Origin of the sequence: uncultured Shimia sp., from assembly GCF_947498095.1 — a bacterium.
In the GTDB taxonomy this organism is placed as follows: Bacteria; Pseudomonadota; Alphaproteobacteria; order Rhodobacterales; family Rhodobacteraceae; genus Shimia.
Map to the genome: position 1 here is coordinate 1 of NZ_CANMJE010000013.1, position 57,671 is coordinate 57,671.

Annotated in this window: 50 protein-coding genes and 1 tRNA gene (1 of these 51 running past the window's edge); 35 read left to right on the top strand and 16 right to left on the bottom strand. The window is 53.9% G+C overall.

The annotated features are described in order from the left end of the window. The coding region (locus Q0932_RS17265) for a hypothetical protein (RefSeq protein ID WP_299355930.1) at positions 1-226 on the top strand (226 nt) is incomplete at its 5' end. A 279-nt stretch (positions 227-505) separates the two neighbouring features. Here the strand turns inward: Q0932_RS17265 and Q0932_RS17270 are convergent. The 3 genes from Q0932_RS17270 to Q0932_RS17280 all read right to left on the bottom strand — a co-directional run bounded on the left by Q0932_RS17270 (position 506) and on the right by Q0932_RS17280 (position 3,893). Next, positions 506-1,477, bottom strand: coding sequence for an adenylate/guanylate cyclase domain-containing protein (locus tag Q0932_RS17270; RefSeq protein WP_299355932.1), 972 nt, complete (start codon positions 1,475-1,477; stop codon positions 506-508). Between the two features lie 310 nt (positions 1,478-1,787). Beyond that, the gene (locus tag Q0932_RS17275; protein WP_299355934.1) at positions 1,788-2,681 is read right to left on the bottom strand and encodes a homocysteine S-methyltransferase family protein; all 894 of its coding nucleotides are present in this window, start codon (positions 2,679-2,681) and stop codon (positions 1,788-1,790) included. Between the two features lie 822 nt (positions 2,682-3,503). Then, positions 3,504-3,893, bottom strand: a complete 390-nt coding sequence (locus Q0932_RS17280) for a nuclear transport factor 2 family protein (protein WP_299355936.1) — start codon at positions 3,891-3,893, stop codon at positions 3,504-3,506. A gap of 96 nt (positions 3,894-3,989) precedes the next feature. Between Q0932_RS17280 and Q0932_RS17285 the strand changes: the two genes are divergently transcribed. Continuing rightward, positions 3,990-5,219, top strand: coding sequence for an alpha/beta fold hydrolase (locus Q0932_RS17285; protein WP_299355938.1), 1,230 nt, complete (start codon positions 3,990-3,992; stop codon positions 5,217-5,219). A gap of 167 nt (positions 5,220-5,386) precedes the next feature. On the opposite strand, the gene Q0932_RS17290 is transcribed toward Q0932_RS17285, so the two are convergent. Continuing rightward, positions 5,387-6,274 (bottom strand): DMT family transporter, encoded by an 888-nt coding sequence (locus Q0932_RS17290; protein ID WP_299355940.1) that lies wholly within the window; start codon positions 6,272-6,274, stop codon positions 5,387-5,389. Between the two features lie 13 nt (positions 6,275-6,287). Beyond that, the gene (locus tag Q0932_RS17295) at positions 6,288-6,698 is read right to left on the bottom strand and encodes a MarR family winged helix-turn-helix transcriptional regulator (RefSeq protein WP_299356040.1); all 411 of its coding nucleotides are present in this window, start codon (positions 6,696-6,698) and stop codon (positions 6,288-6,290) included. A gap of 298 nt (positions 6,699-6,996) precedes the next feature. Between Q0932_RS17295 and Q0932_RS17300 the strand changes: the two genes are divergently transcribed. The 8 genes from Q0932_RS17300 to Q0932_RS17335 all read left to right on the top strand — a co-directional run bounded on the left by Q0932_RS17300 (position 6,997) and on the right by Q0932_RS17335 (position 13,835). Beyond that, positions 6,997-7,164 (top strand): hypothetical protein, encoded by a 168-nt coding sequence (locus tag Q0932_RS17300; RefSeq protein WP_299355942.1) that lies wholly within the window; start codon positions 6,997-6,999, stop codon positions 7,162-7,164. After that, a complete protein-coding gene (locus Q0932_RS17305; protein ID WP_299355944.1) occupies positions 7,157-7,348 on the top strand; it encodes a hypothetical protein in 192 nt (63 codons plus the stop codon). Before Q0932_RS17300 ends, Q0932_RS17305 begins: the two co-directional genes overlap by 8 nt. A 38-nt stretch (positions 7,349-7,386) precedes the next feature. Continuing rightward, the gene (locus tag Q0932_RS17310; protein WP_299355945.1) at positions 7,387-8,670 is read left to right on the top strand and encodes a DUF6538 domain-containing protein; all 1,284 of its coding nucleotides are present in this window, start codon (positions 7,387-7,389) and stop codon (positions 8,668-8,670) included. After that, a complete protein-coding gene (locus tag Q0932_RS17315; protein ID WP_299355947.1) occupies positions 8,667-8,840 on the top strand; it encodes a hypothetical protein in 174 nt (57 codons plus the stop codon). The genes Q0932_RS17310 and Q0932_RS17315 overlap by 4 nt, the downstream gene beginning before the upstream one ends. A 320-nt stretch (positions 8,841-9,160) precedes the next feature. Next, a complete protein-coding gene (locus Q0932_RS17320) occupies positions 9,161-9,562 on the top strand; it encodes a hypothetical protein (RefSeq protein ID WP_299355949.1) in 402 nt (133 codons plus the stop codon). A 461-nt stretch (positions 9,563-10,023) separates the two neighbouring features. Continuing rightward, positions 10,024-10,326, top strand: a complete 303-nt coding sequence (locus Q0932_RS17325) for an SH3 domain-containing protein (RefSeq protein WP_299355951.1) — start codon at positions 10,024-10,026, stop codon at positions 10,324-10,326. A gap of 158 nt (positions 10,327-10,484) precedes the next feature. Then, entirely contained in the window at positions 10,485-11,297 is an 813-nt protein-coding gene (locus Q0932_RS17330; protein ID WP_299355953.1) for a DsbA family protein, read from the top strand. 1,110 nt (positions 11,298-12,407) lie between these two features. Next, positions 12,408-13,835 (top strand): hypothetical protein, encoded by a 1,428-nt coding sequence (locus Q0932_RS17335; RefSeq protein WP_299355955.1) that lies wholly within the window; start codon positions 12,408-12,410, stop codon positions 13,833-13,835. Positions 13,836-14,009: 174 nt separating this feature from the next. Here Q0932_RS17335 and Q0932_RS17340 read toward each other — a convergent pair whose 3' ends face one another. Beyond that, complete coding sequence (locus Q0932_RS17340; RefSeq protein WP_299355957.1) at positions 14,010-15,899, bottom strand: adenylate/guanylate cyclase domain-containing protein; 1,890 nt, start codon at positions 15,897-15,899, stop codon at positions 14,010-14,012. A 1,270-nt stretch (positions 15,900-17,169) separates the two neighbouring features. Between Q0932_RS17340 and Q0932_RS17345 the strand changes: the two genes are divergently transcribed. The 3 genes from Q0932_RS17345 to Q0932_RS17355 all read left to right on the top strand — a co-directional run bounded on the left by Q0932_RS17345 (position 17,170) and on the right by Q0932_RS17355 (position 20,822). Next, positions 17,170-18,411: a DUF3179 domain-containing (seleno)protein gene (locus Q0932_RS17345; RefSeq protein ID WP_299355959.1), complete on the top strand. Its 1,242-nt coding sequence runs from the start codon at positions 17,170-17,172 to the stop codon at positions 18,409-18,411. Positions 18,412-18,884: 473 nt separating this feature from the next. Then, positions 18,885-19,955 (top strand): autotransporter outer membrane beta-barrel domain-containing protein, encoded by a 1,071-nt coding sequence (locus Q0932_RS17350; protein ID WP_299355961.1) that lies wholly within the window; start codon positions 18,885-18,887, stop codon positions 19,953-19,955. A gap of 342 nt (positions 19,956-20,297) precedes the next feature. After that, complete coding sequence (locus tag Q0932_RS17355; RefSeq protein WP_299355963.1) at positions 20,298-20,822, top strand: GNAT family N-acetyltransferase; 525 nt, start codon at positions 20,298-20,300, stop codon at positions 20,820-20,822. Positions 20,823-21,076: 254 nt separating this feature from the next. Here the strand turns inward: Q0932_RS17355 and Q0932_RS17360 are convergent, their stop codons facing one another. From Q0932_RS17360 to Q0932_RS17380, 5 genes are all read right to left on the bottom strand, one after another. Then, positions 21,077-21,250, bottom strand: a complete 174-nt coding sequence (locus Q0932_RS17360) for a hypothetical protein (RefSeq protein ID WP_299355965.1) — start codon at positions 21,248-21,250, stop codon at positions 21,077-21,079. Continuing rightward, the gene (locus tag Q0932_RS17365; protein ID WP_299355966.1) at positions 21,247-22,530 is read right to left on the bottom strand and encodes a DUF6538 domain-containing protein; all 1,284 of its coding nucleotides are present in this window, start codon (positions 22,528-22,530) and stop codon (positions 21,247-21,249) included. Before Q0932_RS17365 ends, Q0932_RS17360 begins: the two co-directional genes overlap by 4 nt. Before the next feature lie 38 nt (positions 22,531-22,568). Then, on the bottom strand, positions 22,569-22,763 hold the full coding sequence (locus tag Q0932_RS17370) for a hypothetical protein (protein WP_299355968.1): 195 nt from the start codon (positions 22,761-22,763) through the stop codon (positions 22,569-22,571). Further along, positions 22,753-22,920, bottom strand: coding sequence for a hypothetical protein (locus Q0932_RS17375; RefSeq protein WP_299355970.1), 168 nt, complete (start codon positions 22,918-22,920; stop codon positions 22,753-22,755). The genes Q0932_RS17370 and Q0932_RS17375 overlap by 11 nt, the downstream gene beginning before the upstream one ends. Before the next feature lie 362 nt (positions 22,921-23,282). Further along, a complete protein-coding gene (locus tag Q0932_RS17380) occupies positions 23,283-24,332 on the bottom strand; it encodes an AraC family transcriptional regulator (RefSeq protein WP_299355972.1) in 1,050 nt (349 codons plus the stop codon). 185 nt (positions 24,333-24,517) lie between these two features. Between Q0932_RS17380 and Q0932_RS17385 the strand changes: the two genes are divergently transcribed. From Q0932_RS17385 to Q0932_RS17395, 3 genes are all read left to right on the top strand, one after another. Then, on the top strand, positions 24,518-26,047 hold the full coding sequence (locus Q0932_RS17385; protein WP_215969725.1) for a DUF1214 domain-containing protein: 1,530 nt from the start codon (positions 24,518-24,520) through the stop codon (positions 26,045-26,047). 95 nt (positions 26,048-26,142) lie between these two features. Next, a complete protein-coding gene (locus Q0932_RS17390) occupies positions 26,143-26,538 on the top strand; it encodes an OmpA family protein (protein WP_299355976.1) in 396 nt (131 codons plus the stop codon). A gap of 12 nt (positions 26,539-26,550) precedes the next feature. Continuing rightward, a complete protein-coding gene (locus tag Q0932_RS17395) occupies positions 26,551-27,690 on the top strand; it encodes a DUF1214 domain-containing protein (protein WP_299355978.1) in 1,140 nt (379 codons plus the stop codon). A gap of 796 nt (positions 27,691-28,486) precedes the next feature. Here Q0932_RS17395 and Q0932_RS17400 read toward each other — a convergent pair. Further along, positions 28,487-30,040 (bottom strand): hypothetical protein, encoded by a 1,554-nt coding sequence (locus Q0932_RS17400; protein ID WP_299355979.1) that lies wholly within the window; start codon positions 30,038-30,040, stop codon positions 28,487-28,489. Positions 30,041-30,688: 648 nt separating this feature from the next. Then, positions 30,689-30,763: transfer RNA gene (locus Q0932_RS17405), tRNA-Gln, on the bottom strand. A gap of 224 nt (positions 30,764-30,987) precedes the next feature. Here Q0932_RS17405 and Q0932_RS17410 point away from each other — a divergent pair. Further along, positions 30,988-32,217: an acyl-CoA dehydrogenase family protein gene (locus Q0932_RS17410; protein WP_299355981.1), complete on the top strand. Its 1,230-nt coding sequence runs from the start codon at positions 30,988-30,990 to the stop codon at positions 32,215-32,217. Between the two features lie 74 nt (positions 32,218-32,291). Here the strand turns inward: Q0932_RS17410 and Q0932_RS17415 are convergent, their stop codons facing one another. Then, a complete protein-coding gene (locus tag Q0932_RS17415) occupies positions 32,292-33,164 on the bottom strand; it encodes a LysR family transcriptional regulator (RefSeq protein ID WP_299355983.1) in 873 nt (290 codons plus the stop codon). 104 nt (positions 33,165-33,268) lie between these two features. On the opposite strand from Q0932_RS17415, the gene Q0932_RS17420 reads away from it, so the two are divergent. The 12 genes from Q0932_RS17420 to Q0932_RS17475 all read left to right on the top strand — a co-directional run bounded on the left by Q0932_RS17420 (position 33,269) and on the right by Q0932_RS17475 (position 47,097). After that, positions 33,269-34,714 (top strand): aldehyde dehydrogenase family protein, encoded by a 1,446-nt coding sequence (locus Q0932_RS17420; RefSeq protein WP_299355985.1) that lies wholly within the window; start codon positions 33,269-33,271, stop codon positions 34,712-34,714. Then, positions 34,714-35,688 (top strand): membrane dipeptidase, encoded by a 975-nt coding sequence (locus Q0932_RS17425; protein ID WP_299355987.1) that lies wholly within the window; start codon positions 34,714-34,716, stop codon positions 35,686-35,688. The genes Q0932_RS17420 and Q0932_RS17425 overlap by 1 nt, the downstream gene beginning before the upstream one ends. A 5-nt stretch (positions 35,689-35,693) precedes the next feature. Beyond that, the gene (locus Q0932_RS17430) at positions 35,694-37,382 is read left to right on the top strand and encodes a hypothetical protein (protein ID WP_299355989.1); all 1,689 of its coding nucleotides are present in this window, start codon (positions 35,694-35,696) and stop codon (positions 37,380-37,382) included. Then, positions 37,379-37,957 (top strand): DUF3726 domain-containing protein, encoded by a 579-nt coding sequence (locus Q0932_RS17435; RefSeq protein ID WP_299355991.1) that lies wholly within the window; start codon positions 37,379-37,381, stop codon positions 37,955-37,957. The genes Q0932_RS17430 and Q0932_RS17435 overlap by 4 nt, the downstream gene beginning before the upstream one ends. Positions 37,958-38,470: 513 nt before the next feature. Further along, entirely contained in the window at positions 38,471-39,505 is a 1,035-nt protein-coding gene (locus tag Q0932_RS17440) for a LacI family DNA-binding transcriptional regulator (protein ID WP_299355993.1), read from the top strand. Between the two features lie 117 nt (positions 39,506-39,622). Then, a complete protein-coding gene (locus tag Q0932_RS17445) occupies positions 39,623-40,906 on the top strand; it encodes a sugar ABC transporter substrate-binding protein (RefSeq protein WP_299355995.1) in 1,284 nt (427 codons plus the stop codon). 160 nt (positions 40,907-41,066) lie between these two features. After that, complete coding sequence (locus Q0932_RS17450) at positions 41,067-42,005, top strand: sugar ABC transporter permease (protein ID WP_299355997.1); 939 nt, start codon at positions 41,067-41,069, stop codon at positions 42,003-42,005. Positions 42,006-42,017: 12 nt separating this feature from the next. Beyond that, positions 42,018-42,851, top strand: coding sequence for a carbohydrate ABC transporter permease (locus tag Q0932_RS17455; RefSeq protein WP_299355999.1), 834 nt, complete (start codon positions 42,018-42,020; stop codon positions 42,849-42,851). A gap of 10 nt (positions 42,852-42,861) precedes the next feature. Further along, positions 42,862-43,866 carry an ABC transporter ATP-binding protein gene (locus Q0932_RS17460; protein ID WP_299356001.1) on the top strand — a complete coding sequence of 335 codons (1,005 nt, stop codon included), beginning with the start codon at positions 42,862-42,864 and terminating at the stop codon, positions 43,864-43,866. Beyond that, positions 43,863-44,636 carry an L-iditol 2-dehydrogenase gene (locus tag Q0932_RS17465; protein ID WP_299356003.1) on the top strand — a complete coding sequence of 258 codons (774 nt, stop codon included), beginning with the start codon at positions 43,863-43,865 and terminating at the stop codon, positions 44,634-44,636. Before Q0932_RS17460 ends, Q0932_RS17465 begins: the two co-directional genes overlap by 4 nt. Then, positions 44,636-46,102 carry a mannitol dehydrogenase family protein gene (locus Q0932_RS17470; RefSeq protein WP_299356005.1) on the top strand — a complete coding sequence of 489 codons (1,467 nt, stop codon included), beginning with the start codon at positions 44,636-44,638 and terminating at the stop codon, positions 46,100-46,102. The genes Q0932_RS17465 and Q0932_RS17470 overlap by 1 nt, the downstream gene beginning before the upstream one ends. A gap of 68 nt (positions 46,103-46,170) precedes the next feature. Then, positions 46,171-47,097 carry a carbohydrate kinase gene (locus tag Q0932_RS17475; protein WP_299356006.1) on the top strand — a complete coding sequence of 309 codons (927 nt, stop codon included), beginning with the start codon at positions 46,171-46,173 and terminating at the stop codon, positions 47,095-47,097. A gap of 334 nt (positions 47,098-47,431) precedes the next feature. Here Q0932_RS17475 and Q0932_RS17480 read toward each other — a convergent pair whose 3' ends face one another. After that, positions 47,432-48,391 (bottom strand): AraC family transcriptional regulator, encoded by a 960-nt coding sequence (locus Q0932_RS17480; protein ID WP_299356008.1) that lies wholly within the window; start codon positions 48,389-48,391, stop codon positions 47,432-47,434. Positions 48,392-48,540: 149 nt separating this feature from the next. Between Q0932_RS17480 and Q0932_RS17485 the strand changes: the two genes are divergently transcribed. Together Q0932_RS17485 and Q0932_RS17490 are read left to right on the top strand one after the other, a co-directional pair. Next, entirely contained in the window at positions 48,541-50,028 is a 1,488-nt protein-coding gene (locus Q0932_RS17485; RefSeq protein ID WP_299356009.1) for a DUF1214 domain-containing protein, read from the top strand. 20 nt (positions 50,029-50,048) lie between these two features. Further along, complete coding sequence (locus Q0932_RS17490; protein ID WP_299356010.1) at positions 50,049-51,551, top strand: DUF1254 domain-containing protein; 1,503 nt, start codon at positions 50,049-50,051, stop codon at positions 51,549-51,551. A gap of 232 nt (positions 51,552-51,783) precedes the next feature. Here the strand turns inward: Q0932_RS17490 and Q0932_RS17495 are convergent, their stop codons facing one another. Next, positions 51,784-52,032, bottom strand: a complete 249-nt coding sequence (locus Q0932_RS17495) for a hypothetical protein (protein WP_299356012.1) — start codon at positions 52,030-52,032, stop codon at positions 51,784-51,786. A 197-nt stretch (positions 52,033-52,229) separates the two neighbouring features. Here Q0932_RS17495 and Q0932_RS17500 point away from each other — a divergent pair, with 197 nt between their 5' ends. The 4 genes from Q0932_RS17500 to Q0932_RS17515 form a co-directional block, all read left to right on the top strand. Beyond that, positions 52,230-53,360 carry an efflux RND transporter periplasmic adaptor subunit gene (locus Q0932_RS17500; RefSeq protein WP_299356014.1) on the top strand — a complete coding sequence of 377 codons (1,131 nt, stop codon included), beginning with the start codon at positions 52,230-52,232 and terminating at the stop codon, positions 53,358-53,360. Positions 53,361-53,399: 39 nt separating this feature from the next. Further along, on the top strand, positions 53,400-56,528 hold the full coding sequence (locus Q0932_RS17505; RefSeq protein ID WP_299356016.1) for an efflux RND transporter permease subunit: 3,129 nt from the start codon (positions 53,400-53,402) through the stop codon (positions 56,526-56,528). 187 nt (positions 56,529-56,715) lie between these two features. Further along, positions 56,716-56,964: a hypothetical protein gene (locus tag Q0932_RS17510; protein WP_299356018.1), complete on the top strand. Its 249-nt coding sequence runs from the start codon at positions 56,716-56,718 to the stop codon at positions 56,962-56,964. A 216-nt stretch (positions 56,965-57,180) separates the two neighbouring features. Beyond that, on the top strand, positions 57,181-57,671 hold the 5' portion of the coding sequence (locus Q0932_RS17515) for a hypothetical protein (RefSeq protein WP_299356020.1). It continues 136 nt past the right edge of the window; the window shows 491 of its 627 coding nt (coding positions 1-491); the start codon lies at positions 57,181-57,183; the stop codon falls past the right edge of the window.

Genomic DNA, 57,671 nt, shown 5'->3' on the forward strand with positions numbered 1-57,671 from the left:
ACCAAGCAGATCAAGTGATCTTTCCCTCGGCTGGCATTGCGCTGGCCGGGGGAGCCACTTTGCTTTTTTCTTCTGGGCGGAAGAGGAGCAGAACTGCAGAACAAAGCAGACCTTCGTTGGAGTAGCGTCAACTGGTGCTTTCGGCCCAGAGCCGACCTTGGTGCCAGATGCAGCTAACGGCAGTTTTGAGCCCAAGGCAGCCGTGGTTAGAAACAGCGATTTGTGATAGACATGGGGAAATTTTTAATGCTGAGGGCAAAATGGTTTGCAATCCCGTCCCAAAGAAAATCACCCATATTCCGGATTTCCATGCTCTGGCTACCTGTCCATTTTGTCGAGATCAGCAGGTTGTTTCCCACCGAGATTTGGAGAGAAAGGGCAGGCCCATTGATGGAACGGCGGAGTGGGTGTGTGCACTATGCAAGGGCATTCCGAGAAAAGAACAACTTGATGAATAAGCATTCCGGGGACAGAGCGGATATTCGAGGTCACGGCCAGTGAGCAGCTATCGCCTCCACCGCAAAAGGTAGACCGTGTGATCTTCTGACAGTCCTTTGAGGGTCACAGTTTGCGCGTCCGCAAATTCGAACTCGTGATTTCCACCGACGATGGCTCTCGTCACATCCGACACAAGAATTTCACCCGCATTGGCAGAGGACGTTATGCGAGCCGCTTTGTTGACCACGGTTCCGAAAAAGTCACCGCGTGCCAAAACCACGTCGCCAGTATGAACGCCAACCCTCAGACCCAAACGGGGTTCCACGCTATCCAAAGCCACGGCTTCCTGAATTTTGATCGCCGCGAGAAGAGCTTCATTGGCTGATTGGAAACTGGACAATGTTCCATCTCCCAGCGACTTTACGAATTGCCCCCGATGTGCTGTGACAATACCCTCAACAGTCTGAAAGTGTTGATCTATCAACGCGGACCAATCCTGATCGCCCATAGCCTCGGCGAGCATTGTACTGCCTTCGACATCCGTAAACAAAACCGAGGCCAAGCCCTCTGTTTGAAGCCATTCCGGGCCTTCTTCGAGCACGGCATTCACAAGGGTCTGAATGGCCAGTTGTTCGCTGCCTACAAAATCCACATTTGGAAAGGGAAGCGACGCGTGCCGATTAATGATCTTCCAGGATGCACCCTCTAAAACGAAAACAAGCACTGTCCGGACGATGTAATCATCACTAAGACCCGGAAACCCAACTAGGTGGAGAAAGGCAGACCAGCCTGTCTCCCCATTCTCGAAGGCTTCGGCTTCAAGAACTTCCCACACATCCGGTTCGGGCATTTCGCCAATGAATTCGCCGACTCCGTCGCGAACAACCTGGCCTTTCCAAAACTCATTCTCGCCAGTTCCAATGAAGCGTAGGTCTACCGAGTCGGAAAGGTAGTCCTTCAAAACGTGCGTATTGAGGGTCCTGATCGCCTCAAACCAGCGTTCTGTAACAGCAAGTATCTCCGGAGAAGCCTTGACCACAAATGGTACTCCCAACGCAGGCGAAACGAGCGCAAAATGTATACTCTGATTTGGATGTCACCCAACTGAACTCATGTTCGATAATGCTGCCCCTGCGCTCGCATTTAATCAAGGAAGAAAATAGAAGAGGCGCTAGGCTCGCCTTGGATCATGCAAACTGATCCAGAGGTGTTGAAGCTTCGTCCTATTCGCGCCTGGAAGGCATTTCTCCAATGTCCGCTTCGTCCGCATTGCAGACCTTGAAACCAAACGCGGCGAATGGCGGCTATGAGCCCAACCTCTATTATTCTACAGCGCGGCTAATGTCGGCTTACGGTGTGCGGGAAGCAGTCACGATCTGCTTCATGTGGCGCATGTCGGTGCCACAACATCCCCCCAAAACCTGAATATGAGGGAACCTTCGTCTGATATCTGACAACTGCACACCCAACTCGGTTGGATTGCCGTCGTCCAATTCTTCGGCTTCGTCAAGTTCAGCATGGCTACAGCGTGAGGCATTGGCAATGATACCTCTTACGCGCTGCATCCACGGTGCGTCTTCGAGGACTCCGGAGAAATGCTCAGGATGCGCGCAGTTGATCATGAAGTAGGCTGCATAGTTGTCAGTCGCAGCATCGACCTCCGATATTGCTTCCTCTAGTGACTTTCCGGTTGGCAACCGCCCGTCGGTTTCCACTGTGAAAGAGATGACCACCGGAAGCCCAAACCGGCGGACCGCCCTAACCATTCCAATCGCTTCGGATGGATACGCCAAAGTGTATCCGCTGATCACATCCACATCTGTCTCTGCCAATGCAGATATTTGCTCCGAGTGATAGCGTTCTGCCTCATCCGAGTGCATTTGCGCTTCCGGGGCGTAAGCATCTTCGCGCGGTCCAATATTTGCACTGATGACCGTCGGAGCGTGATCGCTTTCCGACCGTACGGCTGCCATCATGGCGATAGCATCTTGATTAAGCTTCCTGAGTTCGCTGGAAGCGTACCCAAGCGCAGCCCCGCGATCTCGGTTTGCAACCCATGTTGGGCTTTCTAGTATGACACCAGCACCCGTTTCTTTGCCTAGAGCGATCAGGTCTTTCAAATATCCTTTGAGGAGCTCTCGACCCTCTGTGGTCTTTAAAAGCGGGTATGAGGCAAAGCCCGGCAGATCTACTCCTTGATTGAATATCAAGTCGGTTTCCATCCCGACATATGCCAAGAACATGTCGGCATTGCTGAGAGGAAAGGAGTCTCGATAAATTGACATCGTCGTGGACCAATCACTTGAATTGCCCTCTGACCATAACAACCGGTGAATAGTGTGTCACTGATGCACTTTGAACGAAGCGGTCATTGGCGCAGCCGCAGCGAAGGTCCGCTTTCCGCCCCTAGTACCTAATGCTGCGGGTAAACTGGACGGTTGCTTTGCACACAACTTTCCTTTCTTGGGTCCTTCTAGTCTGGGAGGACGGGGTGGATTGGCGGCTACTCCTGCTCCTTCATTACTTATCCCTATGCCCAAGATCGGCTTACTATACTCAGACCTAACGCCAACGACCTCTCCCGCTCATCTGGGGGAGGTCAGGTCAGCACCAACAAGTACAGTTCGTATCCAAACCCATGGTCAGAGCCCACGCCAGCAGTGTGTCAGCGACCCCGCCAACACCTAGATCTCGTGAAAACCAACTGGGGCACAAACGGGGGCATTTCCTAGGACTACGGGCGTCCCGGGTGCTTAGTTTACTGAACTAAGGAGAGGTGGCTGGGATGGTAGGAATCCTTGCCGACCCTTAGGTAACATCGACTTACGGCAACCTCTGACCAAACTGGGGCGGTTACTGGGGCATCACAGAGCGCTAGCGGAGTGAGGATGGGAACACGGCTAGCCACTGGGAGCCCCGCTGAAGGCAGGACTGAGACCCGATGGCCGGGGCTGTCGGAGTGTTGGGTGGGAACCAGACATTCGCTGCGGGCCGTGCCAAGGTCTCCTAAGCGGACTTAGCGGACCTTTGCGCCAAACTCAGCAATGTCCGCTTTGCCCTTGCCGCTATCCGTTCCCTGCTTGATGAGCATACGCTTCGGCATCAAACCACCCGCGTGAAGACTGAACCTCCAAGTCGCGATTCAAATCCCATTCTTCCCAACCATGGATTTTGAGGGGGTTACCTGTGGCTGCATCATGCCCGGTGAAGGTCCACGAAAAGAGAGCGTGTTTTCCAGAAACGCGCACGTCATCGCATGTGAGCGTCAAGTCCGGCACATCCGTGAAAAAACCATCGGCCATTTCTTGCACTCGATTTCGACCAGACCACGGCTCTCCACAGTTGATCACGATGTCGCCATCCCGCGCGTAAAATGAGGCAACAGCCTCAGCAGATTTCGAGTTCCACGCATTTGTATAACTTTGCGCTAATTGCGCTATTTTTGTGCTGTCCATCTTTGCAACCTCTATATTCACTGTTGTCTCAGGAATGTTGCAAGCCCAGTAGGTTTTTGCTTGAGGAACACATGAAGAAACTCATAGGATTTTCCTGTGATTGATCCATCGGAAAAAAAAGACAGGGTGCGCATTGCGCGAAAGTACAAGTTTGACGACTATGTCCTTGACCCCGACCAGCATAGCCTGATGCGTTCGGGGACCCTGGTTTCGATTGAGCCAAAGGTGTTCGATCTCTTGCTGATTTTGGTGAAGAACGCAGGCGAGTTGATCAGCCGTGACACATTGATCGACCTCGTTTGGCAAGGGCGCATAGTCTCAGATTCTGCTATCAGCGCCTGCGTTGCAGCGGTCCGACGCGCGGTAGGAGACAACGGTGAGTCTCAATCGATAATCCGAACGGTTGCGCGGCGTGGCTTCTTGTGTTGTGCCGACGTGGAGATTGTTGAAGCCGCAAGTCCCGCGTCACCAAGAGCGCTTTCGCCAAGGCTTCAATTCACAAAAAACCGCGAAGGTAAGTCGCTTGCCTATACCGTGGCGGGCGATGGACCACCGATTATATACACAACATTTGGCGGGACCAGCATTGAGGCTGACTGGAGTTCCCCATTTTTCCGCCCGTTGTTTGACGCAATATGTGCAAAGAACACGCTGGTGCGCTTCGACGAAATTGGCAGTGGTCATTCTGATCTAGATATGAATTCCGCTGGAGTCGAGGCCATCGCACTTGACCTGCTTTGTGTTGCAGATGCCTTGGGGATCGACCAGTTCGGCTTGTTTTGCCAGTCGGGATCAGCGCTATCAGCCGCATATCTGGCCGCACACTATCCAGACCGAGTTGTGTCCATGGTCTTGAATGGTGGCTATGCTGAGGGGCGGAATGTGCGGAAGGATACCACGGGCACCCAAGAAATGTTCGGTATGATTTCCGAAGCTTGGGACAAACCTGAAAGCAGCTTTTTGCTGGCATATTCGTTGCTCTATTTCCCGGAGGGCCCGTTGGATCTGGCCAAGGACATTGTCGAGATAATGCACAAGTCATGCCCGGCGGAAAATATACTCCGTATGCGCGAGTCTCATAACGACGCATCAGTTGTCGAGCTGTTACCAAAGGTACAATGCCCCACGCTGATCGTGCATGCACGTGACGACTCGATCCACCCGCTTTCCCAAGCACGCAAATTGGCGGCGGGCATAGTCGACTCTGAATTGCTTGTTTTGGACTCCGCAAATCACGTTCCTATGCCCAACAGCCTAGATTGGGACGCGTTTTTGGACGCCACGCTCAGTTTTTTGAATGCGAGCACGGATCATTTTGAAAGCTAAATACTGGCTGGGATTCAGGGCCACATCTATCGGTTAGCGCATCGCCACCTCACAAACCCAGGCATTCATCGATACTGCAGCATTAGTAGCTTTGGGCTCGTTGCGGACATTTGCTGCACTCAGCATGAACGACCACTATGCGGGACGAAGCTGCCGTTCGACCTATGTCAACTTTGCGACTTTGGACGTTTGTTGACCAGTATGACACCCACAAAGATAAGTGCCGTAGCGAGGTAATCAAAAGCAACAATAGCCTCACCAAGAAACAGAGCGCCAAGAAAGAGCGCGACGACTGGCGGGACATAGGTCAATGCCGATGCACGCACCGCACCTAGCTGGCCAATTACATAATAGTACAACACATAGGCTAGTCCTGTTCCCAAGAAGCCCAGGCCAATGACCAGAACCGCAAATGAGGTTTGATCATCGTATAGTGTACCAAGCCCGGCTTTGTCCGTGATGACCAACAAGATCAGCGCTGCAAAGCCAAGCTGATAGGTTGTGAGTGCGGCAGGCGGTAGTTCGAGCGGTGTTACAAACTTGCGGGCATAAACAAAGGACACGCCTAGGCTGAACGACCCAAGTATCATCCATGCCACGCCTAACACGTAGCTGTCGCCGAGGCCGCCCGAAAACGGTTTCGCAATCAGAGTCACACCAATCAACCCAACGAGCAAGCCCAAAACTCGATTGGTGGTTAGCTTCTCTTCAGGAAGGAACAGAACAGCCGCAAGAAGTGAGAAGAGTGGAATTGATGCACTGACCGCGCCTGCTAAACCAGATTCCAAAAGAGCAGTCCCTTCAGCGAAGCCGTAGAAATAGAGCGCGGCTGCAAGACAGGCCATCACGACGAAATGGACGCTATGCCTCAAATGCGAAAGCTCTAGCTGTCTCGTGATCAATGCGTATGTCGCAACTGTCAGGAACCCGGCAATAACCCGCACCAGTGCAACCTGCATTGGGGTGACCGTCTCGGTCGACCACTTGATGAACACAAAATTGGTGCCCCAAATCAGCCCAAGCAACAGCCAAGCCAAACCTGCACGATTGATCATGGAAGGTCCCACTTCAGGCTGACATTTTTGCGATTGCATTCAACGCGCGTTGAAAATCGGGAAGTTTGGCTAACGCGACTTCGTTCAGAAGCTGCTCTTGAGCCTTTGCCCAAAACGGCATGACACGCTCAATTGTGCCTAGTCCCTCTGGGGTGAGTCTTGCGACTTTTGATTTCCCCGTCGAGGCGTTTTCCACCTGTACAGCACCGCTTTCAATCAGCGGCTCGATAGTACGGTAGAGCGACGTGCGTTCCATCGCGAGGTCATCGGCCAGCCGCGACAGAGCTAGTGGACCATGCCGTTCAAGTGCCCGTAGAATAGAGAGTTGCACGATACTGATGCCTGTTTCGGACAGAGCGTCTTGGTAGTGCCGAAACAGGACACGATTTGCCTTTCTCACGGCGGTGAATATGCACTGATCCACGGTCAATCCAGTATGATGTTGCTACATCATGTATCTACATCTTAATTAATGAGCTTTGCAACCATTCTTACTCCTAGCTGAAAAAGGCAGACATTGGGGAATGTGCAGCATCAGTCAATATGGGCTCAATGCTGCCATTCGCTGCTCAGACTATTAATGACCGCTAAGGGCCGTAAGCACCAGTTGGTGCTACTCCAATGAAGGTCTGCTTTGTTCTGCATTTCCGCTCCTCTCACCCCCCCCCAAATCCGAGCCACCCTTCGTATCTATATCGATAGAAATCGAAGGAGCTTACCCCATGAAAACCTTATCAGCCCTCGGCGTTCTCGCCGGGGGTTTTCTTTTGACCCCACCCCCAAGAGCCGTGCTGACGACGATGCTCTGGGTTGTTGGTCGTTCCCACCCCGCCGTCTCAGCGCTGGTTCTGCTGGCCTTGGTCTCCGCTTGGAGGTCCGATGATGATTGAATTGACCCCTGGCGACACGGTCGTCATCCGCGCTGGCGCTGACTGGCCTGAGCATCTGTTCCGGGTCGACTATGTGTTTGATGACTGCCTAGGCGGCTACTCTCTCACAGGACCACTGGCTGGCGAGTACGGCGAGCCCGACTTCGACTTAGTCCTACGGGTCCATTGCAGCGCGGTTGACTGAGCCGCCCTTTCCCAAAACCAATTAGAAGGAGGAGACCTATGTCTGCTCAAATTCGATATGCGTATCGGAAGGGTCACACGTGGCTGTTCCGACGCAACTACCCAAGTGACGTGGCGCTTGTGCTTGGATCTGCTGCTATGAAGCAAAGCCTGAAGACCGGGTCAGCTTCCACCGCCAAACAACGGGCTGCTGAGGTGAACGCCAGATTTGAAGTTCTGGTGGCTCAAGTGCGCGAGGGTGCCGAAGTGGTGCTCTCTGATGTTTCCGCATGGGTCGATACACCGGAGACCGCCCTTGATCACCTGCGGGCCACTCTGGAGCCCTCTGAGGTGGTTCCGTACCAACGCCCCGTGACGCCTAAGAAAACGCTGATTGGAGACCTTGGCCGAGACTACCTATGCCGCAGGGCCCGTGAGCTACGACCCGGTGGGTTCAAATCAGTGCGCTATTCGGTGGGGCTGTTTCTCTCGAAGTACGAGGAACAATCGGCGTGCAGTCTGAGCCGGGTTGAGGGGCGAGAGTTCCTTGGTCTTATAGCCCAGCTTTCTCCGGTTCTTGGGCGGTCCAGAGCCACGCAAGGCTTAACGCTGGAGCAGTCGGTGCGGGTCTCTTCCTACGGGGCACCCCGGATCACGGCGAGGACCCAGAAACGCATCTGGTCTCAGGTCAATCACTTCCTCGATTGGGCGGTCTACGAGGGGCATCTGGAAGCCAATCCCTTCAGGACGGTTCCTTTCGAGCAGAAGGTGCGCCCTAAGCCCTATGCGGTGCCCTCGGATGATGAGGTGGTGCGGATGCTGGCGACTAGAGATGACGTGCTGCGACCCGTGTTGCTGACCTGCCTGTTATCAGGGATGCGAGCTGGAGAGGCCGCAGGACTGCTTCGAGAAGATCTGGTGACCAAGGGCAATCTAGGGACTTTCGTTCATGTGCGCCCCAATGACCTGAGGTTGCTGAAGACTGATGCAGCTGAACGGCTGGTTCCTGTGCACGCTGTGCTAGAGGAGCTGTTCCAAGGTCTGCCTTCTGAGGGGCCACTGTTCCCTGACCTGAGCGTCAACCAGATCACCAAGGGCTTTGCGGCTCTGCGGGCGTCTCTGGGGCTGGAACGTCCCGGTCTGGTGTTCCACTCAACAAGGAAGTGGTTTGTGACCCAGTGCGAGCGAACAGGTGTGCCTGAGCATTGGACGGCGTCTCTGGTGGGTCATAAATCGGCCCGGTCAGAGAATGGGCTGACCTATGGTATCTACTCCGCAGGTATCTCGGACGAGCAGAAGCGCTCAATCGTCGATCAGATCCGCTTGCCGGTGGCCGTGTCATGACCGTGCCTGACATTGACGCGTTCGAAGAGAGGGCCGCTATCGCAGAGTACGATGGCGGTCTTTCTCGTTCAGAGGCCGAGACCCTTGCTGCGAGAGCTCAGGGGTTCAAGAATGCTGATGCCTACTGGCAATGGCTGGCTGACTACGTGACGACCAAGCAGATCAAGTGATCTTTCCCTCGGCTGGCATTGCGCTGGCCGGGGGAGCCACCTTGCTTTTTTCTTCTGGGCGGAAGAGGAGCAGAACTGCAGAACAAAGCAGACCTTGGCGGTTGTTGCGGCGAACGGCAGCAATGAGCCCATTTTAACAAATGCTGCAAGCTGCGCAGACGGCTAAAAGGGCGGAGAGCGGGCTTCAGGGTCTATTCGAGAGGGCCAATCCTGAATGGCTCAACAACTGAGCGAATAGGACTTCAAGTCAATTTCATCGGATTAGTTATTATGGTTACAAGGGTTATGCGATAGACAGTGCGCTGATTGCGGCAGCAAAAGTGAAAAAAGCGGTCATGACTTCCATTCAAAAAACTCTTCTACATCGTTCTGGACGACCAGCTCGCCATAAGATCGCATTAGTTGTAACTACGCTTCTGACGGTTTTCATTACCTATGCAACGCTAACACCAATGGCGACGCCGCAAGGGCTGCCGGGATCGGATAAGACGTACCACGTTTTGGCCTTTGTTGCGCTCACTTTCCCTTGTGCAGTCCTATACCCAAGAACGCTCATACTGGTTTTTCCCGGAGCAATAGCGTTTGGCGGGCTGATTGAGATTATACAGCCGTACTTTGGTCGTGAACGGGAAATGGCAGACCTCTATGCCGATGCGGTTGGGGCAAGCATCGGAGTTGGCGCTGGCCTATGTCTTCGTTCTATTCTGAAAAAGCTGATGTAGGGTGATGGCAACAGAACCCATGGGCTGGCTATGATAGCCCCTCGCCGCCGCAAGCGGAGCATCGGGCAGTTCTTGTGCCGAAACAGCCTGAGCAGCGGTTAAATTGTCGGTTGCCGTGGATGTCGCTACCCTGAGCGATTTGCCCCGCACCACCACAGACTTGGCACGGTGCCCGTCCAGAACCGCGACACCGGGTGCATTGTCGTTTGACATGTTCCATCTGTTTGTTACGAGTTGATGGTCTCTTCATGCGACGTCCCCTAGCTGGTATTGGTTTTGGCAGTGGGCCTTAACGTTCATCTCAACACGGATGGTCAACTCTGTCATTCTACTTTTCTGCTCATAGCAAGTGATCGCGTTCGAACACTGTTCTGTAGTCAGGCAGTATTTTAGTTGTTATCCGTTGCCATCGCCGTGCAAAGTCCGATACGCCTTAATGAGGCAAAAAGCAGGAGAGAACGATGCAAGGACCCATCTTTACTACCTTTGCCGTTGTCGCGCTGGGAGCTGTTGTCGGCGCTCAACCTGCCAACTCCAACCCAGCTGGGTATTATGAGGTCGTCGGAGTTGAAGAAGGTGATATGTTGAAAATGCGCGAAGGCCCCGGAACTGGATACAAGGTCATCGTAGGCCTTCCGAATGGCACTGCCTTGCGAATACACGATTGCGACCAGATTGGTAGCACGGCGTGGTGCAAAGGTTCTTTGAAACGGGCGCGTGGGCTCAAGGGGTATGTTTCTTGGAACTACCTTCAAGAAATCTGAAGTAGCTGTGATCAGCTTCGCTGGTCGACCTATGCTCGATAAGAATCGGTGTGATTAGGTCTTTGCTCACGACCAATGAAATCCCACACAAGTTGGTCTACTTGTCATGTCGACTTAGTATGCAGTGACCCTGCTACTCGTTTTCTAAGGTGGAACAAATGAAAATAGACAGGAGGATGTTGATCGGTGGTGGAGCATTAGCTGTTCTGGGCGCTTTTTCATTTCGCCGGACGTTGAGCGTATTCTCCAACCCTCTAGAATTTGAGGCTCTTGAAGTTCCAGTGGGCTTCCGGCGGATGGCTGGGGGAATGAGTTCATCGGGTTTCGATCCGTTTTTCGGTCTGAACACGATAGCAGAGCCCACGATGGAACGCGCTCTGGCCTATGTAAAAAAGGACCTCAGTAAATCTTTGTTTGGTTCGCGGCTTGCAAGTGACGGCCTAGTTCAGATTGCATCATTTTCAGACTTCTATTGCCCTTATTGCAGAATACTTACGGAGCGGCTCGCGCGTCTTGCCGCCAAATCAAATGGAGCCGTCCAGATTACTTGGCATGAACTCCCAATACTGGGCGAGGCTTCTGTATTGGCAGCAAAGGCAGCAATTGCGGCAGATATGCAGGGGGCATATCTTGAGTTTCACCATCGCCTCATGAAAACACCCTTTCGGATAAACGCCGCGTATCTGGAAGCAGTTTCCGACAGTATTGGTCTGGATCATCAGCAGTTGCTGAGGGATATCAACAGTGTGGAAGTCAGACAACAGCTTGACATCAGCGCGGCATTGGCGCGGCTTTTTTCCTTTGCCGGAACACCTGCAATCGTAGTCGGTCGTACGGTTGTCCAAGGGGAAATTAGTGAAGGATTACTCGATCAGTTGATTGAGCGCGAGCGCGATGACGGGCCAATTGGCTCGCTTCTACAATCGAGGGTTCCTGAAGGAGCAGCGACTCCGGGGGCGATGCCAAGTTAATGGGCATTAACGCACGTTAGGACGCCGTGTCATCGAACTTGGCACGATCTTCTACACAATGGTCGCCTAGGTCGGAATTGAGCCGCAACAGAGGGCAGCAAAGCGACAAACACAACGCGTTCTCTAGGGGCACAAAATATTTGGCGCTTTCTAGCTAACATTTTACCGCGCCGCCACTTCCATCCCTTCCACCACATTCATCATCTGACTTGCGCACCTGAATTCGGACGAAACTCATACGGTCTTGCGACAGGCAAAAAAGACTGCTTCTGCTTCCCCGTCAGTTCCTAAAGCAGCCTTTGGAGCAGCCGTAGCGAAATGGCGCTTTGTCCCGCTCGGCAGACCTTAGCTCATTTCGCAGCGAACGACCGTTCCCCGCCCCTAGTACCGAATGTTGTGGGAAAACTGGACGGCTGCATTGCACACAAGCTTTCTTTTTTTTCTTGGGGCCTTCTAGTCCGGGAGGATGGGGTGGATTGGCGGCTACTCCGCTCCTTCATTACTTATCCCTATGACCAAGCCCTGTTGACTATACTCAGCCCCAACGCTGCTTCCCAAGTACAGTTGGTTCTCCACCCAACACGCCAGCCGCCCCCCGGCCACCAGTAGTCACCAGGTCTCAGACGATCGTCAGAGCGGCTCACTGTGGTGGCGGTCGTCAGAGGGGATCTCAGTGGTCCCGGAGTTGCCCCATGCTCACTCCGCTAGCGCTCCGTTCCAACTCGTCCTTCGTCCTCGTTCCGCCCCAGTAACCGCCCCAGTTTGGTCAGAGACTGCCGTAAGCCGATGTTACCTATGGGTCGGCAAGGATTCCTACCATCCCAGCCACCTCTCCTTAGTTCAGTAAACTAAGCACCCGGGACGCCCGTAGTCCTAGGAAATGCCCCCGTTTATGCCCCAGTAGTTGGTGCACAAGTTGCGGGTGCTGGCAGCTTCGCTTTCCCATAGTCTGAGCAGGCTCGTGTCCTCAACTGTACTTGTTGGTGTGGTCGTCTCTACCGGGGTTCTATGGCTAGCGGGAATAGGTATAAGTAATGAATAGAGGGCGGTGGGAAGAGACCCAGATGTTACCTCCCTTCCTACCCCCCTATCCTAGAAGGAAGGCAAGCTATGGCTGACATCGAGAACCCTTGGCACTCCCGCTCAATAGACGTCCATCGCTGGTCAGATCATCCTGAGGTGGCGGCGCTCTGTGATCGAGTGTGGGATGGGTATCTGTCTGAGTTGACTGGCAGATCAGGGCCTAAGCCCAAGACTGCATTCCGCCACCAACTGCGTGTCCTGATCCTAGATCTCTATGTGGCTTGGTTGGCAGATCCAGAACTAAGTATTGGAGTCTCCATGTCATCGAACTACTGGGACACCTCCTCACGCTATAACGCCATTCATATCTCGAAGAAGATCATCCCGATAATTCGGGTTCTGACCAAGGCTGGGTTGCTTGATATGGCCAAAGGAAGTTTCAGCGGACCTAACTCGCGAGGAAACAGAACCACGAGAATTCGGGCCTCTGAAGAGCTTCAGGGGTGGTTTGCTGAGGCACAATTTCAGCGGGACGACGTTGGGCGAGTCGAAGGGGAGGAGATCATCATTCTTCGCAGTGAAGAAGATGGGCCCTTGGTCGAGTACGAAGAAACGGACGACACCATCAGGATGCGCGCAGAATTGGATCGCTATAACGAAGTCATCGCATCAGCCTTCATTGATATCCCGATACTTGAAGACCCAACCCTTGATGGCATACCGACAGACCATCATCAAAAGCTGACCAGACGTATCTTCAGCCGCGCTGACTGGACCTGCAATGGCCGCTTTCATGGTGGTTGGTGGCAGCGAATAAACAGCGACCGGCGATCCAGGATATTCATCAACGATACGCCAGCAGTGGAGGTGGACTTCCGGAGCCTGCATATCTCGTTACTGAGCCTGCAATCTGGGGTCGAACTCACGGGTGATCCCTATGAGCTCAGGCAAGGGTTGATCGGGGGAGCACCTGAACGGCTTCAGAGGAATCTGGTCAAGCGCCTGTTGCTCACCGCCATCAATGCCAGGAAGAAAGATGCAGCTTTTCGAGCCTTTCGGGACGGTTTTCCAACAGGTCATATGGGCAAGACCCTGACGAACGAACAACTAGAGACTCTGCTTCTCGCTTTTCTGGAGAAGACACCACATATTGAAGGCCTGCTGTTCAACGACCAGGGCATTCGGCTTATGAACCTAGATAGCCAACTCACCGAGAGAGTGCATCGTCACTTCTCTGAACAAGGCATTCCGGTTTTATCTGTGCATGATAGCTACGTTATCGACTACACACGGGTGGCTGAACTCAAGGACATCATGGCAGAGGCGTCAGAAGCTGTGGCTGGGGTTGCTCTACCGACATCAAATCAGTTCTTTGGTTTGGATGAGCAGGATGACCCCTCAGCGGACTACGTTCGGGATTATGTGATCTGGAGGCAAACGGCTCGGTCAGAAGGTTATCTGGCGCGGCTAGCTGAACATGAGCGTCGGACTGGAACTGAGGTGGTTCCGTACTGAGAACTCAATCTCTCTTGGAATCGTAAAAGGCCTGCAGGCTTGCCAACTGAGCTTCATCCATGGCTCCTAGCGGACCTTGGCGATCATTGCGGCGAAGGTCTGATTCCAGATCAAAGAAGCTTTCGAAGCAAACCAGATCCTAGGCTGATATCATGCGATCTGCGGCCTGACCTTTCAGTCGCTTGAACTTGGCATTCCGGCTGCCACGTATGCGTCGAACATGGTTTGGTGAAAAGCGCGCGGTGCCGCACGTTGTTGCTGTAAAGTCCGCCCAGTTACATACTCGACAGTCAAATCCGGTCTTTGGTCCAACATCTGACGAACAACTTTCTGCGCGCTCGACATGTCACCTTTCAAGGCAAATGCTGCGGCAAGTCCCGCTCTGGCTTGATGATGTGCGCGGGCGTCTCGCATATCTCTGCCAAGAACGGATTGCGCCAAAGAGATTGTTTCCTCATATCGGCCATCTTCCAACAATGCCGGGTAGAGTGCGCCGGGTAACCATTCGGGATAGTCGGGCTCGAGTCGCATACCGTTGAGCATGTATTTCATACCGCGTTTGGCCTCGCCACTGTTGTAAAGCGCAAGTCCGCCAAGCGCATTGACGTCTGCACCACCGGGCGACAGGTCAATGGCACGATTGGCAGCGGTAATGGCGTCGCTGTACTTGCCGCTGCTTGAATCCAATATGGCGATCAGGCTGTAGGGGTCGCCCCATTCTTCCATCGCTAGCGCCTGTTTGACCAGTTTGTAGGACGCCGCAAAATCGCTGGCAGGGTCCTTGGAGATGCCTAGAATGACACGTTGCCATGGAATCCAAGCAAGCAGATAAGGCCCCATCGGGCTTTGTGGGTTTTCTTCTTGAAGCTCGGTCCATATCCGTATCGCTTCACGATGGCCTTCAAGATCAAACCGCTGAAAAGCGTCGCGCCCTTGAATCACACGGAGGCTGGTTTGGAAATCACCGGAAAGCGCGGCGATGGTTCGGCTTGCTTCTCCGACCGTAAGGGACACCTGCATTTCTAGGAAAAGTTTCTCGGCAATTTGATCCTGCACGTCAAAGATGTCGTCGATTTCGCTGTCCTCGCGCAGCGACCATAGTTGTTTGCCCTCAACCGCGTCCGACAGTTCCGCTGTAATCCGGGCTTTATCGCCAGACTTCAGAACGCTGCCGCTCAGGACATAGCGAACGCCAAGTTCTTTGGCGACCTCGCTGGGCGCGACTTGCTGCCCTTTGTAGGAAAAGGTTGTCGCGCGCCCCATCACCACCATGTCAGGCGACAGGGAAAGTGTGGAAATGATATTCTCTGTTATCCCATCACTGATCCACTCGGCGGAGGCTTCACCCCCGAGATTGGTGAAGGGCAAGACCGCAATTGAAGGTCGCTCGGGCAATGCAAGGGTCATTTCCGCTGGATCAACGGGGGTAAAGTCAGGGCGCTGGCTCCACCAGAATGCACCGGCGATAAAAGCGACCGCGAGGGTCACTGCAACCAAAGCAGGCGTCCTTGAACGCGCCTTGGAGGTGGGCAGTTTCATTTTGGATTCGCCAGAACGAACGACTTGAAAGGCCCGGACAGGACGCTCGATGTTCTTCACCGGCACATTGCCAAGATCGTGGAGGTCCAAATCTAACCGATCGCGTACTTGGTCACGCGCTGACCGGCTGATCACGATGCCCCCCGCAGGTGCCAGCGCCTCAAGCCGCGCCGCGATATTCACACCGTCCCCTAGCAGATCGTCACCTTCAGCCACGACATCGCCGAGATTGATACCAATACGATAGTGCATCTTGGCGCCCTCGGGAGCGTCCGCGTTCATCGCTTCGATAAGATTCTGGCCTTCTATTGCAAAGCGAAGCGCCTCAACCGTGCTAGGAAATTCGACAAGCCAGCTATCGCCTGCGGTGTTCGCGACTCTGCCATGGTGCTTTTCGAGAAGCGGATTGATTACTTCATTCTGGTGCCGCCGCCTTAGCGCAAGAATACCTTCTTCATCGGAACCAATAAGACTTGAAAAGCCAACGATGTCGGCCGCTAGGATCGTGGTCAACCGACGTTCCATCAAAATCCTTTCGCTCTATGAACGACGTAAGTAGACTGCATATTTATAACAAAGGGAAAGGATAAGTTGTCAAACTACAGATTTGGTCACCGAAGCGGGACCAAAAAATAATTTCCAAAAGGTCTTCAACACCTAAAGTGAAACTGCAACTTCATCCGTAACTGAGACCTTGGCGCAAACCACAGCGAGCGAGCGCATTCCGCCCTTAGTTTGGATACGATCGCGCCGCAGCATAAGTTTCTAGACTTTACTCACAGACGCATAATTCCAGCTCTCATTGTCGCCCGTTATGTCCCAGATCCCTTCACAGAGCGCCGCCACCTCTGGATGGTCTGACCAGCGATGGACGTCGATGGGGCGGGAGTGCCAAGGGTTCTTGATGTCAGCCATAGCTTACCTTCCTGCTGGGATAGGGGATAGGGGGTAGGAAGGGAGGTAACATCTGGGTCTCTTCCCTCCGCCCTCTATTCATTACTTATACCTATTCCCCCTAGCCATAGAACCCCGGTAGAGACGACCACACCAACAAGTACAGTTGAGGACACGAGCCTGCTCAGACTATGGGAAAGCGAAGCTGCCAGCACCCGCAACTTGTGCACCAACTACTGGGGCATAAACGGGGGCATTTCCTAGGACTACGGGCGTCCCGGGTGCTTAGTTTACTGAACTAAGGAGAGGTGGCTGGGATGGTAGGAATCCTTGCCGACCCATAGGTAACATCGACTTACGGCAACCTCTGACCAAACTGGGGCGGTTACTGGGGCATCACAGAGCGCTAGCGGAGTGAGGATGGGACCACGGCTAGCCACTGGGAGCCCCGCTGAAGGCAGGACTGAGACCCGATGGCCGGGGCTGTCGGGGGTGTGGGGTTGGGGAACCAACTGTACTTGGGAGGTTAGCGTTGGGGCTGAGTATAGTAAGCCGATCTTGGGCATAGGGATAAGTAATGAAAGTGCAGGTAGAAGGAGCGGAGTAGCCGCCAATCCACCCTGTCCTCCCAGACTAGAGGGGCCCAAGAAAAAGAAAGGCAGCCGTCCAGTTTACCCGCAGCATTAGGTACTAAGGGCGGATAGCGGTCATTCGCTGCAGTTAGTCCCGAAGTCTGCTATGCGGAACAAACAAAATTTTGGAAGTTGCCGCATCAAATGGAGGGTGTGGAAACCCAATTCCCTTCCTAACCGGTATTGCTCAATAACCAACGTATAGAATATGTGGTTATGCGAGGCACAGAGCGGCCTTCGATACCATCACTGACTAAGGATTGCGCCACATGCTTGCTGAACTGCTTTTTTATTTGGGTACAACCGTTTCGCTTGCAATAGCTCTTTTGTACTTCCGCGATCTTGGCGACATTCCTCAATTGTTCATAACGACCAAGCGAAGAAATGTGGATAGGTTCATTCGCAATGAGTACAGGTTTTTCGCGGTAGGGTGCGGTGCGTGGCTTGTATCCGCTATCGCCTATTTTGGATTAAGTGCTGGGATCGGTTGGGTCTTCTGGATTGCCACATTGATATCGTTCGTACTGATGGCGTTTACTTGGATCTATGTGCATCTGGGCCTGCGCAATCAAAAAGACAAGGCGCAGTATTTCAGTATCAAGGAAGCGAAGGAGTTCGTAAGCCCTACGACACAAGTGATTGTGCTTGAAAATAACGGTCTTGCGCGGGCACATCCCCAGCCTCAAATGATGCGACCGCATCTTGCTGGGTCGAAGGACGGGCTGAACGGTGAAGATGTTGTTATGACGTTTTGCGCGATTGCAAACCTTGGTCTCGGGTACACGCCAGAAATTGAGGGCCAAAAGTTGGAACTTGAAGTGCTTGCTCAGCACGGCAACAACCTTGTCTTGCGTGACAATGAAACCGGCGAACCTTTGCAGCAGATATACGGTTTTCGTGCCAAAGATCAGGACACATCAACTAACGGTCCCGCCTGTCCTTTGCGCCCGACACTTTCAATGCGGCCATGGCCGACGTTTCGCATGACTTTCCGCGGGTTTGAGAAAGCTTTTCCAAACGGTGAAGTCTTTTTAAACAAACCTCCGTCGAACCCTCTCCTCTTTCTGCTCGATTTTGCTATGGAACTCGCATTCACCGCCACGATCCAGAAACACCACACCGAGGCACGCCCCATCATGCAGAACCTTGAGCGCCCCATTGATCCCAGACTGCCAACCAAGTCCTACGTTTGGGGTGTGAGTATAGGCGGCGATGCGACGTGTTGGACAGACGATTTCGTGGTGGCCAACGGCAATATTGTGAACGCGGTTGTCGGAGGCCAAGCGCTGGTTGTTGCATGGGATCCACTTTTCGAAAGCCTTAATGTATGGATCAATGAGACCGGAGAGATAGTGACTGAAGTCGACTTCTTCGGCAACTCCTCAGATGGTCAACTCGCGCGTTCGCCCGATGTTAAACCGGGCTTGTTCTGGCATGTTTGGGCCGAGTTTTTCCCCCATACCGATGTCAACCGGGTGGGCGCGCAGGAAGAAACGCCGAAACTAGCGTGAATGCGGACACAGCAGGCGTTCGCTGCGGCTTGTACGAAGGTAGGCCGTAAGTTGCCATGACATGTATTGGGCAGGGCCCGATTGCTGCACCCCACGCATTTCATCACTATGGGCGGTAACCGGAACTTCGCTGCGAAATTCTCCAAGGTCTGGTTGGTGTGGCAAGCCAGACTTTGTGAACCGCCGCGTCTAGGGTTCTCTTTGACGGATCAAGGTTTCCTCTATTTCTGGATGGGTGCCGTCTTTTTTTCTTTCCTTTTATTAGCATCTTCTCTGGGATGTCCTATGCACTGCAAGATCGCAGCCATTGTTGACGTATGTGGGTGTAATAGATCTCACCTGTCGCAAGTAGTGAGGCAATCAAAACACAAGTACTCACTCTTAGGCTCTAGCCTCTAGCGCAAGACATCCCTCGCGCGCTAGGAATGGCGCCGTGAGAATTTGAGTAAACTAAGAGGCGGGGTCGGAAGGCGTTGACAGGCATTTGGAAGCTCAAGTCAGCAGCCGCAATATTTTTGGTTATTAGCCAATGCAACATGGCTATAGCGGAAGAGCCGCAAGGCAACGATCCTTTTGAGGATGCGACAGACCTACAACCTAGCTCCGCTGATATGTCTGACGGAATTCTTCCTCAATTAGGCATCCTGTTGAAATTTCCTGACAATCTTCAACTGCGAAACCCGAGAAATACACAAACAGCAGCAGAACCAGTCACATATGATCGGAAGCTACCTTTTTTTGGGCAGCAAGCCGTGGATCGCGGTTTTGCTTTGCCACTGCCTTTTGGGATCAGTGTAATCGGAGTTAAAAACTCCCAACTGCAGGAAATTACTGATCCAGCCGTGGCGCTTGGCAAGGGTTTTGCACCGCCACCCGGTACGCCGCTGGTGCCGATCCCGTTTGTAACTCTCGAGAACGTCATTTCCCGAACCAGTAGCATGCAGGTCAAGTTGGATGCTTGGGTACTGCCCAACGTCAATGTGTTCGGCTCGGTTGGAAGAGTGAATGGCACCGCAGATCTGGATGTGGTGGTGGATTTGGATCAGATATTTCCACCGCCAGTCTGTACACCAATAAGCCCGTGCGGAACGGCAACGGGACACTTCGTGGCTGGGATCGACGCGACAACACTAACGATTGGTGCAACCGCTGTGCATGGGTGGGACAATTTCTTTCTGACTGGCACAGGATCATTCACCGATACGATTGGCAAAAAATCGGACACCACAGTGCGTTCAGTGTCGGCAAGTGTACGCTTTGGTCGTCAGTGGATTGTTGGCCAGAAGACAGTTTTTGCGCCCTATATTGGGATCTCTTATCTTGACTACGACGAGGAGATCGAGGGCGTGACGGGCCTGCCCAATGCCTTTCCTGATGGTGACAGCCTTGAGGTTCGGTATCGAGCACAATCCACTAATGTAGATAAGTATTCCGGCGTGATCGGATTGAATGTGGGTTTTCAAAATGGCATGGGAATTCAGGCCGAGTACAATAAGAACCAAAGTGGTGAGCGTTTTGTCCTGTCCAGTGTCATTCGGTTCTGATCCTGTCAGGGCCGAACCGCGCTCTGCCAACAATTTCAGATGGCTTCTGTTCTGCCAATCGGACCTTCGCTGCAAAGAGCGCCAAAGTCGGCTTAGGGCCGTTAGCTGTCGTGATGGGCGACAAGGGCCATCCTATTGCTGCACCATGCATATTCCGACACTAAGGGCGGATACTGGTCCTTCGCTGCGTGATGCGCCAAGGTCTGTTATGCTGAACGAAGTCTACCTTCTAGACCCGCATGTTAATGTCCACTTGCTGCTTCGCATGGCTCCAAGCGCCTTGACCTCACGCAACCAATAGCATTGCATGACGGGGTTAAAGAGGTGAAGGAAGCGTGCCGCATGTCTGAAACAACTATCCGAATGGCCCAAAATGATCGTGATTTTGAAGTTGCGCGTGCATTGTGCCGAGAATGGCTGGAGTGGCATTGGAAGGCATTTCCTGATGACGGTCCAAAGGAAAACAACCCATTGGACCCTGATGTATTCCAAAGCGTCATCGATGATCTTCCTCAAATCCATGCCAGACCTCGTGGGGGCATCCTCTTAGCTGATGTGAACGATCGACCTGCAGGATGTGTGATGTTTCACGAATTGGAGCCTGATGTCGCCGAGATAAAGCGCCTGTTCGTCAACGAAGCAGGTCGAGGTCATGGTCTCGGACGATTACTTCTGGAGAAAATGTTTGAACAGTTGATCGCAGACGGATACCAAACCGTCATGTTTTCTTCCGCAAAGTTCCTGACCCATGCGAGACGCCTTTATGAAAGTGTCGGTTTTCGTGATATCCCACACCCTGAAGGTTTCCCCGAGCACTTGCACAGCTTTGTCTACTTCATGGAACGACCGCTCTTCAAAGAAGTTTAAGAAATCGGCTTGGCCTGCGTCATGTTTTCATTTTCACGTGCAGCGGGCTTTCGCTGCTTAGTAGCCATTTGGTGAGATTGGGCTCGAACCTGCCATTCGCCGCAACCAGAACGAACGGCGGGTTTGGTCCGTAAGCACCAGTTGGCGCTACTCCAATGAAGGGCTGCTTTGTTCTGCATTTCCGCTCCCCTTCCACCCAGAAGAAAAAAGCAAAGTGGCTCCCCCGGCCAGCGCAATGCCAGCCGAGGGAAAGATCACTTGATCTGCTTGGTCACCACGTAGTCAGCCAGCCATTGCCAGTAGGCATCAGCATTCTTGAACCCCTGAGCTCTCGCAGCAAGGGTCTCGGCCTCTGAACGAGAAAGACCGCCATCGTACTCTGCGATAGCGGCCCTCTCTTCGAACGCGTCAATGTCAGGCACGGTCATGACACGGCCACCGGCAAGCGGATCTGATCCATGATCCCGCGCTTCTGCTCGTCATTTATGCCAGCACTGTAGATACCATAGGTCAGCCCATTCTCTGACCGGGCCGACTTATGACCCACCAGAGACGCCGTCCAATGCTCAGGCACACCTGTTCGCTCGCACTGGGTCACAAACCACTTCCTTGTTGAGTGGAACACCAGACCGGGACGTTCCAGCCCCAGAGACGCCCGCAGAGCCGCAAAGCCCTTGGTGATCTGATTGACACTCAGGTCAGGGAACAGTGGCCCCTCAGATGGCAGGCCTTGGAACAGCTCCTCTAGCACAGGGTGCACAGGTACCAACCGTTCAGCCGCATCAGTCTTCAGCAACCTCAGGTCATTGGGGCGCACATGAACGAAAGTCCCTAGATTGCCCTTGGTCACCAGATCTTCCCGAAGCAGCCCTGCGGCCTCTCCAGCTCGCATCCCTGATAACAGGCAGGTCAGCAACACGGGTCGCAGCACGTCATCTCTAGTCGCCAGCATCCGCACCACCTCATCATCCGAGGGCACCGCATAGGGCTTAGGGCGCACCTTCTGCTCGAAAGGAACCGTCCTGAAGGGATTGGCTTCCAGATGCCCCTCGTAGACTAGCCAATCGAGGAAGTGATTGACCTGAGACCAGATGCGTTTCTGGGTCCTCGCCGTGATCCGGGGTGCCCCGTAGGAAGAGACTCGCACCGACTGCTCCAGCGTTAAGCCTTGCGTGGCTCTGGACCGCCCAAGAACCGGAGAAAGCTGGGCTATAAGACCAAGGAACTCTCGCCCCTCAACCCGGCTCAGACTGCACACCGATTGTTCCTCGTACTTCGAGAGAAACAGCCCCACCGAGTAGCGCACTGATTTGAACCCACCGGGTCGTAGCTCACGGGCTCTGCGGCATAGGTAGTCTCGGCCAAGGTCTCCAATCAGCGTTTTCTTAGGCGTCACGGGACGTTGGTACGGAACCACCTCAGAGGGCTCCAGAGTGGCCCGCAGGTGATCAAGGGCGGTCTCCGGTGTATCGACCCATGCGGAGACATCAGAGAGCACCACTTCGGCCCCCTCGCGCACTTGAGCCACCAGAACTTCAAATCTGGCGTTCACCTCAGCAGCCCGTTGTTTTGCGGTGGAAGCTGACCCGGTCTTCAGGCTTTGCTTCATGGCCGCAGATCCAAGCACGAGTGCCACGTCACTTGGGTAGTTGCGTCGGAACAGCCACGTGTGACCCTTCCGATACGCATATCGAATTTGAGCAGACATAGGTCTCCTCCTTCTAATTGGTTTTGGGAAAGGGCGGCTCAGTCAACCGCGCTGCAATGGACCCGTAGGACTAAGTCGAAGTCGGGCTCGCCGTACTCGCCAGCCAGTGGTCCTGTGAGAGAGTAACCGCCTAGGCAGTCATCAAACACATAATCGACCCGGAACAGATGCTCAGGCCAGTCCTCTCCAGCGCGGATGACGACCGTGTCGCCGGGGTTCAATTCAATCATCATCGGACCTCCAAGCGGAGACCAAGGCCGGCAGAACCAGCGCTGAGACGGCGGGGTGGGAACGACCAACAACCCAGAGCATCGTCGTCAGCACGGCTCTTGGTGGTGGGGTCAAAAGAAAACCCCCGGCGAGAACGCCGAGGGCTGATAAGGTTTTCATCGGTAAACTCCTTCGATTTCTATCGATATAGATACGAAGGGTGGCTCGGATTTGGGGGGGCGAGAGGAGCGGAACTGCAGAACAAAGCAGACCTTCATTGGAGTAGCGCCAACTGGTGCTTTCGGCCCAAAGCCGACCTTGATGCCAATTGCAGTAAACGGCAGGTTTGAGCCCAAAGCTGACAAATGCTGCAAACAGCACGAATTGGCGGTAAGGGCGGAAAGCAGCCATTTGTTCCGATAGCGAAGGTCAAATCACAAATGTACAGAGCCGCCAATAGCTGCAACTGCGCCAAGCTTATAGAACCGGAAACTCAAAGTACCGGCAACGCCTGGCTTCGACAAGGATCAATAGGTTATCCGTTACTTGGAAGGCCTATCCAAATTTAAAATACTATGAGGCGAAGCTGCACTGGCGAACTTTGTGGGAGACACTCCAAAATATCGTGCAAATGCTCTGGAGAAATTTCCCGGTTCTTCATACCCCAAAGCCTCGGAAACACTGGCCACAGTGCTCCCTTTCATCCCTAGCAAATCCTGAGCGCGTTTCATGCGGGATTCGTTCAGGATTTGGCGAAATCCTGTGCCGTGCCTGGACAACTGCCTTTGCACACCTCTGGGGCCGATCCCCATTGATAGCGCAAGCCGCTCAAGAGAAACATCTTGCGCGGCCAGGTGCAATTCAACGACTGAACGGGCGGAGTTGGGGAAGTTGGTCGGTGGGGCCGACCGTTCCCTTAGAATGTCATTGCGTGTGGTCTTTTGGATAACATTCGGGTCTGGGTTTGGTGCATGCAGTACGGTCTTGTCGAACAACAGCCTTAATTTCGAGCCACCAAACAAAACCGGGCAGCCAAATGTGTCTTCCGCCGCTGTTTCGCGGTTCCCTGCTGGAAAATCGAATTCGATTTTCAGCGGCGCCCAATCCTTTCCCAAAAAGTGTTTAGGAATGCTCAGCATTGCGGCAACAGCGCTGAAAGCCATATTTGGATATGTTGGATGGGCTTTCAGACCAAATGCATAGGAATAGGACACCAGATTGTTAAAGGTGACAAATTGTACCCGATCCGTGCACGAGTGCAGGCGCATCTCTTGCTGAGCGCGCTTCAGGGCCGTGCCCAAGTCCGGTGCTGACAGCACATAGTCCCCCCATGCACCATAGTCCGCGACCGTCAAAAAGGGCGAAAACAGTAGACCAAGATTATCTTCGCCCAGTTCCCGGCTGACCCCTGCGACGAATTCACATAACGCAAATTCAGGGATGAAACCCTCTCGTTCGCTGACAAACTTTTCGACCAAGCCAGCACCTGACATTATCCGGAGCGTTTTGCGATGACCAAGTTCGCTTAATGCAAACGCGGGCATGGCCCCGAGAGCTTTGGCGGTTATCATCGCTGGTGAAAAAGCTGACATTATGTCTCCGACTAAATACAGGCAGTGTGTCGTGAAATGATATTTCTGACAATGATCTTTGTGCGATAGTCGGGTTCGCCGTTTGGACGACATGTTCGTTCAACAGCGCGTTTAGGCATCAAGCACAGGACCTTAACCGGTTTCTTGAAAGGCCTTCCAGCACCTGATCAAATAAGGAGAACCAAGTGCCTGTTCCACAAACTCTTTTGACAAAATTGGCAACACCCTTCCAAAGCGCCTCTGCTCTGGCGCTTGTCGCGGCCGTCGCGCTTGGCGTTCCCGCTACTATGGCCCAGACCTTTAACGACACAGGCGATATTCTTGCCCGGTCTGCCGAAATCGAAGACGTCGAATATAAAATAATGGTGCAACGGGCAACGCAAACGGCGATCTGGGGAATGCCTGCTGTTGGTATGGTCGACTTCATCAAAGCGACAAAGCGCGATTTGGGCGGCGACATCAACGATGTTGTTTACTTGAAGCAACCCTTTGATTCCAAGCACGGGTTCCTGACACCAAACGATGTTACAGCCTATGCATGGGGGTCGATGACGTCTGAGCCGGGTCCGCTGATTGTCGAAGTCCCGGCAGCCACCGATAATGTCAGTTACTTTGGCACTATCGTGAACGCCTGGGATGTCCCGATCGAGGACGTCGGGCCGGCGGGGGCCGATAAGGGCGAAGGTGGAAAGTATCTGTTGTTGCCGCCGGGCTATGATGGGGACAAATCCAAGGCCGATCTCGAGGCAGAGGGATATCTTGTGTATGAAACGGACACGTATCAGTACGGGTTCTCGTTCCGACCCCGGCTGTACAATGGTGCGACGGATGCCGATGCAGCCGAGTATGCGCAGCAGATCAAGGTGTATTACTTGTCCGAGGCGGATAACCCACCCGCGACCACGTATCACGAGGCGTCACAGCTGCCCTATGATTCACTGCCCTACTACAACCACACGTTCTTTGAAGACATGAACGACTATCTGCAGGGCAACCCGATCCGCCCGCAGGACAAGGTCATGGTGTCCATGCTCAAGAGCCTTGGCATCGAAAAAGGCGAACCATACGAGCCCACCGAACGCCAATTGGCGGCAATGAACGAAGGGTTGGTTCTGGCATATGCGGCGATGCAGGATTTCTTTGTCGCGCCGGGTAAATCAACGGTACCGCTTTGGGTTGATGACAAAGGTGAAAGAAAATCCCAATGGCTGGTCTGGGATTTTGCGCCCGGTCAGGCAGAAGCTGGCTTTCCATATGAAACCGACGAAGAAGTGTTGCTCGATGATCGGGCCGGAGGGAGCTATTTCTGGATAACATATCTGCCGAAATATCTGGGTGGCGGGACATTCTATCTGACGGGATTGAATGACAGCGACGGTGACATTCTGGACTACACCAAAAATTACACATTGAACGTTCCCAAAGATACACCAGCAAAAGATTTCTGGTCGGTGATCGTCTATTCGATGGAAACCAAAGGGTTCATCCGGGACGTTGTGCGTGTAGGCCTGTCCGCGCGTGATGCCGAGGAAATGCAGGTCAATGACGACGGATCTTATGACATCTATTTCGGCCCTGAAGCTCCGGACGGCAAAGAAAGTAACTGGATCCCGACCACAGAAGAATACTTTCTCCTGTTCCGGCTTTACGGCCCGGAAGAAGGCTGGCTGCAAAGCGGTTGGGTCCTGCCAGATCTGGAAAAGGTCTCACAGTAAATCTGTCTCCAAGAAAAAAGTCGCGTTGCCCGCAAAGTGGGCAGCGCCGGATTGACTTCCCCTCTCAGGAGACAAGAAACAGGGAATCACGCTTTATGCTAAAAACTTGCACAGCTGTATTGGCCTTGAGTTTCGGTATCGTGGCCAGTGCCGGGTATGCGCAAACGGTACGCAAGCCCGGCACAGATATCCGGGCACAAGCAATCGGAGAACTGACAGACGCACGCGTTCGGGAAGTTCTGGTCGAAGACGGGCGTGTTTCCATGAGTGGAGGCTTTTTCGAAAATGACAGTGCCGAGTTGAGTGGCACTTCCGATCAGGTGCTTTTCAAACTTGCCAGCTCTATGGGTTTGCACCCCAATATGCGTCTGGCGATCGTTGGCCACACCGACAGCACTGGTGACTTTGACTATAACATCGGCCTTTCACAGCGTCGCGCCGAAGCGGTGAGAGCTGCACTATTGGATGCACCTTTCAATGTTGCGCCCTAACGCCTTGTTGCCATGGGTGCCGGATCAATCAGCCCGGTGGCATCCAACGCAAGCGATGAAGGCCGTGCTCTGAACCGCAGGGTTGAATTCGTGCTTTTGGACGAAACAGTAGAGGCTTTGCCAGCGGAAGAAATTGTTGTCCCCGCACAATCTACAGCGGAATATGCGGCGATGGTTCCAGAGAATGTCCTGACCCCGGACCTTGTGCGTACAAAGACCTTGGGCGATCTGCGTTTCTTCGACGGGATGCCGTCGCCTGAAACTGTCCAAAAGACCTTTGATAATCTTGATCTGATGCGCGCGACATCTGCGTTTTTGGATGGAATGAAGATCGCTTCGCTCAACCCACCGGCCGAGAAATTCATCAACGTGTCGGATGTCCAGTACAAAACGGTTCACGCCAACAACGAGGACTTCTTTCATGAGATTGACGTTGCGCTGAACAACAACCCGATCGGTGCCTTTGATCCGGAGATTGTAGGCACGTTTGCCTCTATCGGATTGAAAAAAGGCGAGCCATTTGAACCCGATGCACGGATGCGGGAAATCATGGTCGAAGCCGCAGCAATCGCCAATGCCACAGCGCGTTCGATCACCTATGCCGCGCGTGACCCCGGCGTTTACTTCTATGAAGATCGCCAGTGGAATTCGCCGTTCCAGCGCCAAAGCTATCTTTTCTTGGAAGACGGTGCACGTATCTTGGATGACCGGAGTTATTTCTTCTATATGGCGACTGGTATCACACCAGCCATGACATCGCCGCCCGTAGGATCGGGGTCAGTTTACGCGATGACCGCGCGGGATGTGAACGGGGAGTATCTGGATGGATCCAATACCTACAAAGTCACACTTCCCGGTCCGGTTCTTGCCAATAACTTCTGGTCGTTCATGCTGTATAGCGGTCAAACACGGTCGATCCTTGAAACCGATCAGAAATCCGGTGGAATAGACTCTAACGGCGAAGGGATCAAAGCCAATGAGGACGGCAGTTACACCGTCTATTTCGGCCCCGAAGCGCCGGAGGGTTGGGAAAACAACTGGGCGCAAACAGCTCCGGGCCGAAGCTTTAACGCAATGATGCGCCTTTACGGTCCATTGGAGCCTTGGTTCGACAAGAGCTGGAAACCTGGAGACTTCGAACCTGTAGAGTAAAGTCGCAAAAGAGATCTTTCGCTATCCCGCCTTCCAAGTGGGATAGTAATCCGCAAAACATATCCGTCAGTGCGTCGACTAGCGGCCAGCCTTTCGTTGCAGCTTTAAACGCCCGTTTCGCATTTGCTTGTCATAGTAAGCCTGTGTGCAACGAAAGTCCGCAGGTGGCCGAAGCGGTCGTAAACTTGAACCAGTTGAAGGTCTGGAAAGTCCGCACATCCGACCTTGGCGCGACCCTCATCGAAAGACCGCTCCCCAACCAACGCTGCGGGTAAACTGGACGGCTGCTGTGCTCCCAACACACCGACAGCCCCGGCCATCGGGTCTCAGTCCTGCCTTCAGCGGGGCTCCCAGTGGCTAGCCGTGGTCCCATCCTCACTCCGCTAGCGCTCTGTGATGCCCCAGTAACCGCCCCAGTTTGTTCAGAGGCTGCCGTAAGTCGATGTTACCAAAGGGTCGGCAAGGATTCCTACCATCCCAGCCACCTCTCCTTAGTTCAGTAAACTAAGCACCCGGGACGCCCGTAGTCCTAGGAAATGCCCCCGTTTATGCCCCAGTTGGTTTTCACGAGATCTAGGTGTTGGCGGGGTCGCTGACACACTGCTGGCGTGGGCTCTGACCATGGGTTTGGATACGAACTGTACTTGTTGGTGCTGACCTGACCTCCCCCAGATGAGCGGGAGAGGTCGTTGGCGTTAGGTCTGAGTATAGTAAGCCGATCTTGGGCATAGGGATAAGTAATGAAGGAGCAGGAGGACGGGGCGTAGCAGTTACCCAGCCCCCCAGTACTACCCGATCATCCTCCCAGATCAGAAGAACCAAGATAGGAAACTCTCTCGTTGAAGAGCCGTTGACGCACTAGATACTCGGGGCAGCGTTCCCGTTGCCGCATTTGAACATAGTCCTCAACGAGATCAGGGGACTGTCTCTCCACCTCATCCAGCCCCAGATAGTTGTTCGATAAGACAATGGAACGGCCAACGGAGTGCCGAGCTGTCGCAGTCATAGCGACCTTGAGCCTCTGGGCCATCTTGTAGTTGATCAGGAAGCTGTCATGCACACCCAGCACCGGGATTCCCCTCCGAGTGAAGAAGTTGATGATCCGGGATGCTATTTGACTGTCAGTGTTCATCAGGCGAACCCCTTGGTCTGAGCAAAGATCCTTAACCAAATTCGGGTGCTTCTCGGTGAACGCATCCAGTAACCCCAACAACTCCTTATTGGTCATTGATTTTCCACGAGAACCTGTAGAACAATCCTGCCGAAAAGCCTTGCAAGCAGTGCTCCTGTCTTTGGCATTCAGTGCCATCAACACGAGCGCCTTAACGAGCTTGCGTTGCTCCGCCGGAGTACAACCATCCACAAGGCCTTCCTCCAACTCATAAGGATCTCCGGTCACGTCAACCCCATGCCGCGCAGATAGAATGGCGACATGAAGCGCCTGATAGTCGACCTCCACTGTTGGCTCATCGTTGATATGGATACGTTTGCGGAACTCGGACCCAACGCTTTGCCACCACCCCCCAAAGAAACGCCCACCACAGCTCCAATCGTTGCGATTAAAGATACGGCGAACGGGATTATCCATGGTGCAAATCGGAACCCGAGCAATCTCTCCCTGACGAGGCCCTGACTTAATTGGGCGTTCGATAACCGGGACTATTTGATCCGGAACATCAATGAAGGTTCGGGCCAGAAGTTGGTTATAAGCGTTCAGGTCAGCCCGCATCTGATGCGTTTCTTCGGTGTCTTCGTATTCGACCTCCTTTTTCTTTAGATCGTGCATGATGATACATTCTTTGACGGGATACACCGAGATGTGCTCCCGACCGAACTTCGCCTCCCGAAACAGTTTCTTGAGAGGTTCAGCGGCGATGATACGGGCCGTTCTGTTGGTCTTGGCCCCGGGACCCGCATAGCTGCCCTTCGACAAGTGGATAAAGCCTTGATCCGCAAGCCGATGTACCAGCCCCGGCATTATCCGGGACAGGTGAAGTGCGTTATATCTGGAGCTCGTATTCCAAGCCGTATTGGACAGGTGGACCCCGATACTGAGATCGGGATCCGTTTTCCAAGCGACGTAGAGATCAAGGATCAGAACGCGAAGCTGGCTGCGATAGTTAGCCTTTGGTTTGGCCCCTCCACGTTTTGGGTTGGCGCAGGCGAGATCCTGACAGCTTAGCTGCCAGATATGCCGGACTATGTTCCCAACTTCTGAATGCTCCGAGTACACGTGAACGTCGAGTGGACGGGCGTAAGCTGGATTTATCGAACATTCCCCAAACTTCGGCGTTGATTTTGTTGATTGCGCCTTCTTGGTGGACTTTGAGTTTTCTAAGTTTGTGTGCAAAAGCCATGATACCTTCTTCGTCTAAAATAAAATGAGACCTCAAAGGCAAAACACCCTTGAGGAAATTTCAAAGCCAGACGCGAAGAGGTTGCAAACGTGATAAATCACGGTGCACTCCACGAGCCGACTTTCTAGATGTTTTTGAAAAATGAGGACCTTTGCGAGGTCCAATAGCGAAGGTATCGCTATAGCGTCACTAGACGCTGATTGTTTGCCCACGGGATGCGGGCGGCTGAACGTTGTATATAGGGCATGTTCCTGTTATGTTCAACCCTGCTTCGAAACAATTTCAACGAGAGAGTTTCCTATCTTGGTTCTTCTGATCTGGGAGGATGATCGGGTAGTACTGGGGGGCTGGGTAACTGCTACGCCCCGTCCTCCTGCTCCTTCATTACTTATCCCTATGCCCAAGATCGGCTTACTATACTCAGACCTAACGCCAACGACCTCTCCCGCTCATCTGGGGGAGGTCAGGTCAGCACCAACAAGTACAGTTCGTATCCAAACCCATGGTCAGAGCCCACGCCAGCAGTGTGTCAGCGACCCCGCCAACACCTAGATCTCGTGAAAACCAACTGGGGCATAAACGGGGGCATTTCCTAGGACTACGGGCGTCCCGGGTGCTTAGTTTACTGAACTAAGGAGAGGTGGCTGGGATGGTAGGATTCGAACCTACGGTACACTGTACCAAAAACAGTTGCCTTACCACTTGGCTACATCCCAACAGTGAAGCGCTAATTAATGCGGGAATGAATGAGGCGCAAGACCCCAAACACACTTTTTCCAGCCTTTTTCGACTTCGTCCTTGAAAGCCGTTGATGCGCGCGGTCCAGGCAGAGAACGTGGCGTCGGGCAATTGCTACCTCGCGTCACTTGTGTTTGCAGCGATGGACAACATACCGAGTAGTAGGTCATGCTGATACGCAGAAAAACTTGGGAGAAAACCGATGGAATTGGGATTGCGACCGGAAATCGAAGAGCTGTTGGATCGCGTCCGCGAGATGATCCGGGACGAGATCATGCCGCTGGAGGATGCCTATCACACCGAGATCGGAACAGGCGACCGCTGGACTTATACCGCACGGCAAACAGAGATTCTGGAAGGCCTTAAGGCCAAGGCCAAAGAACGTGGCTTGTGGAACTTCTGGCTTACCGACAGCGACAAGGGATTTGGTCTGACCACGGTCGAGTACGCCTATTTCGCAGAGGAAATGGGCAAGACCCCTTTGGGTGCTGAAGTGTTCAACTGTTCTGCGCCAGACACCGGCAACATGGAAGTGTTCGAGCGTTACGGCAACGACAACATGAAGGAACGCTGGCTGAAACCATTGCTCGAAGGTGATATCCGCTCGGCCTATCTGATGACTGAACCCGACGTCGCCAGTTCTGACGCGACCAACGTGTCGATGCCCTGTGTTCGCGATGGCGATGACTATGTGATGAATGGTGAGAAATATTGGGCTTCGGGTGCCGGCGATCCGCGCTGCAAAGTCTATATTGTGATGGTGAAAACTGGCGGCGAAGACCTCCCCATCCATAATCGTCAATCCATGATCGTGGTCCCTGCTGAAACCCCCGGTATCGAAGTGCTGCGGCCCATGCAGGTTTATGGCCATGATGACGCGCCCCACGGACATATGCACATCCGGTTTACCAATGTACGCGTCCCTGCGGAGAACATCCTCTTGGGTGAAGGACGCGGATTTGAGATTGCCCAAGGTCGCCTTGGGCCTGGACGTATTCACCACTGTATGCGCGCCATTGGTCAGGCCGAGTCTGCGCTGGAACAAATGTGCAAACGCGCGCTGAACCGTGAAGCCTTTGGCAAACCCATCGCGCATCTGGGCGCGAACTATGACATCATCTCGAACTGCCGGATGGAGATCGAGATGGCTCGATTGCTGTGTCTCAAGACCGCTTGGTTCATGGATCAGGGCGATGCCCGTGCCGCGGCCCCTTGGATTAGCAAGATCAAGGTTGTGGCCCCTAACACGGCGCTCAAGGTGATTGATGAGGCAGTACAGATGTTCGGTGGCACAGGCGTGTCTCAGGATACACCGCTGGCGATCGCATGGACCCAGGTGCGCACCTTGCGGCTGGCAGATGGCCCGGACGCGGTTCACCGCCGTCAGGTCGCCCGCAAAGAGCTGAAGAAGTACACCCAGCAAAAGGTCTGAGACCACCAATCAGGATGCAAGAAAGGGGCGCCTTGGGTGCCCCTTTTGTCTTTCCCCACGCTCCATCGAGCGATCTATCCAAAGTGTTGCCCTTGAATAAAGTCCGTACAGGCCTTTGTAATCTCTGGAAACCGCGGCTGTTCACGCTGGTAAATAAATACCTGCCGGTGGTCTTTCAGGTCCCGGATCGGGCGAAACCGTGTGGCGTCTGGCATATAGGACGCCACAGTTCTCGGCAAAACAGTCACCCAATTCCCCGAACGCACCATTGCAAGCAACGAATGTGTGTTGTGGATGGTGATATCGGTTTGCCTGAGGGTTGAAGCAAAGTCCTTGGTTTCGATCAGGTCGCACAGGGTGTTGCGTAAGAAGTCATGCGCAAAAACATCTTCAAGACTGGGGTTCTCTTTCTGGCGCCACAAAGGATGGTCTGCCGAACAGACAAGGCCAAATCTGTCTTCGAACAGCAAACTTGCGCGGGTTTCCTTTAACGCGTGATGGCCCGAAGCGACGCCGATATCCGCTTTGCCCTCAGCGAGGCTATCCAACACTTGCTCGGTGTCGGTATCGCGCAAATCCAGTTTGAGACCGGGAAATTGCTCTGTCATATGCGCCAAGATCGAAGGAAAAAGCATGGCCGCCACGGACGGCACCGACACAATCCGCAACAACCCCTGCCCCGCGCGCGCCAGCGTTTCCATGCTTTGAACGGCCTCATCAAACTGGCGAACCTGCTTGAGTGCCAGATCAAACACTTGAGTGCCGAGAGGTGTCAGCCGGTTCTTACGTTCCCCAAGAAACAGCCTTTTGCCCAAATGCTCTTCGAATTGCTTCAAGGTCATGGATAAGGCCGATGGTGTCCGCCCCAATCGGTCCGCGGCCTCAATCAGGTTCCCAGTTTGCGCCACCGTAACAAAGCTTCGCATCATTTCTATCTTCAGTGTCAAATTTCAATTTTCCTGAAATAAACTTAAGTTGTTTGAGTTTGACTGACATCTAGCCGCGAGTCCATGGTGCACCCAACCCTTTCTTAAATGATCCGAGGCCCGACGTGACCCAACTGAACCTGATTTCCGGCGATTGGCTGGCTGGCGAGAGCGAGATCGAGAACCGCAACCCGTCTGATCTGAGTGATTTGATAGGTCACTTTGCACAGGCCAGTTCCGAGCAGCTAGAGGCGACGCTAGTACAGGCACGTGTGGCGCAAGCCGAATGGGCCACCTATGGGCTGGAACGCAAACAGGCGGTGCTGAACGCGATTGGCAACGAACTGATGGCGCGCTCCGAAGAGCTGGGCACATTGTTGGCCCGGGAGGAAGGTAAACCCCTGGCCGAGGGCAAAGGTGAGGTTTTCCGTGCCGGACAGTTCTTCACCTATTACGCGGCAGAATGCCTGCGCCAGATCGGCGAGAATTCCGATAGTGTGCGGGCCGGCATCGAGGTCGATGTGCGTCGAGAACCCATTGGCACGGTCGCGATCATCAGCCCCTGGAATTTCCCCACGGCCACTGCATCATGGAAGATTGCCCCGGCGCTTTGCTATGGCAACGCCGTGGTCTGGAAACCCGCCAATATCACCCCGGCCTCGGCCGTGGCGCTAACCGAGATCATCGCCAAGCAGGACATCCCCAAGGGTCTTTTCAGCCTTGTGATGGGGTCTGGACGTGCAATTGGCCAACAGCTGGTCGAAAGCCCGATGATCGATGCGATTTCCTTCACCGGCTCAGTTCCAGTCGGAAAAGGCATCGCCACCGCCGCGATCCAGAACCTGACCAAGGTCCAGATGGAAATGGGCTCAAAAAACGCCTTGGCCGTGATGGACGACGCGGATCTGGATCTGGCTGTTTCGCTGGCACTGGGGGGCGCCTTTGGCAGCACCGGTCAAAAATGCACCGCGTCGTCGCGCCTCGTGGTGCACGCCGGCATCCATGATGCCTTTGTCGATAAGCTGGTTGCCGGCGCACAGGCTATGAAAGTCGGGCACGCGCTTGAGGATGGCACCCAGATGGGGCCTGTTGTGAGCCAGCAGCAGCTTACCGAGAACCTCGCCTATGTTGACTTAGGCAAATCCGAAGGGGCCGAGCTGGCCTGTGGCGGCGCGCGTCTCGACATGCCACATGACGGGTTTTACATGTCACCGGGCGTGTTCCTGAATACCCGCAACGACATGCGTATCAACCGCGAAGAAATGTTCGCGCCGCTGACCAGTGTAATTAAGGTGGGCAGCTATGATGAGGCGCTGAGCGTCGTCAATGACACCAATTTCGGGCTGACCTCAGGCATCGTCACTCAGAGCCTCGCTCGGGCCACCCACTTCCGGCGCAATGCGCGCACCGGAGTTGTGACCGTCAACCTGCCGACCGCAGGCACGGATTATCACGTGCCCTTTGGGGGACGCGGTGACAGTTCGTATGGCCCACGTGAACAGGGCAAGGCAGCCGCTGAGTTCTACACCACGGTCAAGACCGCTTATATCAGCGCCGGAGACCCGGTCTGATGCGCATCGACGGACTGCAATACGCCAATTGGTCGGAAAAAATCTTTCGCCAGATGCGCCAAGGTGGCGTGGATGCAGTGCACGTGACGATCGCCTATCACGAGACGTTTCGTGAGACGGTTTTGAACTTTGAAAAATGGAACCGCTGGTTCGAGCAATATCCTGATCTGATCATGAAAGGGCTCAGCGCCAGGGACATTGACACCGCACGGGACACCGGGCGCACGGCGGTGTTTTTTGGCTTCCAGAACCCTTCGCCCATCGAAGATGACATCGGGTTGGTGGAAATCCTGCACACGCTGGGCGCGCGCTTCATGCAGCTGACCTATAACAACCAGTCGCTGCTCGCTACGGGGTGTTACGAAGCCGAAGACACCGGCATCACGCGCATGGGGCGACAAGTCATCAAAGAGATGAATCGCGTTGGCCTCGTGGTCGATATGAGCCATTCCGCAGATCGTTCGACCATTGAAGCGGCCGAGATCTCGGAGCGCCCCATCGCGATTACCCACGCAAACCCCTATGAGTGGTCCCCTGCCCTGCGCAACAAAAAGCCAGAGGTGATCCGCGCGGTGACAGAAAACGGTGGCATGCTTGGGTTTTCGGTCTACCCTCATCACCTGAAAGACAAATCCGACTGCACCTTGGAGAGCTTTTGCGAGATGATCGCCCGCACCGCTGACACTTATGGCGCAGAGCATCTGGGCATCGGCACAGACCTCTGCCAGGACCAGCCAGACAGCATCGTCGAATGGATGCGGGTCGGGCGCTGGAGCAAAGAGATCGACTATGGCGAAGGGTCGGCCAGCGCGCCGGGCTTTCCTTCGATGCCAACATGGTTTGAAGACAACCGCCACTTTGGCAACATCGAAAACGGCCTGCGCGCGACCGGGCTGAGTGACGATGACGTGGCGGGTATCATGGGCGGTAACTGGTACCGCTTCTTTAAGGACAACTTTAGCTCGATGGGATAACGCCTATGCAACACGTCGCGCAGACAGAAATACCCAGACGCTCACCAGAAACGGTCATGCGCCTTTCACGATTGGGGTCGTTGCACCAATGCCGGCTTAGCTTCATGCGTATTTTGACGCGACGCATGGCGCGTGAAGACTGGCAATTTTCAAGGCCGGTTTTTGACATCGACGCGCGGGGCGTTGGACATGCGGTCTATTGTGCCAAAGGACCCGAACACACTTATTCCCTGGTTGCCTTTGCCCATGACTTGCCGCCGGAAATGCGGTCCGACCGCGTGATTGCCACAGCATGGGACGCGACCTTTACCCTCTTCGACGGCACCCCCACCAAAGCCGACATCGAGCGGCTGTCGCAAAACGTTCCTCTGCAAGAAGCAGGCCGTGTCGACGAACAAAGCCTGTCTGTCAGCCGCGCCAACAGGTCCGTTCGACTGTGGGAGCATTTTGTCGACAGGCTTTCACGTGGTGAACAACCTGACATCTCCAAAGTTGATGCCGTCGGCTATCTGATGCGCACCACCGCCGTGTACGGATCAGGCAAGCTGGGGTCGGCCGATTTTGAAAAAATCGCCCAGCGCCCGGAAATGTCCGCGCCGTTTCAGGCTGAAATGCTGTCCGTCTACCTGACACGTACCTTTGTGCGGGACTTGGTCAACCACATGGCGCGTTTGCGCGGCGGTGAGTCCGCGGTCCAGATGTCGTCTGAAATTGCCGAAAGTCTTGGAATTGGCAATTCCACCGGCCTTGGCATGGCACCCTACATCATCAACCACCCGGTCCTGTTCAACAACTGGATCATGGTGCGGGAAGAAGCCATCGCACGTGTACGCAGTGTGGAACACGCGTCGCAGGACGCAATTGAGCGGTTCCACCACCTGTTGGCGCGCAGCTCAACATCTGTTGACCAGTGGGCATCCGAGCATCCCATTCAGCAAGCCAAATGCGCCGATCTGAAACAGGACCTGGCGGCGTTGCAGACCCGTCTAACTGAAACCCCGCGTGGCGGTGACTACCCGTGGGACCAACTTGTCCGTTGGGGCGAAAACACCCTGAGTTTGGAGGGTCAAGAGTTGATCGCCTCGTTGATCCTTGAGCCCTACCCAGATCTTGTTGATGGCCTGTCCAGTTGCCTTGCGGACACCAATTCATCAGCCTTTTTGATCGATGGCTCGATGCCGATAGCGGCCGTCAAATCATTGATCGACAGCTCCTTTGGCTGGGCGTTGAAGACCGATTGGACCGATCAGGCCAACTGCGCCCGCGCCTGGTACGTGTCGGAAGAAAAACTCGAGCCACGTTTGGGCGAGCGTTTTGACGAGCCAATTGAAGCCTATGAGCAGCCTTTGGCCCCTGCCCGTGACGCAGCCCTTGCCTATAAGGCCCTAAAAATCTGGGACGAAGCTCAGCCGGTGCGAGATTTCCTCGATGCCCACCCCGAGCATCGCCACACGGTCCGACGCGCTCAAATCAGCCGTATCGCGCCCTACGGTGAAATTCGCGACAACACGATCTCTGACTCGGTGCTGCCGATCGATATGTTGAGGGCCAAATTGTCATTTTTTGGCGCGACGCAGTTTGATCCGCGATCCGACCGCTGGGTCCGCATCAAGATGTATGCGGGCGCCCCCTATCCCGAAGACCTGTCCACCAAAACTGCTGATTTTTGGGTCTATCCGGAGGAAACCGCATGAGCTTTTCCCTGAACGAAGTCGAGGCAACAGCCAAACGCGCAGCACGCGGCGCAGAATATAGTTGGGGCATGGCCGAGGAAGCAGCCAAGGCCGTCCGCTGGCTCTGCGCCAACGACATGGATGGTGTACATGAACTGGCCAAACTGTTGGAACGAGACGCAGAAGATCAGGCGGCATGTCCGTTGCGCATTGGCACGCAGATCACCGACAATGCGGCCAACCTGACGCAAGGGTCCATGGATTTTCCAGAGGTCGCACGGCCCGCGTTAGTCTTACCATTTCTGGCTTTTGCGGCCCGGCAAGTTGACCTGTGCCTGAGCCTGACCTCAAACGGGCAGACCGCAAAAACCGACGGGCACGCTCTAAGCAGCCCCAATGAGATGACCAGCCCCGGTCAGAGCCTCGTGATTGGAGTTTGCGACACAGTGGATAGCCCACGGGAAGTGGCTTCACGAGCGACCCCAATCCCAGAAGACTGGGCAACGCTCAACCGCTGGGCCCACCTGACATATGCCCCGGCGACAGAAGAATCGAGACTATTGGGGGCTGGAGCTGGGCTTTCTGACAACGATTGAAGGGAGGGAACCATCGAGACTGCGACAGGCCTTGAGCCGTCTATAGCATCCAGAGATTCTGTTGTTGTTTACCGCAATCGGACAACTCAGTTTTGGCAACAGCAGAACGGGCCGCCTGACATGGCCTAATTCATGAGTGTGCAACCCAGACAGAACCGCACGACGCGACGACAAAGGCGCCGGTCGATGACATCCTGTCCAACCCGGAATTCTTGCTGCGTCACAGATTTGCCTTGCCTAAAAGCGCATTCTTGAGACCGGCCTGCGCAGGTCTAAAGAATTACTGTGCCACGGCCAGATGACATTCAGGCGATCAGAAAGATGAACGTGAGATGAACAAATGCGCTTTCACCGCGTTGGTCCCGTAGGGTTACGTTTGAACAAAGGGCACGCGCCTATGGCACTACGCGGGACAAGGTAAATTTTACGCGCGAAAAATTAAATCTTTACAGACATCTTTTCTCTGAGCATTCTTCGAGGGCAATTGACGCGGCACAGCAAAGGGTCTCATCCATGAGCGGTACGAAAATCAAGAACATGGAGGACTTTGCAGCCGTAAGCGGTATTTCCCGTCCGACGGTCTCGAAATATTTCAATGATCCTGAAAGCGTTCGCAAATCGACACGGCAAAAGATCGAGGCCGCACTGAAAAAGCACAACTATCGGCCAAACATTTATGCGGTCAATCAGAACCGCCGCATGACCAAAAACATCGGCTTGGTGGTTCCAAACTTAGCCGACCCGTTTTTTGCAGGGATCGCACGCACCATAGAAGGGCTCATCGTCAAAGCAGGCTACAATCCCTTGTTGTTCAGTTCTCATGGCGGACCCGAACAAGAGATTTCCAATCTCGACAGCCTCAGATCCATCAAGCCCGCGGCTGTTCTGATAGCGCCAATTGGACGGATGTCGCAGGATGACAAGGTTGCGCAATTTGCCAGCGAGGTTCCAACTGTGCTTTTTGATGCCAATCTCGAAGATGTTGGCATCGCATTTTTCGGTTCGGACAATGACCAGAGCATCGGCTTAATCGTTGACTATTTGTGCCGGTCAGGAGAACCGCCAGCTTTCTTTGAAATGAAAACGCCAATCAACCCAAACGCCTTTAAGCGACGCAATGCGTACATCACGGCGATGGAAAGGCTGGGGCATCAACCTCACCTGATCCAGATTTCTGGGCAGGGTTGGAACTTTGAAGAAATCGGCTTTCGTGAGGGCGGTCGAATTCTGACGGAACAGCGCTTACCATCAAACACCATTCTGTGCTCAAACGACAGGCTGGCCATCGGATTGCTCTCGGCGGCGTTTGAAAACGGTATCAAGGTTGGGCGGGATGCGAACGCAACGCTTAGGATTGCGGGACACGATGATCATCCCTTCTCGCAGTTCACATGCCCAAGTTTGACCACGGTCTCACAGGACTATGACGCCATTGCCACTCGGAGCGTTGAGACCGTTCTGTCGCTCATTGATTCTGGGGAAAAACAACCAAAGCAACGCGAAGAGACACTGTTCGAGGGCAAGTTAGTAATGCGTGGAAGCGCTTAAGGTATTGAAATCAATTAGCATCACCCCAATAATTTACGCGCGTAAATTTTTTGATTGACGCGAAACAATAAGTACTGCTAGCTTTCACTACCACATCCAACCTAGGGAGGACTCCGGATGTCTCTTAGAAATGCATTTTGTGCGGCAAGCGCAATTGCGCTGTTGGCGGGCTCCGCTGCGACCGCCGAAAGCCTAACAATCGCGATTGTGAACAACGGCCACATGATCAACATGCAAACTGTTGCAGAGGCCTACACCGCCGAAACCGGCATCGAACTCAATTGGGTTTCACTGGAAGAAGGCGTTCTGCGCGAGCAGGTGACCTCTGACACCGCAACCGGCGGCGGTCAGTATGACATCATCAATATTGGTATGCAGGAAGCGCCAATCTGGGGAGCGGCGGGCTGGATCGAGCCGCTGAACTTCTCAGCCGACTACGACGTCGACGACATTCTGCCTGCCATGCGCAACGGCCTGTCGCACGAAGGTCAACTCTACGCCGCACCATTCTATGGTGAGTCGTCGATGGTCATGTACCGCAAGGATCTGACCGACGCAGCTGGTGTCACCATCGCAGACAACGACAGCTGGGATAACGTCAAAGCCGCTGCGGCTGCAATCCACGATCCGGACAACGGCGTTTACGGCGCCTGCCTACGCGGCAAGCCGGGCTGGGGCGACAACATGGCGTTCATCACGACAGTTGTGAACTCGTTTGGCGGCGCCTGGTTCGACAAGGACATGAAGCCGGCACTGGACAGCGCTGAATGGAACGCTGCTATCAACTTTTATGTTGATCTGCTCGGCAACTATGGCCCCCCCGGTTCGGAAGGGAACTCTTTCAACGAGATCCTAGCTTTGTACAACGAAGGCAAATGCGGCATGTGGATTGACGCCACTATCGCAGCATCGTTCCTAGAAGTTGACGGCGTTGCTTATGCACAGTCGCCAAACTCAGGTAACCCCGTTGGCGCAAATTGGTTGTGGGCATGGGCAATGGCCATTCCAGCAGGGTCACCCAATGCCGAGGCTGCGGCTGACTTTATCGCTTGGGCAACTTCGAAAGACTATGTTCAGGCCGTTGGCAACCATCCTAAATTCGGCTGGGGTTCAGTCCCAACCGGTCAGCGTGCATCGACCTATGCGATCCCTGAGTTCCAAGCCGCTGCTGGCTTTGCTGCCGCAGAATTGGCTGCAATCGAAAGCGCCGCACCCGAAGCGACTGACATCAAGCCTTACGTAGGCGTCCAGTTCGCCGCGATCCCGGAATTCCCGGAAGTCGGCTCAGCTGTTGCACAGGAGATGGCTGCGGCTCTATCCGGTGCTAAGTCGGTTGAAGACGCTCTGGCGGCTTCGCAGAAAGCGGCAGACGCGATCATGAAAGAAGCCGGGTACTACTAACCCTGCGAAATGGCAGGGTCCGACCTGATCGGGCCCTGACCACCTCAAGTTCCTGCCGGTTGTTTTAAAAAAACAAACCAGCGACAAATAAAGTCCAAACAATCTCAACCCAAACATCACGGGCAGAACGGCAATGTCGTTTTGTCGGGAGGATAGGATCATGTCTGACAGAAAGCTTCCCCGCCTTCTTCAAGCGCCCGCGGTTCTGATGCTTTTGGTATGGATGCTAATCCCTCTAGGGATGACACTGTACTTCTCGTTCATCCGCTATGTGCTGAACAGCCTGCGTCGCCCCGAGTGGACAACGCCAAGCCTCAGCAACTGGCGCGGCCTGGGCAACTATGAATTTGTTCTGAAAAACAAGGACTTCCTACTTGCCATTCAAAACAGCCTGCTCATCGTCTGCAGCATTCTGTTTCTGACCGTTATCCTTGGCGTTCTGATCGCTGTGCTGATCAACAAGACCTTTCCGGGTCAGGGTATCGTCCGCGTTCTTTTGATCTCGCCCTTTTTCGTGATGCCAGCCGTGAACGCTGTTCTTTGGATCAACATGATCCTCGACCCCGTTCTGGGTCTTCAGGGTATCGCTGTCGGCAATATCAACGACCTCCTCGACTCACTGCGGAGTGCGCCCATCATTGGGTCGTTCTTCTCACTCTGGCCAGAACTGAACCCTATCTCTTTCAGGGCCACGCAAACCTCTGCATATGCGGTCATCATCATGGTGACCTGGCAATGGACACCGTTTGCGGTTCTGATCTTCATGACCTCGCTTCAATCCGAGGATCAGCAGCAGAAAGAAGCTGCGGTTCTGGATGGTGCCAGCACTTGGTCACAATTCCGGTTCCTGACACTTCCACACTTGGGGCGCCCAATTGCGATTGTGGTCATGATCCAAGCAATTTTTCACCTGTCGCTCTATGCGGAAATCGAAATCGTCAGCCGGGGCAACGGGAACAAAAACCTGCCTTACCTGATCGGTGAATTCGCCAACAACAACATCGGCGCAGCCAGTGCCACCGGTGTTTTCGCAGTCATCCTTGCCAACATTGTCGCCATCTTCTTGCTGCGCATGGTTGGCAAGACATTGATGGAATAGGAGGACCAGATCATGGCAATTGTTGCACAATCCTCGAAGTTCAGCACCTATGGGCGGCCTGTTTTGGCCTGGGCTGTCGGCCTGCTCTTCTTCTTCCCAATCTTCTGGATGGTTCTAACAAGTTTCAAGACAGACGCGGACGCGGTGAAGCCAGAGCACCTGATCTTCTTCACTCCGACGCTCGAAAACTACCTGAACATGACAGAAAACTACGACTACTGGCGCTTTGCCCGGAACTCGGTCATCTCAGCCGTCTTCGCGACAGTGTTTACACTTGTTGTCAGTGTTCCGGCGGCCTACGCCATGGCTTTCAACCCAAGTCGCGCGACCAAAGACGTTCTGATGTGGATGTTGTCGACAAAAATGCTGCCCGCCGCGGCAGTGCTCTATCCGATGATCTTTTTGGCTAAGGGCATCGGGCTCTATGACACGCACATTCTCATCATCACGGTTTTGAGCCTAATCAATCTGCCAATCGCAATCTGGATGCTCTTCACATACTTCAAAGAGATCCCGAAAGACATCATCGAAGCCGGCAAGATGGATGGCGTCAACACCTGGGGCGAGATCAAAGAGATCCTTGTTCCGCTAGCCTGGGGTGGCATTGCCTCTACTGCGCTTCTGGTTTTCATCTTTTGCTGGAACGAAGCGTACTGGACTGTCCGTCTCACAACCATCGACGCGGCCACACTCTCAAAACTTATCGAAGGCAACCGTGCCCCCGAGGGCCTGTTCTTTGGGCGCCTCTCGGCAGTGTCTACCGCCGCTGTCGGCCCGATCGTTGTGTTGGGATGGTTCTGTCAGAAACAACTGGTCCAAGGCTTGACCTTCGGCGCTGTGAAATAAGGAAAAGATCATGGGACGTATTGTACTGGATCAAGTATCAAAAACCTTTGGTGAGGTGGAAGTCATCCCACCGCTGGACCTGACAATTGAAGACGGCGAGTTCGCTGTATTCGTCGGCCCGTCGGGCTGTGGTAAATCCACGCTTTTGCGTATGATTGCCGGTCTTGAGGATCTGACATCGGGAAACATCGCCATTGATGGGGCCGACGTGACCGAGGTTCCACCCTCGAAACGCGGCTTGGCGATGGTGTTTCAATCGTATGCTCTCTATCCGCATATGACGGTGCGCAAGAACATCGGTTTCCCTCTCCGGATGGAAAAAATGGATCAAGCCGAGATCGACAAGCGCGTTGAGGCTGCAGCTCAGTCGCTGAACCTGAATGACTATCTGGACCGCAAGCCAGGGCAACTGTCAGGAGGTCAGCGTCAGCGGGTCGCAATTGGTCGCGCCATTGTTCGGGACCCGTCGGCCTTCTTGTTTGATGAACCATTGTCCAACCTCGATGCAGCCTTGCGCGTAGGCATGCGGCTTGAGATCAGCGAAATGCATGAGCGTATGCAGACGACCATGATCTACGTAACGCACGATCAGGTCGAAGCCATGACCATGGCCGACAAGATCGTTGTGCTTCAGGCCGGCGTCATCGAACAAGTCGGCTCACCGCTGGATTTGTATCACGCGCCCAAAAACGTGTTTGTGGCTGGCTTCATCGGATCCCCGAAAATGAACATCTTTTCGGGGCCAGAGGCCGAAAAGTTCGGCGCACACACTGTCGGAATTCGACCAGAACATACCGATGTCAGCATGACAGAAGGTACCTGGAAAGGCACCGTGGGCGTGGCGGAGCATCTTGGCTCAGACACGTTCGTCCACGTCCATGACACCGGCCTTGCAGATATGGTTACGATCCGGATCACCGGGGATATCGCCGTGAAACATGGCGACACAATCTATCTGACGCCACAAGTCGATCGAATTCACAAATTCGACGCGCAAGGACTGCGCATCGAATGAAGCGTCTGGACGGCAAAACGGCGCTCATAACCGGGGCCGGTCGGGGCATTGGGCGCGCCTTCGCCAAGGCCTATGTGGCCGAAGGCGCGCGCGTTGCCATTGCAGACATTGACCTTGACCGAGCGCATGACGCCGCGCGCGAGATCGGTGTCGATGCTGTTGCCGTTGAAATGGACGTGACTGATCGGAACAGCATTGACGCCGCTGTCACCAAAACAGCGTCCGTCTTTGGTCAGGTTGATGTCTTGATCAACAATGCTGCCCAATTCACGGCCGCCCCGATTGTTGAGATCACCCATGAAGACTATGCGCGCGCCTTTGACATCAATGTCGGCGGAACCCTGTTCACAATGCAGTCGGTTGCGCGCCACATGATCGATCGAGGCATAAAGGGCAAGATCATCAACATGGCCAGTCAGGCAGGACGACGGGGCGAAGCCTTGGTCGCGGTTTACTGCGCGACCAAAGCGGCTGTGATCAGCTTGACGCAATCGGCCGGGCTGAACCTCGTCTCGCATGGGATCAATGTGAACGCCATCGCGCCCGGAGTGGTTGATGGGGAACATTGGGACGGCGTCGATGCCTTATTCGCCAAGTACGAGGGCAAGGCGCTTGGCCAAAAGAAACGCGAAGTCGGCAGAGCAGTCCCAATTGGACGCATGGCCCAGGCCGAAGATTTAACGGGCATGGCAGTTTTCCTTGCCTCTAAAGACGCCGATTACATTGTGGCACAGACTTACAATGTCGACGGTGGAAATTGGATGAGCTGATGAAGTTGAACAATGCAACTTTGAACGAGCTTCCCAAGGCTGTCTTGCGCCCGCATTACGATCGCGCACAGCTCAAGCCGGGGATTGTACACATTGGCCTGGGTAACTTTCATCGCGCCCATCAGGCATGGTACCTTCATCGATTGATGCAGCAGGGTGATGCGCTTGACTGGGCCATAGTCGGCGCAGGTGTTCGCAGCTACGACGCCAACATGCGGGAAAAGCTGTTGGCACAGGACTGCCTGACCACATTGATAGAACTGGGTCCGACGTCTTCTTCTGCAGAAGTGATCGGGTCGATGATTGATTACTTACCTATCGAAGAAGGCAATCAATCCTTGGTCGCCCGGATGGCCCTGCCGGACATTCGCATTGTCGCCATGACCGTGACCGAAGGAGGGTATTTCATTGACCCGGCCACCAAAGGGTTTGATGAAACACATCCGGAGATCGTTCATGACAGTCAAAATCCGGAGCGCCCAAAAACGGCTTTTGGAGCGATAGTCGCCGCGCTTCGAGTGCGTCGTGATCAGGGCATAGGACCCTTTACCTGCCTGTGCTGTGACAACTTGCTTGGCAACGGAGATGTTCTGCGCCAGACCGTTGTGTCTTTAGCACGATTGTCCGACCCCGAGCTTGCGGATTGGATTGAGGCCAGCTGCACCTTTCCAAATTCAATGGTCGATAGCATCGTGCCCGCGACAGGCCAGAACGAGCTGGCTCTGGCGCGTGAGTTGGGTATTGACGATCAGGCGCCAGTGACCCATGAAAAATTCCGCCAGTGGGTCATTGAAGATAACTTCTGCGCCGGACGGCCCGACTGGGACAAGGTTGGCGCGACCTTCTCAGACAATGTTCACGGCTATGAGGCGATGAAGATCCGAATTCTGAATGGTGGGCATCAGGTGATCTCGGTGCCTGGTGAGATTCTTTCGGTTCAGACGATCGCAGATTGTATGGCGCACGATCTTATCGGCCAACTCTTTACCAAAGTGGCAACAGAAGAAATCGCGCCTCTTATCCAGCCTGTCTCAGATATGACGCCGCAGGACTATGTCGGGCTCATCCACAGCCGGTTCTCAAATCCAAAGATCGTCGACACGACCCGTCGCGTGGCGTTTGACGGATCGTCTCGGCATCCGGGATTTGTCATACCCTCCATCCGTGAAGGGCTGGCCAAAGGCAGCCCGATTGAAGGGCTGGCCCTGGTCGAAGCGATGTGGGCCCGGATGTGTGAAGGGTCGCGTGAGGATGGCAGCAAGATTGAGCCCAATGACCCTTACTGGGATGAATTGAGTGCGAAGGCCAAGGACGCAAGAAAGAGTCCCGCCGCTTGGCTTAAAATGCGCCAAATCTACGGAGACTTGGCAGACAACTCGCAATTCTCTGAAACCTTTGCTCGGTGGCTTGGCTTGATTTGGAAAGATGGTTTGGAAAAAACGTTAGCTACCTACCTCAAGTCTTAAGCTTCGCAACGCTTTCGAAATCCATGCGTGCGAAACCTTCGCACCAAACTCTATTGTGAGGAAAACCCATGATCCTGTGCTGCGGTGAAGCACTTATCGATATGATCCCTGAGCCCACACTTAGTGGAACAGAGGGTTACGTGCCTCGGACGGGTGGTGCCATATTCAATACCGCAATTGGCCTGGGACGGTTGGGATGTCGAACAGGGCTGCTGAGCGGCATTTCGACAGATATGTTTGGACATCAACTTATGGCCGATTTGCGGGCCAGCAACGTTGACACCACCAATGTCATTCGATCGAACCGCCCAACCACATTGGCTTTTGTCAAATTGTCAGATGGCCACGCGTCCTATTCGTTCTTTGACGAAAACTCGGCTGGACGGATGATCGCACCCAGCGAGTTGCCCACAGACATCGGGGAGACTACTGCCCTTTACTTTGGCGGTATCAGTCTGGCATGCGAACCCGGTGCGGAAACATACAGGCAGTTTGCCGAGGCGCATGCGCGCGATTGTGTCGTGGTATTGGATCCCAATATCCGCCCCAGCTTTATCGAAGACGAAGTAAGGTTCCGCGATAGTATGCAGAGGATGCTCAGTCTGGCCGACATTGTAAAAGTATCCGACGAAGACCTGAACTGGATTATCCAAACAGCAGACTCTCTGGAAGAAAAAGTCGCTCATTTACAGAGGCTTGGACCATCAATTGTCATCCTGACACGCGGCAGCGCAGGAGCGCGGGCCTGGTTGCCGAGTGGTCAATCCGTATCTGTTGCCAGTCAGAAAGTTGATGTTGTTGACACCGTCGCCGCCGGAGACACTTTCAATGCAGGTGTGCTGGCAGGGTTGTCTGAGGCAGGCCTACTCAACAAGGCCGTGCTTTCTTCTGTGTCGGAAGATGCTCTTACAAAGGCGATCGGTTTCGGAACACGAGTCGCAGCAATCAATGTCAGTCGGGCCGGCGCCAATCCGCCTTGGCGCGACGAGCTTTGAGACATCCCAAAAGACCAAGCTTGCCCCGAAAGAGAGAGGATGTTGTCCGGGTTCTGAGATTGAATCAAGTGTCTTGGAACAAATAATCTGGTGCAATCACGCACCCGACCTCTGGTGTCCTGCGACGATGGCATAGAGCCGCTGTGGAAATACGCAACGCCAATCCAAAACAGAACATCCAACTCGAGTTCCACAGTCTTTTGCTGCATTCACGGCTATCGAACTCATGACCGCCGTTGATTGTGTCAGCATGACCCAAGCTGGCTCTGAAGTGCCACAATGGATTTGCGCTCAACCCTAAATGAAGCCCCAACACTTTCACAATTCTCAACCGCTAAAGAGCCGCAAATTGAGTGGGCGACATTCCCGTTCCTTTGCGAAAGGCTCGGCTGAAATTTTGAGCGTTTTCATATCCGAGATCGATTGCAATATCTTGAACTGACAGAGATCCTTCACGAAGCATCTCTATTGCCCTTTTGGTTTTGACTTGATTGGCCAGCGACCGGAAATTCGTACCGTCTGATTGGAGTCGCCTTTGCAAGGCACGAGGACCCAGGTCGAGACGTTGAGCCGCCGTTTCAAGGGCGATCCCGTTTGTTGCGATTTGAAGTTCTAAAACCTGGGATACAACTTCGACAAAACTGGATGGAGCACCATGACAACGTTCTCGCTTGATGTCTTCCAGTACTACGGGTGAGGTGTTGCGATTACGAACAGCGGTAGCCAGGATGGGTCGCTCGAACATGATTTCAAGCCTGTCGCTTTCCCATAACACCGGACATCCAAACATAGTTTCAACATGTTCGTGCGCCTTGGTGCGCGGCAGGTCTATGCGAATTTGGCTAGGCCGCCACGTAGGTCCTAAATAGTGAGAAAAAATACTTAGAACCGCTCCGAGTGCGGAAAAGGCAATACTTGGATAGGCCGAGTGGTTCTTTAGGGAAAAACGGTATTCATAACCCAAGAGGTTTCCGTCAGCTCTGAAGAATGTCCTGTCATGAGATGAGTGATAAGGCATCACTTCCTGAGCCCGTTCCAATGCAGCTTGAAGCGTTACAGCACCCAAAACATACCCGCCCCAAGCACCATAGTCCGCAATGGTCAAATGGGGTGCCCAAAGTAAACCAATACTCTCATCTCCAAATGCGCGCCCCACTTCACCAATGAATGTCGCTAGCGCGAGTTTTGGAATGTAACCCTCTTGGACTTCGACAAACTCATAGGGCAAACCAGCTTCACGAAGAGCACGGTCCAACGCTTTGTCTCCAACGGCTTCGCGCGTGAACTGGGGCATGGCTCCAAGTGCTTTGGCTGAGATCATTGGAGGTAGCGACATTAAAATTCTGCATCCCAGACGTCATCTGTCGTGAAATGATACGCCTTAGAGTTATCTTTTGGCTAGAGTTTAACTTTCCTTTCACGAATTGGCCAAGGGAACTGACTATGAGATTTGGACTTTCGCACATCACTTTGACACTTGCTTTGTCGCTGCCGGCGTACTCAATACAAGCGCAAACCTTCAATGACACCGGAGATATTCTGGCGCGCGCCGCGCAGGTCGAAGACATCGAATATCAGATTATGGTTCAACGTGCGACGCAGGCTGCCATCTGGGCGATGCCGGCGACTGGCATGATTGACTTCCTGAAAGGGATCCGGCGGGATTTGGGAGGCGACATCAATGATGTGGTGTATCTTAACAAGCCCTTTGACTCCAAACACGGGTTTCTGACGGCAAATGACGTGACGGCCTATGCCTGGAGTTCGATGACCTCAGAGCCAGGTCCACTGGTCGTCGAAGTTCCGGCTGCAACGGACAAGGTAAGCTATTTCGGAACAATCGTGAACGCATGGGACACTCCGATTGAAGACGTCGGCCCGTCTGGAGCCGACAAAGGTGAAGGCGGGAAGTACCTGCTGTTACCGCCCGGATATGAGGGTGCAAAATCCAAGGCAGACCTCGAGGCCGATGGGTATCTCGTCTACGAAACCGATACATATCAGTACGGCTTTGCGTTCCGGCCGCGGCTTTATAATGGCGCGACTGACGCAGATGCAGCTGACTATGCTCAACAACTAAAAGTCTATTACCTTTCCGAGGCCGACAATCCGCCACCAACGACCTATCTCGAAGCATCGGAGGAGCCGTACGACTCCTTGCCGTATTACAACCACACGTTTTTTGAAGACGTGAATGATTGGCTGCAGGGCAACCCGGTACGGCCTCAGGACAAAGTTATGGTGTCGTTCCTGAAGGACTTGGGGATCGAGAAGGGAAAGCCCTTTGAGCCAACCGAACAGCAACTGGCCGCGATGGATGAAGGGCTGGTTCTGGCATATGCCCAGATGCAGAGATACTTCGTGGAACCAGGTAAAGCGACGGTTCCACTTTGGGTAGATGCCAATGGTGACATGAAAACCCAGTGGCTTGTCTGGGATTTCGCGGAAGGACAGGCCGAGGCTGGTTTCCCTTATGAAACCGAGACAGAAGTTCTTGTCGATGACCGTGCGGGCGGCAGCTATTTCTGGATAACTTACCTGCCGAAGTACCTTGGCGGCGGCACGTTCTACCTCACGGGCCTGAACGACAGTGACGGCGAGATGTATGACAACACCAAGACCTACAAACTGAATGTGCCTGCCGATACGCCAGCCAAGGATTTTTGGTCTGTCATCGTCTACTCAATGGAGACCAAGAGCTTCATTCGAAATGTCGACAGGGTGGGCCTGTCATCACGCGATGCAGCTGACATGCAGGTGAACGAGGACGGATCATACGACATCTATTTTGGCCCTAAAGCCCCGGCTGGGATGGAAAGCAACTGGATTCCCACCCCCGAAAGCTACTTCCTTCTATTCCGGCTCTATGGCCCTGAAGAGGGCTGGCTGCAAAGCGGCTGGATCCTGCCTGACATGGAAAAAGTGAAATGAGCGGCACAAGGAAAACCCCGATGAAACTATCAAACTTGCTGACTGGGACAGTTTTGGCGGCGGGCGTTTTCGTGAGTGGTGCCACTGCTCAGGAATTTGCAGCGGACGTTCCCGATAATGTTCTGACACCGGATGTGGTCGAGACCGAAACCCTCGGGAAACTAGAGTTTTTCGATGGGATGCCCTCGGCCGAGACCACCCAAAAGGCCTTCGACAACCTCGATCTGATGCGGGCGACAAGTGCCTTTCTGGATGGCATGAACATCGCCTCGCTACGCGGGATGTTTCAGGGCTATGAAGAGATTGGCGCCAAACCGAATGAAATCGTGATTACCGAGACCTTGATGGATGCGCGCTCGATCTGGCTGACCCCCAATACGACGACCATCTATATCGGGGCCAACGTTGATATCTCCGAAGGGCCGATGGTCATTCAGGTTCCCCCCGGCCTTTTGGGTCTCTTGGACGATGCCGCATTTGACTATGTCGCGGATATCGGAGCTTTGGGGGCGGACAAGGGCAAGGGCGGCAAATTCCTGTTGTTGCACAATGATGACGAAACGCCTGTGCCAGAGGGATACTTCGAGCTGCGCACCAAAACCTATGAACACTGGTTGTTGTTGCGCCGCTCACCCGGCGAAGGTGGAGATACACAAGGTCCGGTGGCCGAGATCAAAGCCGGGTTAAACGTCTATTCCCTGAGCGAGTCAGAAAATCCGCCCGAGGAAACCTTCCTCGACGTGTCGGGTGCAAAGTACAACACCGTGCATGCCAACAATGAAGACTTCTACGAGGAAATCCACGTTGCCCTGAACAACAATCCTGTAGGGGCCTTTGCGCCCGAGATCGTGGGTACTTTCGCGTCGCTTGGCATTCACAAAGGAGAGCCTTTTGAACCCGATGCCCGTATGAAAGGCATCTTAAAAGAGGCTGCGGCCATTGCAAACGCCACGGCCCGTTCGATCACCTATGCATCCCGTGATCCCGGTGTCTTCTTTTACGAAGATCGCCAGTGGAATTCGCCTTTTCAAAGGCAGAGCTACCAGTTCTTGCAAGATGGTGCCCGCATTCTGGACGACCGCACCTACTTCTTTTACATGGCAACGGGGATCACACCAGCTATGACGGCCCCACCTGTTGGGTCGGGCTCGGTCTATGCCATGACCGCTCGGGATAAGGATGGTGCGTACCTGGATGGATCCAAGACCTATAAAGTCACTCTTCCGGCTCCAGTTCCGGCGAAAAATTTCTGGTCCTTCATGCTTTACAGCGGCCAAACTCGCTCGATCCTTGAAACCGATCAAAGGTCTGGAGGCATCGATTCAAATCGTCCTGGGATCAAATCCAATGATGATGGCAGCTACACAATCTATCTTGGTCCGCAAGCTCCTGAGGGTCAGGAGAGCAACTGGGCACAAACCATGCCTGGAAAGAGTTTCAACGTGATGATGCGCCTCTATGGTCCTTTGGAGCCTTGGTTCGACAAGAGCTGGAAACCTGGAGATTTCGAACTGGTTGAGTAGGGATTTGGAGAACGCAATGTGTGCCTTGAGCTTGTGCCACTAAGTACAGGTTTCATCATGGCAGCGATTGAAACTTGGTGATTGTTTGATCCTTCTTTTGCGAAACTTTTCGCGCCGAACAGCGAGGTCCTATCTCTGAAGCGAACTGCCTCATCAATCGCCCGAAACGCATGACGCCGAATGAACTGTGTTCATCCGGCGTTGGAAATGAGGGCGGGGTTTTGAGGACGCGTTATCCGTTGCGGCTGTTCTGTTTGCAGTCGCGCTTGTCTTTGCCGACCAAGCCGTTCGCACCGCGGCAATCCTGGCGATCATCACGCCGATCCTGGCGGCGGTCCATGCCGCGCGTATCGGCAACATCGTAGCTTGTGCTGGCGCTCGCAACTGGTGCGTCCATGGTTGAGAATGTTGCGGTTGAGGCAGTGGCCATCGAGGCGGTCAGGGCTACGGCGAGGGCGGCGAATGTGGTTTTGGTGAACATGGTGTTTTTCCTTTGGTGTGTGTTTGTGTGTGTTTCTGATGACACCAATATGCAGGCTGACCGGCGATAAAACTCGTCAGGTCGAGACGAGGATGTGTGAGTTTGGGACAAGGCAAGAGTTTTCGTTACCAAGTTAAATGAGACAATTCAAAAAAATGCGTTATCCTTTGGTAAAGTCAAAAAGACAGGGGTGGGACATGAAGCCAGTAACCATTTTGCGTGTTGCAAAACCAATTCAACGGGCGCTGCAAATTACTTGCTTCATCGCGTGCGCCGGAGCGTTTGGACCTGCTCTTGCTCAAGAAGCCGCTCCACCAGGTGTTTTGGTTGAGACACTGAAACCCAGAGCCCAGACCGGGAGCAACACCTTTCCCGGCCGCGTGGTGGCCTCATCCAAGGTCGACATCGTCGCCCAAGTAAGCGGGATCGTGACGGGCATTCACTTTGACGAAGGCTGGCCCGTATCCGAAGGTGATTTGCTTTATACAATTGACCCGGCCGAATATGAGGCAGCAGTAGCCGCCGCTAAAGCAGCGCTTGAAGCCGCCAAGGCAGCCGCGGAATTGAAGCGCATAGAGTGGGATCGCAAAAAGCAGCTTTTTGACAAGGGCACTGGTACTCAGTCAGAACTGCAACTGGCCACGGCACGTTATGACCAAACCAAAGCAAATGTGACCGCGTCAGAAGTCGCACTGAAACTTGCAAAAATTCAACTGGATCGCACAACAATCAACGCGCCATTGGACGGGCGGATGAGCATTGGGCACATCAGCGTCGGTGCATTGGTTGGCCCAAATACTGGACCTTTGGTGACCGTTGTTTCTTCCAATCCCATCAAAGTCGGCTTTTTGGTGCCACTCGGGCTTTACACTTCGTATCTGCAAGAAGGCCGCAAGCTTGCTGATCTCAAAGTATCATTGGTCCTACCCGACAACAGCACTTTTCCCCATACGGCGGATATCGACTTTGCGGCTCCGGTCGCGGACTCGTCGACCAACAGTATTGTACTGCGAGGCGTTGTGGCAAACCCGGACTATTTGCTGATTGATCAACAGTCAGTCGAAGTGGTCGTATCCGAACGCAACGCAAGCTCCACGCTGACCGTACCCAAGACTGCCTTCTTGTTGGACCAGATTGGCACATATGTTTTGGTCGTCGACTCTGACAATGTTGTCGAAATTGCTCGCCCGAGTCTTGGCCGTGAATTTGGTCAACGTATGGAAATTCTGGCGGGTCTAGACGAAGGCGCCCGGGTAATTGTTGCCGGGCATGCCAAGGCCCGCATTGGACAGCCCGTCACACCCGCGGAAAACGCGGAAAAAGAGTGAAATCTGGCTTCGTCCAAGTTCACCTGAGGAGCCAACAACATGTTTTTTGATATTTTCATTAACCGCCCCCGACTGGCTTTTGTCATTTCTACTCTGTTTGTTCTGCTGGGCGTCATTGGATGGCAGATCATTCCGGTTTCTCAATATCCGGCCATTGCACCACCCACAGTCGTAGTGACCGTGAAGTACCCCGGCGCCTCTGCAAGGACGCTGGAACAGGTCGTTGCCCAGCCAATTGAAAATGAGGTCAACGGCACAAAGGGCATGGTTTATATGAAATCCAGCTCGAACGATGGCGGTCTTTATGCCCTGACGGTTAGCTTTGAGATCGGAACCGATGTTGATTTGGCGGCCGTTGATGTCAAAAACCGCGTACAAGCCGCAGAGCCTTTGCTACCGGCAGAAGCCCGTCAACAAGGCATTTCAGTTAGAACCAGATCTCCAGATCTAGTCCAGATCATCGCGTTTCAGTCGACAAATCCAGAAGCTGACAGCCTCTATTTGGCGAATTACCTTAACCTGAATGTCATCGACGAAATGAAGCGCATAAACGGTGTCGGTGATGCGGTGTCTTTTGGTGCGGCCCCTTATGCGATGCGCATTTGGGTCGAAAACCCGGCGCGACTTGCCAGTCTTGGCCTGACCGAAGGCGACATCGTCAATGCGGTCAAAAGCCAGAACATCATTGGTCCCGCCGGAACAATCGGGTCTGCCCCGACAAAACCTGACCAGGCCTTGCAATTGACCGTCGTCACGCCGGGGCTTTTGCTGTCACCGGCAGAATTTGAAGACATCTACCTTACGGTTGATCCCAATGGCGGCGAAGTCAAACTTGGCGATGTGGCGCGCGTTGAGATCGGCGGTGAATTTGATGGAGTTGCATTGCTGGATGGTGGTCCTACGGCCGCTGTCGGCATCTATCTTTCTCCCGGAGCCAATGCGGTAAACACCGCCACCGCTGTCACTTCCAAATTGGAACATCTGGCCAAGCGTTTCCCGGACGGGATGAGCTATGTGGAAGTGCAAAACAACGCCGAATTTGTAAACGTTATGATTAAGAAAGTGCTCAAGACATTTGCCGAAGCACTCGTTCTTGTCACGGTGATTGTGTACCTGTTTTTAGGTAGCGCACGCGCCACACTGATCCCACTCTTGGCTGTTCCGGTCTCGGTGATTGGAACAATCGCAGTTTTGTACTTTATGGGCTATTCCGCTAACACGATCTCTTTGCTGGCTTTGATACTGGCGATTGGCATCGTGGTAGATGACGCGATTATTGTTGTCGAAAATGTCGAGCGAGTGATGCACGACAAACCGAACCTGAGCATCAAACAAGCAACGTCTGAGGCAATGGGTGATATCTTTGCACCAATATTGGGAACGACGCTGGTCCTTTTGGCAGTCTTTGTCCCTGTAGCCACTTTGCCTGGGTCATCTGGTGTCCTCTACCGAGAATTTGCGATTACGATCTCGGCAGCAATGCTCTTGTCGATGATCAACGCACTGTCGTTGTCCCCGGCGTTGTCTTCACGATTGATGAAACACGGAAAACTGCCATGGATCATGCAAAAGATTTCGCACGGAATTGACGCTGTCGCCCGTGGCTATGGAGCCATAACCAAACGATTGTTGTCGCTGTCGATCCTGTCTCTCGTCGCGGTCGTTGGATTTGGCTGGTTGGCAGCAAAAACAATCGAGACCATCCCAAGCGGCTTTGTGCCAAGTGAGGACAAAGGCTCTATTATGGTGGCCTACCAGCTGCCCGCCGGAGCGTCGATGGCGCGCACCAAAGAGCTTAGCAACAGGGCCGAGCATATCGTACGCGACGACCCGGCGGTCAGGACGGTATTGCGTATCGACGGTTTGGATTTGATAGGCGGTGGAGCGGCCTCGAACGCAGGCGTATTGTTCACCAAAATGAAGGATTACCACGATCGCGAAGGACATCATGACTTGTCCGCCAACGCGACAGTCGCGCGGCTTAGAGGGGAACTTAACGCAATTCCAGATGCGACGTTTCTTGTTGTTACACCCCCAGCAATATCCGGCATGGGTGCAACTGGGGGTTTTGATTATGTCCTTGAAGGTCTGACTGGCCAGGAGCCTGAAGAGATGGCGGCAGTCTCAAAAGCCCTGTCTATCGCGGGGATGAGCGCTGACAGCATCGCGATGGTATTCAGCGGTTTCGACGCGGCTACGCCACAAGTCAAACTAGATATTGATCGCTCTGAAGCTGCTCGGTTAGGCGTGTCGCTGCCTGACATCTACGCGACCCTTCAGGCCCGCCTAGGAGGAGCCTACATAAACGACTTTAATCGTTTTGGGCGCAACTGGCAGGTCAAGATCCAAGGCGACACCGAGTACCGATCGGAAATTGAGGATCTCTTGAATGTGCGTGTGCGAAGCGCGTCAGGAGAGCTGATACCCGTTCACGCATTTGCAGACGCCGGTTTGACGGCAGGCCCAAGAACCCTGACACGCTACAACAACTATCGGGCCGTTTCGCTGAACGGCAGCCCGGCCCTTGGGTTCGGGATGGGAGAAGCCATGGACGCCATGGAGGCAATCTCGGCAGAGGCATTGCCGGACGGATTTGCCTTTGAATGGAGCGGCCTTGCTTTGCAGCAAAAAGAGGCCGCTGGTAAAACGGCTCTGGTCATTGGCCTGGCGTTTCTGTTTGCCTATCTGTTTCTCGTGGCACTTTATGAAAGCACGATGATCCCAATCGCGGTTTTGTTGACAGTTTCTGTGGCCATTCTGGGTGCCGTGCTGAGCGTCAAATACGGCGGTCTGGCCTTTGATCTTTACACGCAAATCGGAATGGTCGTGTTGATCGCATTGGCAGCCAAAAACGCCATCATCATGTACTCTTTCTGTCTGGAAAAGCGAAACTCAGGGATGCCCTTGAAAGAAGCGACGGTCGAGGGCGCACGCATGCGGTTCCGCCCGATCATGATGACCAGCCTTGCGTTTATCATGGGTCTTGTTCCGCTGGTCGAAGCACACGGCCCAGGTTCAGGCGCCATGGGTGCTGTGGGCATTCCTGTGTTGTTCGGCATGTTGGCGGCAGCGACAATCGGGTTACTGATCGCCCCGATGTTGTTCATGGTGTTCCAGGGGCTGCGTGAAAGGTTTGGCTGGAAGCCAGCCGGCGAATTGCCTGCCTGAATTTAACGTAGGTTTAGTCTACGGCATGGCGGTGCGCTCAATTCAGGGCTGCACCGCCTTTTTCGTGCGATCGCACAATTGTCCCAAACTCACACATGAGCGTCCCGTCTAGACGAGTTTTGGCGATGGGCAACCCGCATATTGGTGTCATCAGAAACAGACAAACACACACCAAAGGAAAAACACCATGTTCACTAAAACCACATTCGCCGCCCTCGCCGTCGCCCTGACCGCCTCGATGGCCACCGCCTCAACCGCTCCAATGTCCGGCATGGACGCGCCGGTCGCAAGCACGAGCACAAGCTACGACGTTGCCGACACGCGCGGCATGGACAACCGCCAAGATCGTCGTGATGATCGCCAGGATTGCCGCCAATCCGAAGGCGCCGCAGGTCACGACAAGCGCGACTGCAAACAGGACAACCGCAACGGATAACGCGTCCTCAAAACCCCGCCCTCATTTCCAACGCCGGATGAACACAGTTCATTCGGCGTCATGCGTTTCGGGTCCTCATATTGCTGCCGTAAACCACAACCGACCACTTGTCTCAATTTCACACATCACTGACCCAGTCGCACGGGATGTTCGCGTGAACGCAACGCATGTTTACTTCACAACAGACACACGCAACTCAACCAAACGAGACACACCATGAAAGCTTTCATCTCAAAAACACTTGTCACCGGCGTCTTTCTTCTCATCCCTGTCGGCGTCCTTGGATTTGCACTCAGCAAGGTCTTTGCAAAGCTTCGCAAGCTTGCAGAACCCTTGGCTGCTAAACTTGAGATCGAGAGTGCTGCGGGCATTTTAGCTCTCGACGCGATGATGGTAATGGCCTTGATCGCTGGCGTTTTTCTTGTGGGCCTCATCGCGTATCTTCCAATCGTCGCCGCCCAGGCAGACCGGATCGACCAACAGTTGGAAGGGAAAGTTCCCGGGTATTCGGTGCTGAAAGGCATCGTAGGCGGAGCCCTTAATCACGAAACATCAATGAACGGATTTAAAACTGTGTTAGCGCGGCACAACGGTATTGCTCAGATTGGCTTTGAGGTCGAACGGACCGAAACAGGCGATGTCGTCGTATTCCTGCCCAACACGCCAAGCCCTCGCACCGGCGTTACGGCAATCTTTAACCCAAGCGA

Coding starts and splice junctions, on each gene's coding strand:
- Q0932_RS17275 (WP_299355934.1), bottom strand. CDS start 2,681: ATGTTCTTGGCATATGTCGGGATGGAAACCGACTTGATATTCAATCAA.
- Q0932_RS17280 (WP_299355936.1), bottom strand. CDS start 3,893: ATGGACAGCACAAAAATAGCGCAATTAGCGCAAAGTTATACAAATGCG.
- Q0932_RS17290 (WP_299355940.1), bottom strand. CDS start 6,274: ATGATCAATCGTGCAGGTTTGGCTTGGCTGTTGCTTGGGCTGATTTGG.
- Q0932_RS17300 (WP_299355942.1), top strand. CDS start 6,997: ATGAAAACCTTATCAGCCCTCGGCGTTCTCGCCGGGGGTTTTCTTTTG.
- Q0932_RS17305 (WP_299355944.1), top strand. CDS start 7,157: ATGATTGAATTGACCCCTGGCGACACGGTCGTCATCCGCGCTGGCGCT.
- Q0932_RS17310 (WP_299355945.1), top strand. CDS start 7,387: ATGTCTGCTCAAATTCGATATGCGTATCGGAAGGGTCACACGTGGCTG.
- Q0932_RS17315 (WP_299355947.1), top strand. CDS start 8,667: ATGACCGTGCCTGACATTGACGCGTTCGAAGAGAGGGCCGCTATCGCA.
- Q0932_RS17325 (WP_299355951.1), top strand. CDS start 10,024: ATGCAAGGACCCATCTTTACTACCTTTGCCGTTGTCGCGCTGGGAGCT.
- Q0932_RS17330 (WP_299355953.1), top strand. CDS start 10,485: ATGAAAATAGACAGGAGGATGTTGATCGGTGGTGGAGCATTAGCTGTT.
- Q0932_RS17335 (WP_299355955.1), top strand. CDS start 12,408: ATGGCTGACATCGAGAACCCTTGGCACTCCCGCTCAATAGACGTCCAT.
- Q0932_RS17340 (WP_299355957.1), bottom strand. CDS start 15,899: ATGGAACGTCGGTTGACCACGATCCTAGCGGCCGACATCGTTGGCTTT.
- Q0932_RS17345 (WP_299355959.1), top strand. CDS start 17,170: ATGCTTGCTGAACTGCTTTTTTATTTGGGTACAACCGTTTCGCTTGCA.
- Q0932_RS17355 (WP_299355963.1), top strand. CDS start 20,298: ATGTCTGAAACAACTATCCGAATGGCCCAAAATGATCGTGATTTTGAA.
- Q0932_RS17360 (WP_299355965.1), bottom strand. CDS start 21,250: ATGACCGTGCCTGACATTGACGCGTTCGAAGAGAGGGCCGCTATCGCA.
- Q0932_RS17365 (WP_299355966.1), bottom strand. CDS start 22,530: ATGTCTGCTCAAATTCGATATGCGTATCGGAAGGGTCACACGTGGCTG.
- Q0932_RS17370 (WP_299355968.1), bottom strand. CDS start 22,763: ATGATGATTGAATTGAACCCCGGCGACACGGTCGTCATCCGCGCTGGA.
- Q0932_RS17375 (WP_299355970.1), bottom strand. CDS start 22,920: ATGAAAACCTTATCAGCCCTCGGCGTTCTCGCCGGGGGTTTTCTTTTG.
- Q0932_RS17380 (WP_299355972.1), bottom strand. CDS start 24,332: ATGTCAGCTTTTTCACCAGCGATGATAACCGCCAAAGCTCTCGGGGCC.
- Q0932_RS17390 (WP_299355976.1), top strand. CDS start 26,143: ATGCTAAAAACTTGCACAGCTGTATTGGCCTTGAGTTTCGGTATCGTG.
- Q0932_RS17395 (WP_299355978.1), top strand. CDS start 26,551: ATGGGTGCCGGATCAATCAGCCCGGTGGCATCCAACGCAAGCGATGAA.
- Q0932_RS17410 (WP_299355981.1), top strand. CDS start 30,988: ATGGAATTGGGATTGCGACCGGAAATCGAAGAGCTGTTGGATCGCGTC.
- Q0932_RS17425 (WP_299355987.1), top strand. CDS start 34,714: ATGCGCATCGACGGACTGCAATACGCCAATTGGTCGGAAAAAATCTTT.
- Q0932_RS17430 (WP_299355989.1), top strand. CDS start 35,694: ATGCAACACGTCGCGCAGACAGAAATACCCAGACGCTCACCAGAAACG.
- Q0932_RS17435 (WP_299355991.1), top strand. CDS start 37,379: ATGAGCTTTTCCCTGAACGAAGTCGAGGCAACAGCCAAACGCGCAGCA.
- Q0932_RS17440 (WP_299355993.1), top strand. CDS start 38,471: ATGAGCGGTACGAAAATCAAGAACATGGAGGACTTTGCAGCCGTAAGC.
- Q0932_RS17445 (WP_299355995.1), top strand. CDS start 39,623: ATGTCTCTTAGAAATGCATTTTGTGCGGCAAGCGCAATTGCGCTGTTG.
- Q0932_RS17450 (WP_299355997.1), top strand. CDS start 41,067: ATGTCTGACAGAAAGCTTCCCCGCCTTCTTCAAGCGCCCGCGGTTCTG.
- Q0932_RS17455 (WP_299355999.1), top strand. CDS start 42,018: ATGGCAATTGTTGCACAATCCTCGAAGTTCAGCACCTATGGGCGGCCT.
- Q0932_RS17460 (WP_299356001.1), top strand. CDS start 42,862: ATGGGACGTATTGTACTGGATCAAGTATCAAAAACCTTTGGTGAGGTG.
- Q0932_RS17465 (WP_299356003.1), top strand. CDS start 43,863: ATGAAGCGTCTGGACGGCAAAACGGCGCTCATAACCGGGGCCGGTCGG.
- Q0932_RS17470 (WP_299356005.1), top strand. CDS start 44,636: ATGAAGTTGAACAATGCAACTTTGAACGAGCTTCCCAAGGCTGTCTTG.
- Q0932_RS17475 (WP_299356006.1), top strand. CDS start 46,171: ATGATCCTGTGCTGCGGTGAAGCACTTATCGATATGATCCCTGAGCCC.
- Q0932_RS17480 (WP_299356008.1), bottom strand. CDS start 48,391: ATGCCCCAGTTCACGCGCGAAGCCGTTGGAGACAAAGCGTTGGACCGT.
- Q0932_RS17485 (WP_299356009.1), top strand. CDS start 48,541: ATGAGATTTGGACTTTCGCACATCACTTTGACACTTGCTTTGTCGCTG.
- Q0932_RS17490 (WP_299356010.1), top strand. CDS start 50,049: ATGAAACTATCAAACTTGCTGACTGGGACAGTTTTGGCGGCGGGCGTT.
- Q0932_RS17495 (WP_299356012.1), bottom strand. CDS start 52,032: ATGTTCACCAAAACCACATTCGCCGCCCTCGCCGTAGCCCTGACCGCC.
- Q0932_RS17500 (WP_299356014.1), top strand. CDS start 52,230: ATGAAGCCAGTAACCATTTTGCGTGTTGCAAAACCAATTCAACGGGCG.
- Q0932_RS17505 (WP_299356016.1), top strand. CDS start 53,400: ATGTTTTTTGATATTTTCATTAACCGCCCCCGACTGGCTTTTGTCATT.
- Q0932_RS17510 (WP_299356018.1), top strand. CDS start 56,716: ATGTTCACTAAAACCACATTCGCCGCCCTCGCCGTCGCCCTGACCGCC.